General features: G+C 36.6%; 59 protein-coding genes (1 of these 59 only partly in view). 16 read left to right on the top strand and 43 right to left on the bottom strand.

From position 1 onward, the window contains the following. Positions 1 to 195: 195 nt before the first annotated feature. Positions 196 to 1584 (bottom strand): aldehyde dehydrogenase, encoded by a 1389-nt coding sequence (locus PI85_RS10375; RefSeq protein ID WP_036123489.1) that lies wholly within the window; start codon positions 1582 to 1584, stop codon positions 196 to 198. A gap of 203 nt (positions 1585 to 1787) precedes the next feature. Between PI85_RS10375 and PI85_RS24670 the strand changes: the two genes are divergently transcribed. Next, on the top strand, positions 1788 to 1937 hold the full coding sequence (locus PI85_RS24670) for a hypothetical protein (protein WP_196244078.1): 150 nt from the start codon (positions 1788 to 1790) through the stop codon (positions 1935 to 1937). A 46-nt stretch (positions 1938 to 1983) separates the two neighbouring features. Here the strand turns inward: PI85_RS24670 and ssuE are convergent, their stop codons facing one another. The 7 genes from ssuE to PI85_RS10340 form a co-directional block, all read right to left on the bottom strand. Next, complete coding sequence (gene ssuE / locus PI85_RS10370; RefSeq protein WP_036127653.1) at positions 1984 to 2517, bottom strand: NADPH-dependent FMN reductase; 534 nt, start codon at positions 2515 to 2517, stop codon at positions 1984 to 1986. Between the two features lie 165 nt (positions 2518 to 2682). After that, a complete protein-coding gene (gene lpdA / locus PI85_RS10365; protein ID WP_036123486.1) occupies positions 2683 to 4020 on the bottom strand; it encodes a dihydrolipoyl dehydrogenase in 1338 nt (445 codons plus the stop codon). Between the two features lie 232 nt (positions 4021 to 4252). Further along, positions 4253 to 6334 carry a catalase gene (locus tag PI85_RS10360; protein ID WP_036123484.1) on the bottom strand — a complete coding sequence of 694 codons (2082 nt, stop codon included), beginning with the start codon at positions 6332 to 6334 and terminating at the stop codon, positions 4253 to 4255. A gap of 124 nt (positions 6335 to 6458) precedes the next feature. Next, positions 6459 to 7034 (bottom strand): RloB family protein, encoded by a 576-nt coding sequence (locus tag PI85_RS10355; protein ID WP_036123481.1) that lies wholly within the window; start codon positions 7032 to 7034, stop codon positions 6459 to 6461. Next, positions 7031 to 8311 carry an ATP/GTP-binding protein gene (locus PI85_RS10350; protein ID WP_036123477.1) on the bottom strand — a complete coding sequence of 427 codons (1281 nt, stop codon included), beginning with the start codon at positions 8309 to 8311 and terminating at the stop codon, positions 7031 to 7033. Before PI85_RS10350 ends, PI85_RS10355 begins: the two co-directional genes overlap by 4 nt. 101 nt (positions 8312 to 8412) lie before the next feature. After that, entirely contained in the window at positions 8413 to 9339 is a 927-nt protein-coding gene (locus PI85_RS10345) for an NAD-dependent epimerase/dehydratase family protein (RefSeq protein WP_008174188.1), read from the bottom strand. Between the two features lie 188 nt (positions 9340 to 9527). Continuing rightward, a complete protein-coding gene (locus PI85_RS10340) occupies positions 9528 to 10055 on the bottom strand; it encodes a YceI family protein (RefSeq protein ID WP_036123473.1) in 528 nt (175 codons plus the stop codon). A gap of 386 nt (positions 10056 to 10441) precedes the next feature. Between PI85_RS10340 and PI85_RS10335 the strand changes: the two genes are divergently transcribed. After that, entirely contained in the window at positions 10442 to 10879 is a 438-nt protein-coding gene (locus tag PI85_RS10335) for a VOC family protein (RefSeq protein ID WP_036123470.1), read from the top strand. 144 nt (positions 10880 to 11023) lie between these two features. On the opposite strand, the gene srtB is transcribed toward PI85_RS10335, so the two are convergent. The 8 genes from srtB to PI85_RS10295 all read right to left on the bottom strand — a co-directional run bounded on the left by srtB (position 11024) and on the right by PI85_RS10295 (position 18772). Next, complete coding sequence (srtB, locus tag PI85_RS10330; RefSeq protein WP_225316252.1) at positions 11024 to 11797, bottom strand: class B sortase; 774 nt, start codon at positions 11795 to 11797, stop codon at positions 11024 to 11026. A gap of 11 nt (positions 11798 to 11808) precedes the next feature. Next, entirely contained in the window at positions 11809 to 12579 is a 771-nt protein-coding gene (locus PI85_RS10325) for an ABC transporter ATP-binding protein (protein ID WP_036123466.1), read from the bottom strand. Positions 12580 to 12584: 5 nt separating this feature from the next. After that, the gene (locus PI85_RS10320; protein ID WP_036123464.1) at positions 12585 to 13550 is read right to left on the bottom strand and encodes an iron ABC transporter permease; all 966 of its coding nucleotides are present in this window, start codon (positions 13548 to 13550) and stop codon (positions 12585 to 12587) included. A 94-nt stretch (positions 13551 to 13644) separates the two neighbouring features. Next, a complete protein-coding gene (gene isdE / locus PI85_RS10315; protein ID WP_036123462.1) occupies positions 13645 to 14550 on the bottom strand; it encodes a heme ABC transporter substrate-binding protein IsdE in 906 nt (301 codons plus the stop codon). Between the two features lie 15 nt (positions 14551 to 14565). Continuing rightward, on the bottom strand, positions 14566 to 15843 hold the full coding sequence (locus PI85_RS10310) for an NEAT domain-containing protein (protein ID WP_225316253.1): 1278 nt from the start codon (positions 15841 to 15843) through the stop codon (positions 14566 to 14568). A gap of 83 nt (positions 15844 to 15926) precedes the next feature. Next, positions 15927 to 17351, bottom strand: a complete 1425-nt coding sequence (locus PI85_RS10305; RefSeq protein ID WP_036123460.1) for an NEAT domain-containing protein — start codon at positions 17349 to 17351, stop codon at positions 15927 to 15929. 1 nt (position 17352) lies between these two features. Then, entirely contained in the window at positions 17353 to 17970 is a 618-nt protein-coding gene (isdC, locus tag PI85_RS10300) for a heme uptake protein IsdC (RefSeq protein WP_036123458.1), read from the bottom strand. 229 nt (positions 17971 to 18199) lie between these two features. Further along, complete coding sequence (locus PI85_RS10295) at positions 18200 to 18772, bottom strand: manganese efflux pump (RefSeq protein ID WP_036123457.1); 573 nt, start codon at positions 18770 to 18772, stop codon at positions 18200 to 18202. Between the two features lie 242 nt (positions 18773 to 19014). Between PI85_RS10295 and PI85_RS10290 the strand changes: the two genes are divergently transcribed. The 3 genes from PI85_RS10290 to PI85_RS10280 all read left to right on the top strand — a co-directional run bounded on the left by PI85_RS10290 (position 19015) and on the right by PI85_RS10280 (position 22580). Beyond that, positions 19015 to 19887 (top strand): glycine betaine ABC transporter substrate-binding protein, encoded by an 873-nt coding sequence (locus PI85_RS10290; RefSeq protein ID WP_036123455.1) that lies wholly within the window; start codon positions 19015 to 19017, stop codon positions 19885 to 19887. A gap of 607 nt (positions 19888 to 20494) precedes the next feature. After that, entirely contained in the window at positions 20495 to 21400 is a 906-nt protein-coding gene (locus PI85_RS10285) for a CdaR family transcriptional regulator (protein ID WP_036123453.1), read from the top strand. Between the two features lie 82 nt (positions 21401 to 21482). Next, a complete protein-coding gene (locus PI85_RS10280) occupies positions 21483 to 22580 on the top strand; it encodes an ABC transporter ATP-binding protein (protein WP_036123450.1) in 1098 nt (365 codons plus the stop codon). Positions 22581 to 22874: 294 nt separating this feature from the next. On the opposite strand, the gene PI85_RS10275 is transcribed toward PI85_RS10280, so the two are convergent. The 13 genes from PI85_RS10275 to PI85_RS25165 all read right to left on the bottom strand — a co-directional run bounded on the left by PI85_RS10275 (position 22875) and on the right by PI85_RS25165 (position 38133). Then, positions 22875 to 23750 carry an ROK family protein gene (locus tag PI85_RS10275; protein WP_036123449.1) on the bottom strand — a complete coding sequence of 292 codons (876 nt, stop codon included), beginning with the start codon at positions 23748 to 23750 and terminating at the stop codon, positions 22875 to 22877. Positions 23751 to 23849: 99 nt separating this feature from the next. Continuing rightward, positions 23850 to 24866, bottom strand: a complete 1017-nt coding sequence (locus PI85_RS10270; RefSeq protein ID WP_235318477.1) for an SIS domain-containing protein — start codon at positions 24864 to 24866, stop codon at positions 23850 to 23852. A gap of 10 nt (positions 24867 to 24876) precedes the next feature. Beyond that, positions 24877 to 25815, bottom strand: coding sequence for a 1-phosphofructokinase (gene pfkB / locus PI85_RS10265; protein ID WP_036123447.1), 939 nt, complete (start codon positions 25813 to 25815; stop codon positions 24877 to 24879). Further along, the gene (locus PI85_RS10260; RefSeq protein ID WP_036123445.1) at positions 25812 to 26654 is read right to left on the bottom strand and encodes a class II fructose-bisphosphate aldolase; all 843 of its coding nucleotides are present in this window, start codon (positions 26652 to 26654) and stop codon (positions 25812 to 25814) included. Before PI85_RS10260 ends, pfkB begins: the two co-directional genes overlap by 4 nt. Before the next feature lie 71 nt (positions 26655 to 26725). Next, positions 26726 to 27457 (bottom strand): GntR family transcriptional regulator, encoded by a 732-nt coding sequence (locus PI85_RS10255; RefSeq protein ID WP_036123444.1) that lies wholly within the window; start codon positions 27455 to 27457, stop codon positions 26726 to 26728. 69 nt (positions 27458 to 27526) lie between these two features. Then, a complete protein-coding gene (gene nagA, locus PI85_RS10250) occupies positions 27527 to 28705 on the bottom strand; it encodes an N-acetylglucosamine-6-phosphate deacetylase (protein ID WP_036123442.1) in 1179 nt (392 codons plus the stop codon). Next, positions 28702 to 29370: a YesL family protein gene (locus PI85_RS10245; protein ID WP_235213783.1), complete on the bottom strand. Its 669-nt coding sequence runs from the start codon at positions 29368 to 29370 to the stop codon at positions 28702 to 28704. Before PI85_RS10245 ends, nagA begins: the two co-directional genes overlap by 4 nt. A gap of 172 nt (positions 29371 to 29542) precedes the next feature. Continuing rightward, positions 29543 to 31153: an extracellular solute-binding protein gene (locus PI85_RS10240; RefSeq protein WP_036127643.1), complete on the bottom strand. Its 1611-nt coding sequence runs from the start codon at positions 31151 to 31153 to the stop codon at positions 29543 to 29545. Positions 31154 to 31177: 24 nt separating this feature from the next. Then, positions 31178 to 32056 (bottom strand): carbohydrate ABC transporter permease, encoded by an 879-nt coding sequence (locus tag PI85_RS10235; protein WP_036123439.1) that lies wholly within the window; start codon positions 32054 to 32056, stop codon positions 31178 to 31180. Positions 32057 to 32069: 13 nt separating this feature from the next. Then, entirely contained in the window at positions 32070 to 33062 is a 993-nt protein-coding gene (locus PI85_RS10230) for a sugar ABC transporter permease (protein ID WP_036123437.1), read from the bottom strand. Positions 33063 to 33080: 18 nt separating this feature from the next. Beyond that, positions 33081 to 34232 carry a Gfo/Idh/MocA family protein gene (locus PI85_RS10225; RefSeq protein WP_036123436.1) on the bottom strand — a complete coding sequence of 384 codons (1152 nt, stop codon included), beginning with the start codon at positions 34230 to 34232 and terminating at the stop codon, positions 33081 to 33083. Between the two features lie 784 nt (positions 34233 to 35016). Beyond that, positions 35017 to 35832 carry a thermonuclease family protein gene (locus tag PI85_RS10220; protein WP_036123435.1) on the bottom strand — a complete coding sequence of 272 codons (816 nt, stop codon included), beginning with the start codon at positions 35830 to 35832 and terminating at the stop codon, positions 35017 to 35019. Between the two features lie 552 nt (positions 35833 to 36384). Then, the gene (locus tag PI85_RS25165; protein ID WP_225316268.1) at positions 36385 to 38133 is read right to left on the bottom strand and encodes an ABC transporter ATP-binding protein; all 1749 of its coding nucleotides are present in this window, start codon (positions 38131 to 38133) and stop codon (positions 36385 to 36387) included. A gap of 112 nt (positions 38134 to 38245) precedes the next feature. Between PI85_RS25165 and PI85_RS10210 the strand changes: the two genes are divergently transcribed. Genes PI85_RS10210 through PI85_RS10200 form a run of 3 tightly spaced genes read left to right on the top strand, consistent with a single transcriptional unit; the run spans position 38246 to position 43010 of the window. After that, positions 38246 to 39676 (top strand): ABC transporter permease, encoded by a 1431-nt coding sequence (locus PI85_RS10210; protein ID WP_036123433.1) that lies wholly within the window; start codon positions 38246 to 38248, stop codon positions 39674 to 39676. Positions 39677 to 39689: 13 nt separating this feature from the next. After that, positions 39690 to 41186: an ABC transporter permease gene (locus tag PI85_RS10205; RefSeq protein WP_036123432.1), complete on the top strand. Its 1497-nt coding sequence runs from the start codon at positions 39690 to 39692 to the stop codon at positions 41184 to 41186. A 12-nt stretch (positions 41187 to 41198) separates the two neighbouring features. After that, positions 41199 to 43010 (top strand): ABC transporter substrate-binding protein, encoded by a 1812-nt coding sequence (locus PI85_RS10200; protein WP_036123431.1) that lies wholly within the window; start codon positions 41199 to 41201, stop codon positions 43008 to 43010. A 118-nt stretch (positions 43011 to 43128) separates the two neighbouring features. On the opposite strand, the gene PI85_RS10195 is transcribed toward PI85_RS10200, so the two are convergent. Then, on the bottom strand, positions 43129 to 43710 hold the full coding sequence (locus PI85_RS10195) for a phosphatidylglycerophosphatase A (RefSeq protein ID WP_008174245.1): 582 nt from the start codon (positions 43708 to 43710) through the stop codon (positions 43129 to 43131). 112 nt (positions 43711 to 43822) lie between these two features. Between PI85_RS10195 and PI85_RS10190 the strand changes: the two genes are divergently transcribed. The 3 genes from PI85_RS10190 to PI85_RS10180 all read left to right on the top strand — a co-directional run bounded on the left by PI85_RS10190 (position 43823) and on the right by PI85_RS10180 (position 45571). Beyond that, positions 43823 to 44542 carry an esterase family protein gene (locus PI85_RS10190; protein ID WP_036123430.1) on the top strand — a complete coding sequence of 240 codons (720 nt, stop codon included), beginning with the start codon at positions 43823 to 43825 and terminating at the stop codon, positions 44540 to 44542. Positions 44543 to 44623: 81 nt separating this feature from the next. Then, the gene (locus tag PI85_RS10185) at positions 44624 to 45139 is read left to right on the top strand and encodes a YjcG family protein (RefSeq protein WP_008174247.1); all 516 of its coding nucleotides are present in this window, start codon (positions 44624 to 44626) and stop codon (positions 45137 to 45139) included. A 3-nt stretch (positions 45140 to 45142) separates the two neighbouring features. Next, positions 45143 to 45571 carry a GNAT family N-acetyltransferase gene (locus tag PI85_RS10180; RefSeq protein WP_036123429.1) on the top strand — a complete coding sequence of 143 codons (429 nt, stop codon included), beginning with the start codon at positions 45143 to 45145 and terminating at the stop codon, positions 45569 to 45571. Positions 45572 to 45690: 119 nt separating this feature from the next. On the opposite strand, the gene PI85_RS10175 is transcribed toward PI85_RS10180, so the two are convergent. From PI85_RS10175 to PI85_RS10150, 6 genes are all read right to left on the bottom strand, one after another. Beyond that, the gene (locus PI85_RS10175) at positions 45691 to 45939 is read right to left on the bottom strand and encodes a stage VI sporulation protein F (RefSeq protein WP_008174251.1); all 249 of its coding nucleotides are present in this window, start codon (positions 45937 to 45939) and stop codon (positions 45691 to 45693) included. Between the two features lie 138 nt (positions 45940 to 46077). Beyond that, positions 46078 to 46260: a YjcZ family sporulation protein gene (locus PI85_RS25160; protein WP_012292972.1), complete on the bottom strand. Its 183-nt coding sequence runs from the start codon at positions 46258 to 46260 to the stop codon at positions 46078 to 46080. A 65-nt stretch (positions 46261 to 46325) separates the two neighbouring features. After that, positions 46326 to 46685, bottom strand: a complete 360-nt coding sequence (spoVAE, locus tag PI85_RS10165; protein WP_008174255.1) for a stage V sporulation protein AE — start codon at positions 46683 to 46685, stop codon at positions 46326 to 46328. Between the two features lie 16 nt (positions 46686 to 46701). Beyond that, entirely contained in the window at positions 46702 to 47697 is a 996-nt protein-coding gene (locus PI85_RS10160; RefSeq protein ID WP_008174258.1) for a stage V sporulation protein AD, read from the bottom strand. Further along, the gene (gene spoVAC / locus PI85_RS10155) at positions 47691 to 48146 is read right to left on the bottom strand and encodes a stage V sporulation protein AC (protein WP_036123428.1); all 456 of its coding nucleotides are present in this window, start codon (positions 48144 to 48146) and stop codon (positions 47691 to 47693) included. The genes PI85_RS10160 and spoVAC overlap by 7 nt, the downstream gene beginning before the upstream one ends. After that, a complete protein-coding gene (locus PI85_RS10150; protein ID WP_225316259.1) occupies positions 48147 to 48548 on the bottom strand; it encodes a YhcN/YlaJ family sporulation lipoprotein in 402 nt (133 codons plus the stop codon). It lies immediately after the preceding gene. 125 nt (positions 48549 to 48673) lie between these two features. Between PI85_RS10150 and PI85_RS10145 the strand changes: the two genes are divergently transcribed. Next, positions 48674 to 49198: a CotY/CotZ family spore coat protein gene (locus PI85_RS10145; protein ID WP_008174263.1), complete on the top strand. Its 525-nt coding sequence runs from the start codon at positions 48674 to 48676 to the stop codon at positions 49196 to 49198. A gap of 65 nt (positions 49199 to 49263) precedes the next feature. Here PI85_RS10145 and PI85_RS10140 read toward each other — a convergent pair whose 3' ends face one another. The 6 genes from PI85_RS10140 to PI85_RS10115 all read right to left on the bottom strand — a co-directional run bounded on the left by PI85_RS10140 (position 49264) and on the right by PI85_RS10115 (position 54197). Beyond that, complete coding sequence (locus tag PI85_RS10140) at positions 49264 to 49665, bottom strand: hypothetical protein (RefSeq protein WP_235318476.1); 402 nt, start codon at positions 49663 to 49665, stop codon at positions 49264 to 49266. 53 nt (positions 49666 to 49718) lie between these two features. Further along, complete coding sequence (gene mgtE / locus PI85_RS10135; protein WP_025116815.1) at positions 49719 to 51095, bottom strand: magnesium transporter; 1377 nt, start codon at positions 51093 to 51095, stop codon at positions 49719 to 49721. 292 nt (positions 51096 to 51387) lie between these two features. Continuing rightward, positions 51388 to 52296 carry an RluA family pseudouridine synthase gene (locus PI85_RS10130; protein WP_036127639.1) on the bottom strand — a complete coding sequence of 303 codons (909 nt, stop codon included), beginning with the start codon at positions 52294 to 52296 and terminating at the stop codon, positions 51388 to 51390. Position 52297: 1 nt separating this feature from the next. Continuing rightward, positions 52298 to 53092, bottom strand: a complete 795-nt coding sequence (locus PI85_RS10125; RefSeq protein WP_025116813.1) for an NAD kinase — start codon at positions 53090 to 53092, stop codon at positions 52298 to 52300. After that, a complete protein-coding gene (locus tag PI85_RS10120; RefSeq protein WP_008181494.1) occupies positions 53089 to 53760 on the bottom strand; it encodes a GTP pyrophosphokinase family protein in 672 nt (223 codons plus the stop codon). Before PI85_RS10120 ends, PI85_RS10125 begins: the two co-directional genes overlap by 4 nt. A 53-nt stretch (positions 53761 to 53813) precedes the next feature. After that, on the bottom strand, positions 53814 to 54197 hold the full coding sequence (locus PI85_RS10115) for a hypothetical protein (protein WP_036123426.1): 384 nt from the start codon (positions 54195 to 54197) through the stop codon (positions 53814 to 53816). Positions 54198 to 54324: 127 nt separating this feature from the next. On the opposite strand from PI85_RS10115, the gene PI85_RS10110 reads away from it, so the two are divergent. From PI85_RS10110 to PI85_RS10095, 4 genes are all read left to right on the top strand, one after another. After that, positions 54325 to 54912 carry a CYTH domain-containing protein gene (locus PI85_RS10110; RefSeq protein WP_036123425.1) on the top strand — a complete coding sequence of 196 codons (588 nt, stop codon included), beginning with the start codon at positions 54325 to 54327 and terminating at the stop codon, positions 54910 to 54912. Between the two features lie 28 nt (positions 54913 to 54940). Beyond that, the gene (locus PI85_RS10105; protein WP_255350097.1) at positions 54941 to 55708 is read left to right on the top strand and encodes a lytic transglycosylase domain-containing protein; all 768 of its coding nucleotides are present in this window, start codon (positions 54941 to 54943) and stop codon (positions 55706 to 55708) included. A 216-nt stretch (positions 55709 to 55924) separates the two neighbouring features. Continuing rightward, positions 55925 to 56332 carry a hypothetical protein gene (locus PI85_RS10100; protein ID WP_008181502.1) on the top strand — a complete coding sequence of 136 codons (408 nt, stop codon included), beginning with the start codon at positions 55925 to 55927 and terminating at the stop codon, positions 56330 to 56332. After that, a complete protein-coding gene (locus PI85_RS10095; RefSeq protein WP_008181503.1) occupies positions 56325 to 57134 on the top strand; it encodes a DsbA family protein in 810 nt (269 codons plus the stop codon). The genes PI85_RS10100 and PI85_RS10095 overlap by 8 nt, the downstream gene beginning before the upstream one ends. Before the next feature lie 386 nt (positions 57135 to 57520). Here PI85_RS10095 and pepF read toward each other — a convergent pair whose 3' ends face one another. Further along, positions 57521 to 57671, bottom strand: the end of a protein-coding gene (gene pepF, locus PI85_RS10090; RefSeq protein ID WP_036123423.1) for an oligoendopeptidase F. The gene runs 1667 nt beyond the window's last position; the window shows 151 of its 1818 coding nt (coding positions 1668–1818); its start codon lies beyond the right edge, outside the window — the gene reads right to left on this strand; its stop codon occupies positions 57521 to 57523.

Here is a 57671-nt window from a genome sequence, read left to right as displayed (position 1 = left end):
TCTCTGTGCTGTTTTTTTAACGAAAACGCTTACATTTGAACAAAAAACACGTTTTCTTCGAAATTTTCATAAATAATCACGAATCGGCATTTTTCGACACGACTAGGATGGGATTTTTGGGAACATTTTTCTATACAAAGGAGGGGTTTTTTGAATGAGGGTATCTTCATTTTGAAAAAAGATACCCCCATTTTACTATTTCATAATAGAGCGTACAATTTTCACCTTTTGATTATAGGGTGGAAAAAGTACATTAGTCTCAAGCTTAGAAGATTTCTTTAAAATGGATTTTGAATGTGTAAAGTTTTCAAAGCTCGCTTTACCATGATAGGCTTTCACACCTGAAGGACCAACACCTCCAAATGGTAGATGTAAGTTACCAACATGTGTAATAGTATCATTAATACATCCTCCACCGAATGGCAATTCCTCCAAAAAGTATTGAGTCGCTTTTTCATGCTCTGAAAAGAAATATGCCGCTAGTGGTTTCGGCAATTGGCGAATTTGATGGATAGCTAGTGGTAAATCGTTATACATCATAACAGGTAGGATAGGACCAAAAAGCTCTTCCTGCATCGATGGACTTGTCCACTTTACATATTCGATGATTGTTGGTTCGATATATAAATCATCTCGATCTATCCGCCCGCCAAATGTTATAGCATCTCGCTCTTCCTTAATAATTTGCTGTAAACGATCAAACTGTCTAAGATTCACGATCCGTCCATAATCAGGGCTTTTTAATGGGTTCTTCCCATAAAAAGAACGTATCGTTTCTTTTAAAATTTTCATAAAGCGATCATACACATCTTTGTGAACAAGTAAATAATCTGGTGCCACACATGTTTGCCCAGTATTTGTAAATTTACCCCATACAATCCGCTTCGCTGCAACTTCTAGGTTCGCTGTTTGATCGACAATAGCTGGACTTTTCCCTCCAAGTTCTAAAGCAATAGGAGTTAATCGTTCTGCTGCTGCCTTAGCTACCACTTTGCCGACTGCAACACTTCCTGTAAAAAAGATGTAATCAAAGGAAGCATGGATTAAGGCAGTAACTTCATCTTTTTCCCCTTCCACTACACGTACATAGGACGGGTGAAATGTTTCTTCAATTACTTTTTTTACGATGGCTGCAGTGTGTACAGATGTTTCTGACGGTTTGACAATAGCTGTATTACCGCCAACAATAGCACCTACCAATGGTTCCATAACCAATTGAAATGGGTAATTGAATGGTCCAATTATTAATGTAACACCATATGGTTCATGAACAATAAAGCTCTTACCCATCTGATATTGAATAGGTGTTTTGACAGCTTCTGGCTCCATCCATTCTTCCACATGCTTCACCATATGCGAAATACTATCTAAGACAATGCCAATTTCAGTTGCATAAGCTTCAAACTCACTTTTCCGAAGGTCTAAGTATAAGGCGTTCAGTATTTCCTTTTCATATTTCAAAATGGATTTCTTTAGTTTTTTTAATTGCTCTTTTCGAAACTTGACACTTTTAGTGGCACGAGAAAAATAAAATTGACGCTGCTCTGTTATCATATTTTCCACATCTTGAGACGTAAAATTCATCAATAAAGCACCCCTTTTCAAAAATGGCATACATAGTTTTTTCATTTCGAAACAAACTATCATTGTCTATACGATACAACATCAGGAGGGAAAAATCCTCTTTCTACATCAGGGAGGATGAAATTTGAGTATGTAAAATGTTTTAGTTTTTTTATCTCGGGAAATATACAACTACATATTAATTAAAACGGGGGCGTAGATGAATGACAACAACGACATGGTGGGAGTCTATTTTTTCAGGACCATTATCGCATGGGATTTGTGAAGAAAAATTAATGCTTTTACAAGATGAGGCTTTCTTATATCTTTCTACAGCACCGGTAGAAACAGAAGAAGATCTTGAAGTAAATTAAAAGAAAGCGCATTATAGGATGCCCCTATAATGCGCTTTTATCATATTTAATTAGCAATTAATACTCGTTGCAATTGCTTTAGCTCTGCTTCCAATCTGTTGATTGCTTCTTCTTCTATGGCAAAGCCTCCTTCATCCAGACGAATAATTTGTTTATCCACAATATAAACTGAGTGTGATATTGTGGTTGCCCCGAGTACAGCTAAAACGGGCTTTAAAGCATACTCTAATGCTAATAAATGTCCAATAGAACCTCCGACAGCAATAGGTAGTATGACCTTGTCATGCAGAGCTTTCTGGGGTAGTACATCTAAATAAGTCTTCAATATCCCTGTAAAGGATGCTTTGTATATTGGGGTTAAAATGATCACTATTTGTGCTTCCTCGACCCATTTATTCTCTAGCTGGATACTTTCACTCCCAAAATTGGCTGTCATTAAATCTTTTGCTGGTAGCTCATGAACATAATTAGAATGAACTTCTACTCCTTGTGCCATTAGATGATTTACAACCTTTTCATGAATTGCCGTAACTCTAGAGCTTTTCGAGTTACTTCCATTAATAATTACTGCTTTTGTCATTTCCCCACTCCTTTTATTTTTTTTAGCCATTAAAAAAGCTCCTATTTTACAATCAAACGGAAACCGCCTTGTAAAATAGAAGCCTCTAGATGCCTAGTCAACTTTAAAACCAAGTATTCTTATAAAATTAATCTAACATATATTCCTTTAAAGTCAATAGCTTTTTTATTGGTGAATGGCTTTTCCAAAAACCGCCTTGGCTGCATCTCCAATATGCTCACATACAGTCGGATGTGGGAAAATCATTTGTGCTAATGAAAGAGCTGTACCACCTGCATTTTTTGCCACCAATATCGCATTCAGCATTTCTGTTGCACCATCTCCTACAACACAAGCACCTAGAATTTGACCACTACCCTCTTCTGTAATTAGCTTCACAAAGCCTTCTGTATTCCCTTCCATTAAACCTTTTGGATTTGTCTTTAAAGGCATTTTTGTCATCGTGTAAGGCACTTTTACCTGTTCTTCTAGTAAACCAAATGTGGCAATCTCAGGATGTGTATAGACACAACGTGGGATAGATGCTTGGTCAATTGATGCTGGTTGATTACCCACAATATAATCTACAGCATAGATTCCTTCTGCACTTGCTGAATGTGCTAGCTGATAACCACCAACCAAATCACCAATTGCATAAAGATGGGGCTTACTCGTCTGTAAATGCTCATTGACGGCAATTAAACGTCCTTCAAATGCTAACCCTAAATGCTGAGCGATCTCTGTATTAGGACGACGCCCTGTGGCAAATAGAAGATTTTCATATGTATATGTTCCTTTAGTTGTATGAATAGTATGGCCTTCAAATTTTTCGAATTGGAAATCTGTTACAAGTTTAATACCTAGTTTCTTCATCTTTTCTCGAATAAGAGGTCTTGACTCTGGTTCTTCCGTTTGTAAAATATCCTCACTATGATTAAGCATTGTAATTTTCGTTCCTAGAGGTGCTAAACTAAAGGCCATTTCTACTGCAATGACACCACCACCAATAATCGTTAACTGTGCTGGTAGCTCTTGAAGATTGAAAAATGTATCTGTTGTATAGTAGGTAGCAGTCTCTAAACCTTCAAATGGCGGGACAAATGGATGACTGCCTGTTGCCAATATAATATCCGTCGCTGTCAAAGTTTCATTTCCAACCGTTATCAACAAGTCTTTAGTTAATGTAGCTTCACCACGATATAAAGTTATATCGTTGTTGATGATATAGTGCTCAATATTTGTTAGTAGCTCTTGAATAATTGTATCTTTTCTTTGCATCAATCGAGGAAAATTTATTCGCAAATTGTCCGATTCGATTCCCCAGTTATTTCCTTTATTGATTACCTGTACTAGTTTACTATGCTCCAATAAAATTTTAGATGGAATGCAGCCGACATTATAGCAGGCTCCTCCTAATTTATCTCGTTCAATCAATGCAACCCTTTTGCCATTTTTCGCCGCATGAATGGCCGCTACATAACCTCCTGGCCCTGCGCCAATAATCGCTATATCAAAATTTTCCATATTTCTCACCTCATGTAACACCTTATCATTTGGAAAAATTGAATGCAATATTATCAGGGATGTCATAGAGAGGGTTCTTTTAGAAAAGGAACCGGCTCATTTAAAGAAATGGCCACCAAGTAGAACAATTCCAAAAGCTTAAAATATGAAAATAACAAAAGCCACCGAGAGAAAGAACTTCTCGATAGCTTTTGTCCACAGTCTGAGCCTTATACGTTTATATTTCCTTTGCTTAATAAATATTGCGTTGCCAAAATCTTTGTTGTGCGATCGCGCCTACAAATTTTTTAGCAAAATCCTTATTACCAGTCGCTAAAACAATGCCTGGTCCTACATTCGCATTTGACATATTGAAAAACGTTGTACCTGTAACAGCAAACCCAATAGGTTTATAATGGCGATATGCCTCATTAATATAATTCACGATCTGTGTATTAAATTTAGCTTGATTACTTGCCTTTACCCCTACCACATATAACGAGTCAAATAAAACGGCATCGGTTGTAATAAATGTGTCGGTTGCCGTTAATTGAACTCCATTATTCCCTGTCACAACACCTAGTCGATCAGAAATAATGCTATAGCGCACACCTTGCCTTGTTAAATATTTCAATACTTCTCCTACCTCATTGGCATCGAATCCATCACCAATTAAAACACCTACCTTAAGCGTATAAGGCAATTTAATGGTATTGGCTTGACTAAGTGCAGGTGAAGAGGCTGTTACCTTGGACTGTTCCCCAGTAGGAGGGTTGACACCAACATTTTCAGCAACAGTTGTAGCCATTGCTTTATCCACACGAACAAACATATCCACAACTTGTTGTCGCACCGATTTACTTTTTACTTTTCCAACTTCAAAGCTAAAAGCATCTATAATATGCTGTTTTTCAGGTGGGGACATACTGTTCCAAAAAAGCCTAGCTTGCGAAAAGTGATCGTCAAAGGATTTACTACGTGCTCTAGTGATTCGCCCTTCAACCTTTTCTTCATAATGAACGTATCCCCCTTCCCTTGCAGTAGATGTTGCAGGCGTATTATTGGCCAATGAATTTTTATGATAGCTTACTCTCCCTAGATTAATTGCCTGTCGACTAAACCCATTACGTTGATTATTATGCACAGGACAAAGAGGGCGATTAATAGGGATTTCCCCAAAGTTTGGTCCCCCGAGACGAATTAACTGTGTATCTAAATAGGAGAAGAGTCGACCTTGTAACAGTGGATCATTAGTAAAATCAATGCCTGGTACAACATTCCCTGGGTGGAAGGCAACTTGCTCCGTTTCAGCAAATACATTATCCACATTACGATTTAAGGTCATTTTTCCAATTTTCTTTACGGGTATTAGTTCTTCTGGCCAAAGCTTAGTGGCATCTAAAATATCAAAATCGAATTTAAATTCGTCTTCTGGTTCAAGTATTTGCACCCCTAACTCAAACTCTGGATAATCTCCAATTTCGATGGCCTCCCATAAATCCCGTCGCTGAAAATCTGTGTCTTTCCCTGCAATTATCTGTGCTTCATCCCAAACTAGTGAATGCACACCTAGTACAGGCTTCCAATGAAACTTCACAAATCTCGATCGTCCTCTGTCATTAACAAAACGGAATGTATGCACCCCGAAACCTTCCATCATACGGAAGCTTCTAGGTATTGTTCGATCAGACATATGCCACATAATCATATGTGCTATCTCCTGATTGTTCGCAACGAAATCCCAAAACGTATCATGGGCAGAGGCTGCTTGAGGCATCTCATTATGTGGCTCTGGCTTTACAGCATGAATTAAATCTGGAAACTTAATAGCATCCTGAATAAAAAAGACTGGAATATTATTGCCTACTAAATCATAATTTCCTTCATCCGTGTAAAATTTAGTTGCAAACCCCCGTACATCACGAGCTGTGTCCATCGAGCCTAAACTACCTACCACTGTCGAAAATCTAACAAACACTGGTGTTTTCTTTTTCGGGTCTTGCAAAAATTTCGCCTTCGTATACTCTCTCATTGACTCATATAATTCAAATTCACCATGCGCCGCAAAACCTCTGGCATGCACAACTCTTTCTGGAATTCGTTCGTGGTCAAAATGTGTAATTTTTTCTCGAAGGTGAAAATCCTCCATAATTGTCGGACCACGGACTCCTGCTTTTAAGGAATCCTCATCGTTCGACACTCTAAGACCCTGATTCGTAGTCATTTTTGTGCCTTCATTCTCAACACGAAATGGCTCCAGTTGCTGATCCTTGGCATTATCCTCTATATTTTTGCGTTGATTCGAATTTGGCTTATCCACGCAATCCCCTTTCATACTATTACTGATTTCGCTCAATAGACACTATATGTTAGTTTGGAATAAACATGCATTTATTTAACAATCTATCTCCGCTAAAGTAAAAAGTACGCTCCCTATTAACATAAAGAACCTACCAATTTTAAAATATGTATCGTATCATTTCATGTATGTTACAGTAGGGGTTGTCACGGCTCTCCGTACTACGAAGAGCCATCATGTCCGTACAATTTTTAATCGCTACCTCATGTCGTAATGCAATAGGGGCAATAATAGACTCATCAGCCTTATGACGGAAATATCGACTCACGCCAAGATGTTGTTCCATTTTGTCATTTAAGACAGCTCGTGGATATTTTTCCGAGCTTTCCACCTCTTCAAAATGCAAAAGTAACCACAATTCAAAAGCTTCATTTGAATAAGCAATATGAATCCCTTTTTCCCCACAAAATTGATTTACTTCCTCCAATTGATTTTCTGTTAAATCATCCTTATCAAAAACAATCCACACCTCGTCAAAATATTGATAACTTGAATCCCGATAAGCATGTTGAGCAAGTTTAATTGCAGAACGTTTAACGTTTTTTATTTTCACACTCACCATTTTAGAGCGCTTCAAAATACGTAGCTGCTCAAAATAAATACGTTCCGTTTCACCTTCACAATAAATTAAAATAGTTTTCCGCAGTGTTCGGTTTCCTTGTTGACGTACTCTCACTGCTCAGATACCTCCGCTTCATCTAAATATTGTCCAGATAAATATTCATTAATAACGGGTGTTGCGCCAAATTCTCCTTTTAAATAACGTTTTGCATATGAAAGGTCGCCACGCTTTTTTTGCAGGTCTGCAAAATCAAATAAAGAATAAAGCTCGGATTCATTTTTATAGGTTTTATTAACAAACCAAATTTGATCGGACCGCAATGGCTGATCCAATAATTCTATTTCATGACTTGTCACGACAAATTGATTACTCGTATTGCGTTTACTATTCATGATTGCCATTAGAAATTCACAAATTGACACATGAAAAGCTGTATCAAATTCATCAATAAAAATAGTTTTTCCTTTATTATAAGCATCTACCATCACACAAGCTAAATGCAACATGCGCACAGTACCTTTTGAATCCATCGTCCAATTGATCGTCTCTGTCCCGATGGGGGCACCTGCTTCATCGAATGATAAATAATGCAGATCGATATCAACTTCTTGAATGATCTCAGGTGTGTCAAATTCGTAGCCAATGGTATTTTTTTCTCTGCGTTCCACACGTCTTGCTGTGACATCTTGAATCGAAAAATCAGCAATTTTAAGAAGTTTGATGACCTCTTTTTTAAAAGGCTCTTCTTCAAGTTTACGAATAAGGGGATGACTTGATAACCGATTCGCTTCATCGAGAAACAGGATTTTATGTAAAAACCAATCGAATACCTTTAACGCATCTGAATCATTAAAAACATGGAGCACTGATAAAAAGGCTGTATTATTACGTGTATATTTTGTTAATTCCTGTGCCGTCGAATGAGCCGTGTCATACGAATAGTCCACACCATCCCAACGTCGGACAAAAAGCTCTTCCTTCAAATTATTAGTTGTCTTGTGAAGGCGCTCATATAAAACTAAGGAAGCATTGTACTGAATTTCATAATCATACAAAGCTCCGTCCAAAAATAAGGAAATCATAAATTCTGTTGGTTTGCCCTGCTGACTTCCGAGCTTAAATGGTTGATAAGGTAGACGTAATTGTTTAATATTGTTTAAATTCTCAAAGTTAAAAAGTAAGGAACGCAAAACCTTAATTGAGGTAAAAAGATTAGATTTACCACTTCCATTTGGCCCAAAAATAAATGCACTTTTCACTACACGCAGTGAATCATCCAATTGCATGGTATGGGTATCCTTCCATTTTCTCAGACGACTTCCCGCTACCATTGAAAATAATGTATCCTCTTTATAGCTTAGACAATTGTTTACTCTAAAATCTACAAGCATATGTAAGCCTCCGTCCACATCCATTTCTTTAATGAATTATTATACTATAGACATAGAAAAAGACATATTACACAGTGTAATATGCCAAATTCTCTATATCGTTAAATTTCCGCTAATTTATCAACTTGTAAAGCATTCAGCGTACGTTCAATTCCCTCTGCAAAAGAAATTTTGGGTCTCCAACCAATTGCATTAGCTAATTTGTCATTATTTAAAAATGAATGTTCAATATCTCCTTCTCGCGCGGGGGCATATTGAATTTCAAGTGGATGATTTAAATGCTGAAGTAGCAAAATAACTTGATGAAGTGACCATGCTTCATTTGTGGACACATTATAGATACCCTGCAATCGTGCATGGACACCGGCATAGATGGCGTCTGCAATATCATCGACGTAAATAAAGTCACGTGTCTGTTCACCATCACCATAAATCGTAAAGGGTTTTCCCTCCATACTGCTTTTTAACATGCTTGGGATGACAGCAGCTTCACCTTGCATTTGTTGTCTTGGACCGAAAACATTAGCGAATCTGTAAATAAGAATAGGTAACCGATAATCCTTTTGCCATTTCTCACAATAGGTTTCTCCAATGCTCTTGTTTAATCCATACATAGATATTGGTTCACAGACATCTGTTTCTTCTAGTGGCGGATAGTGACTATTTCCATACACAGCAGCTGAGGAGGCAAAAACAAAATGCTTTACCTTATATTTAGATGATAAAAAGAGCATTTGACTTAGCCCAACAATATTCGTCAAAATATCTTTTACTGGCTCCTGTAAGGATTGTTGAACACTTGTTTGCGCTGCACAATGAATCACCACATCGAAATGTGTCTCTTTAAAAAGGTGCTCACAAACCTCATCTTCCACATTTAAAAGATAAGATTTATGCTCAAAGTCAACATTTCGTAAGTGACCCGTACTTAAATTATCAATAATATAAACCGATGCTCCTTCTTCAAAAAAACGCCTACCTACTGCACTGCCAATAAAACCATAGCCACCTGTCACTAATACATTCATCCTATCGCCCCCAAAAACAATATGATGATTTATATGCAGTATTTGCTAAAAATATGCAAGAAACTTATTTGATGGGATTTTTTTACAAAATATCATTACTAGAATATATGATAAGCACATGCCTATTTAGGGACATAGAAAAAGCATGCTCGAATATTACTTCAAGCATGCAAGGAAAAATCTCTTTATTACGCTGGGTTAATTTCTAACTCAACTGATACTTTAATATCTTTACCTACAAGAACTCCACCCGTTTCTAAGGCAGCATTCCAAGTTAAACCAAAGTCTTCACGATTGATCGTTGTTTCAGCTTCAAAACCATATACTTCTTGCCCCCATGGATTTGTGCCTTTGCCGTTAAACTCCGTATCAAATGTTACTGATTTTGTTACACCTTTAATTGTTAAGTCACCTGTTACTGAATATTCATCGCTAGATTTTTTTGTAATATTTGTTGATTTAAACGTAATTGTTGGATATTGTTCAGCATCAAAGAAATCTGCTGCTTTTAAATGGTTATCGCGATCTTCACTACGTGTATTAATGCTTGCTGGATCAATTGTAAAGCTGATGTTAGCAGTAGTTAAGTCTGCAAGATCTGCCGCCTCAATGTCCGCTGTGTATTTGTCAAATACCCCTTTCACCTTTGATACCATCATGTGTTTTACTTGAAAGTTAATTGCTGAGTGCCCTAAATCAATATTCCATTTTGCCATTTTAAATTTCCTCCAATAAGTTGATTTTATCTCGATTTCGAGATATATTTTAAAATATGAAGCAACTACAGTAATTATGTTACCCAACATTATTTAGGATAAACATTTGTAGTTACTTATCTTTTTTTACTACTTTAGTTATAAAAAGTAATTGATTACTTTATGTAACCTACTATATATTAATAATTTAATTACGTCAAGTAATTAAATTATTTTTTTATTAAATGTTCATGTTGAAAACTGAGATATCCTATTCCTCTGAATATATATACGTTTATCCATAGCCTAGGTAGCATAAAAAGTATGATGGTAAAGAGACTTTTACAGATACTTAAAATAGTAGTTTGTTGTATAATTCTGCGAAGAACACTTGGGAGGTATAACATATGAAAATCAATCGAATGGATCATGTGAGTATAAACGTAAATGATCTTTCAGAGGCTAAAGCATTTTTTCTTGAGTTAGGACTTGAAGTAAAAGCAGAATGGGAGTTGGAAGGAGAACAATTAAGCCGAATAGTTGGGCTTAATCATGCTAAAACGGCATGTGTAGGTTTGGGGATGCCTGATGGTCAGACATGGATAGAGCTAGTGAAATTTTATTCGCCATCAGATGACAAAGATATTCAGCAACCTTTTGCCAATACGCTAGGAATCCGACATATTTGCTTTAATGTTGAAGATATTGAAGGTATTATAGCTAAATTGAAAAAAGGGGGTACAGAAATTTTTAGTGAGATACAGCAATATGAAGATAGTTATAAATTATGTTACGTTCGTGGTCCAGAGGGAATTATTTTAGAGCTGGGAGAGAAAATCAAATAAAAAGAAACTGAAATAATGTAGCATTTAAACGGAGATAACTGCTTATGGAGAGTAGTCATTGTGGCTAAAAAAAATGGAGAACCTTGACAATAATGGTTCTCCTCATAAAAGGGTGTCGAACTTTTCGTACTTCCCTACTATATCTTATTCTCCACGTTTTACTAATTTACCCTGCACAACAAAGCGATGATCGTCACTCATCACTGAATCCTTACAAGTAGACAATGTCAGGATTTTATCATTGGGACTTATAGCGACATTCATTTGTATGGATGAGCGCTTCTGAATGTCCTCTAGAAATTGCTGATAAGCTCCTTCACTTGTAAAGTCCGTTTCAATATAGTAGTAATCAATAGTTGTCTCATATGCAGCAAATACCTCGATATCATACCCTTCATATAAGGTATCTAAATAAATAATGGGATGGTCATCCGCGTAGTCTTGCTTTAAATAATTTTTTAGACTACCAAACATCGTATTGTTTTTCATAGCATGACCATATAAAATTGTATTTCGATTCATAGAAAGAATATTATTCCGATAATCCATAAAGACACTGCCTGCGCGACTTTCCTCGTTTCTAAAATTATGATTTAAATAAAACTCATTATTGTCAGCTTGTAGTACTGGATTATTTAACTTTGTTCCATCCACTGAAATCCATCCCACAATTTGACGGTTCATTGCTAATAAATCTTGGAATTGAGGCCTTATCGTTGAAGGAGCTTGAGTTTCTTCCTCTAGATTTACAGGCTGATCCTCAATAGTGCTTAATGTAGCTTGATATATATCCTGCACTTCCTTCAGTGATTTTGATGTCTCATAGTACGTATATAGATACTTTGCCAGAGAAAATGCAGAAAATAAAAATATCGCTAAATATAGAAATGTGACTAACTTTGACGCCTTCTTTTTCATCCTATCACCAATCATATCCCTATTGGCATCATATAATAGCCAAGTTGTTTATCTTCATTAAATACCGCGTCCACTCCATAAACCTCTTTAATAACATCTTTCGTGATCACATCACGTGGAGCACCTTCTGCGAATAGTTGACCATCCTTCATTAAAATAATATGGTCACTATAGCGAATAGCTTGATTAATATCATGAAGCACCATGATAATCGTTAAGCCGTGCTGCTCGTTTAATGTTTTGACAAGCTCTAATAATTCAAGTTGATAATAAATATCCAAATAGGTTGTCGGCTCGTCCAAGCATAGTATTTCAGATTGTTGTGCCAAAGCCATAGCAATCCAGACACGTTGGCGCTCCCCACCTGATAACGCCTCTAAATTTGTTGTACTCTTTTGTTGTAAATTTGTACAAGCCAGTGCCCATTCAATGGCTTTTGCATCTCCTTCATTGTCTTTTTTCAGCAATGTTTGATAGGGAAGACGACCAAAGCCGACTAATTTTTCAATTGTTAAATCTTTCGGTATATCGTTTTGCTGATACACTATCGCTAGTTTTTTAGCGAATTCCTTAGGCTTATAGTTTAGTAGGTCTTTATTTTCTAACAGGACATTCCCTGATTTAGGTAAATGAAGACGAGAGATAACACTTAATAAAGTTGATTTCCCACAGCCATTCGGGCCAATAATTGTTGTAATTTTGCCCTTTGTAATGGATGTTGAAACGCCATTTAGATGGTTACGTGTATTATCATGCGATACAATGATGTCTTGTATATCCATGTTTGTCACTCTTTTCGTAATAAGAATATGAGGAAGGGTCCACCGATAATTGCCATAATTGTGGACGCTGGAATTTCAAGTGGTGCAACAATTGTACGTCCAATTGTATCTGCTACTAAAATTAATAATGCTCCTGCCAGTGCTGTAAACGGAATAAGCACAGCATGATCATGACCAACCAATCTGCGAGCAATATGAGGTACTAATAGTCCCACAAATGAAATAACACCTGCAACAACAACTGAAACAGCTGCTAGTAAAACAGCCACGGCAGCAATTAATAACCGTGCTCGCGCAACTTGAAACCCTAAACTTTTAACAGTTTTGTCTTGTAATACGAGTAAATTACACCAACTATATAAAGCAAGAGCACCTGTTAATCCGATTGAACCATATGTTACAATTGTGGAAACATCTTTCCATGTTCGCATTGTTAGATTAGAACCAATCACACTAGATGCGGACATATTTAAGGAGCCACCTAAGCTAATCATAGCCTCGGTTAAGCCCGTAAACATAGCGTTAATCGCTATCCCTACTAAAATCAATTTGAGAGGGCTTAAGCCAGATTTCCAAGATAGTGCAAAGACAAGCATACAGGCTAAGGCTCCGCCCATAAATGCTAAAACGGGTGTCATAAAAAATAATGTGGGGAAAAAGGCAACAATAAATAATTGAACAAAAGCTGCACCCGAAGATATTCCGATAATCCCTGCATCTGCCAATGGATTACGCATCACCGATTGTAAAAGTACCCCAGAAACTGAAAGTGCGGCACCTGCAAATAATGCGACGATGATACGTGGGAAGCGTAAATCACGGATCGCCTCCATTTGACTATTTCCTTCATCAAATAATGCCCCTATAAACTCAAAAAAGCCCATTTTAATGCTACCTGTTGTGGCTGAATAAATAACTGTCACAAGTAATAGAAAAATTACAAGTAAAAAACTGACGATTCTTTTTGTCATATCGGACTTCCTTTTTCTTTTTTTATTCCATATAGGATAAGAAAAACGCTCTATGACGAGTAAAATACTGATCATACGAGCGACATTCAAGTTACTATTTACGATAGAAAATTTCCATCAGCTGCCCTAAAGCCTGTGGTACCTGCAAGGATGATGTCGTCCCGAATAATTCTTCCTCTAAATCATAGACTTTATCGTTTTTCACTGCTTCGAAATGTTTCCAAATATCATTTGTTTTAAATTCTTCATCAAACATTTTCACAACTTCATCGGGCATGCCATGTGATAAGCGCAAAATAATATCGGGATTGCTATTATGGAGATATTCCGTATTAGAAGATAGATATTCTGCATCCTGTCCTTCCATTACATTGATACCTCCTGCTCGTTTCACAAGATCCCCAGCATACGAATTTTCTGTTGCTACTAAATAACTCCCTGGTATACCTAGTAAAACTAATACGCGAGGACCTTCTTTATTCGCAGCTACACTTTGGACTGCCTCGATATTCTTCTGTAGATCTTTTACTAATGCATCAGCTTGGGATTGACGATCATAGCGTTCTCCTAGCGATGTTATTTCCTTCAGCATGGCATCAACGCTTTGGAAATTAAGAAAATCGACAGGGATATTAAGTTGTTTAAATTTATCCTGTAAATCGTATTCTAAAGTTGAAACGGATAATACTTCTGTCGGATTTAATGACTTAACAATTTCCATATCCGGCTCCATTGCATTACCGATTGTTGGCAGACCGTCAAAACGCTTTGCTAATTGCTTTTCTGTTTCTGGTACAGCAATTGCATCAAGCTCCAGCTTATCTAGGATATCTGCTATAACTACCGTCCCCGCAATGATACGTTGCTCACTATCTTCTGTTACCTGTTCTTTATCAGTAACTGGCTCTTTCTTTTCTGCTTGATCACTGCTACTACATGCAGCGAGAATTAGTGATAGTAATGTCAACAACAGTAACTTCAGTTTCCAATCTTTTTTCATTGTGTCATCCCCCACTTATTTCTGCTCAGTCGTCTCATTTTTGGTTTTTCTAATACGCTTTATAAGTAGCCAGCCTGATACGAGACATATAACGATTAGCCCAATAATTTTTACGATGTTTAACGGTTCAATTGGCTGTTCTGCAGTCGTATTTTTCACTACTTTATTGTCCGTAGTTTCCTCCATCGTTTGGTTATCCTCTAATGTTTCGTCTAAAGTTTCATCAGTTGGTTCATCAAGTGTACGATCAAATGTTAATTTTTCTTCCCTTGGTATAAGCAATGGTGATTGAATAGCTGGTAATGTCTGTGTAGCTTTGCTAGATACACTCTCTTTACTTATTAGTGCTTGTGGCTTTTGTATCTGCTCCTTAACCGTTTCCACTGACTTGTCAGGTACAACTTGCGTAGTAGGTTTTTCGTTGATAGGTTTTTGTAAAAGCAATGCGACCTGTTTTTGATTGAATGCTAGCTGAACATAGTATTGATGATGATATGAAATGTCAGGAATATCGATTTTCACCCACATTCGTAACGGCTGTGTTAAGTCCTCAACCTCAAATTCCACTATGCGTACATTATCTAAAAGTGAAACTTGCTTCGGTTCAATCTGATTTCCCTTATAATCTACTTGTAGACCTGTCACCCAAGCTGATTGTAAAATGGTCATTTGCGCATAGTATCTACCATCCTTTTCAATCACCTTTGCGGTTGGATTCACATAGTTATTCATCATAGAAGGTTCATTTTTACCATCCGCTAATAATACATAATCCACTGTCCATTCTTGGCCCTTGGTTTCTTCTACAACTACGTTTTCAGCATCATCCGTCTTGTTTTCTTCCTGAGGAACGGTTGGTATAAGTCCCGCCATCTCAATGCGTAGCTCTTGAGTGAATGCAAAATAAGATTCCTCAGCTGAAAGCTCTATATTGCCCTTTATAACAATCGGGTCCTGTAATGCCGAAACATCAAACTGAACTAAATTTTCTATATCTTGAGTCCAAGAAATTTCATTACCAAGCTGTTCGATATGTATATCACGTACAGAATATGGCTGTTCAAGTGCCAAAGCTAATTGATACTGTCCATCCTTTACGGTGAGAGTTGCTTTATGTTTAAAAAGATTTTCTTCAAAGCCCTCAATAGGAGAAAAACTTAGTTCAACTTGATAACTACCATCTATTATGCCAAGGTTTTCAGCTTTTGCTTGCATAAAAATGGATGGAGGAAAAGCAAGCAATAAAACTGCCAAAACAGCCAAAATACAAATGTGCCTTTTTATGATTGTCATTGCATAATCTCCTTCCATTTTAAACACATAGGAACTTCCTCCCCCATAAAATATGAGAAAGGAAGTTGCTGTAAAAATTCTTATTATTTATTCATGTATTGCAAAGAGCCATTTAAAATTTTCGCCATATGTGAACGTTTTAATGGGCTATTTGCATCAATAACTGTTTTACCATCAGCAGTTGGAGAACCAGTCATTACTTTACCTGCATATAGAAGGGCAAAGGCTTTTTTTGCTTCTTCATCTTTCACTTTTGCTCCATCAGCATAGTAAGAAAGACTTGTATCACCAAAGCTCATTTCTTTTCCTGCTACATGTGTTACAGTGCGATAAATCATTACAGCTGCTTGTTGACGAGTAAGTGTATCATTTGGATTGAAGTTTGTAGCTTTTTTAACAATCCCAGCTTCAGCTAATGCATTAATAGCTTGAACAGCTTCTGCACTAAGCTTACCTGTATCTTTAAATCCAGCATCTTTTGTAGAAGTTACGTTCAATGAACGTGCTACCATTAAAGCAAATTGAGAACGTGTAATGTTGTCATTTGGTCTAAAATTGTCTTGTGCCTTCACAATGCCTAAGCTGTAAAGTGATAGGATGGCATCTTTATTCGCATCTTTACTGATGTCCTTAAATGGATTAATAACTGGCTTCACTGCACCTTCCACAGCAAAGCTAAATTGTACTGTATGATTCGAATCATACTTCACACCTTGTGCTGGTTCATTTACAACGATGTGTAATTGAGCATTTACCAGTTTCTTCAAATCTGTAACTTCAAATGAATATGTTCGTGAATTTGTTGTATCATCTTGTTTCACTAAAGTTGCTTCCTTACCCTCTACAGTGAAACCTTTTACATATTGACCTTGAGGGAATGTCATTGTCACAACATTTTTACCGTCTTTTACAGTAATCCCTACTTTTGGTGCGATATACTGTTTCATCATCGACTCTTCTGTTGTACCATCTTTGTAAACAGTGACAGCTACTTCATTCACTTTCACTTCTTCTTTTACTTCTTTCACTGCTTTTAAATCAAAGTCATACCATTTATCCATATTTGCGGACGGAACGACTACATGAATTTTTGCTGATTTAACTTCATCAACAACAACAGGGAAACTGTATGTAATTGTACCATCGCTATTTTTTACTTCTTTAGCATCTACAAATGTATCGCCTTGTTTTGTTTGCAGACCTGCAATCATTGGTGCAGATTTAGCTGTAATTGTTAATTGAGCTTCAAACTTACCGTCTTTTTCAACGATTGTTCCTTGTGGTACTAAATGAGAACTAATTGCAGGCTGTGCTTCTGTCGTACCTGTTTTAAAAATTTGGAAATTAATAACTGAATCTGTTTTAGCAGCTTTCGTTGTTTCTGCTTTCACTTCTGTATTTGTTGTTACTAATTCTGCAGCAGATGCAAAGGAAGGAACTGTAAGAGATGCTGCTAACAATGAAGCTAGTACGATTTTAGTTGCGCGTGATTGACGTTTTTTAGCCATTTTATTGACCCTCCGTTTTTGTTTGTAGTTTTTTTCTATAAAGTAAAAATGCTGACCCCACTAATGCAACGATTAATAGGTAAGGTGTTGCATCATCTGTTTGTGGATTGGGCACTTGACTTTCAGTTGTAGTTGCTGAAGAAGTTGGTTGTGATTTACTGGATTCTGTTTTTTGAGTAGAAGCCGTTGCTGAGCTTGCGATTGATGTAGCATCAAATACAAGTGATACACTGTATTCATGATGATAATTGATATCATCAATATCAATTTTCATCGCTGTTACTATAGGTTTTGTTAGATCTTTAACGGTGAATTGTACAGTTCGTGTATCCGCTGCTTGATCTTCACTTACTACAGTTGCTCCACCTGGTGGTTGAAATTTCGTAATCCATGCACTGTTTTTTAATGTAATTTGTACGACTGCAGTGCCATTTTTCACCGTAACTTTCGCAGGTTTTACAAAATAATCATTAGCAATTGATGCGGAATTACTTTCAGGTTTATTGACCTGATATTTTATCGAATGAGTGCCATCAGCTAGTTGAGCAGATGCTTGTGTTAACCCGAAGTTAACGACAAAAATACTAACAAGCATGATCAACATGAGCATTTTCTTCATGTGTTGCACGCCTCCCTTAGTCATAATAAAACATCCTAATTGATAGATTCACTTCCACGAAAGCACTTTCATGTAAACGAAAATAATTCTCAATTACGATTCTACTCCCAAGAATAATCGTTACTCCCAGTCAATGTCAACCGTTAATCCAAATTCGTCCTCAATATGTCAAATTTTCCTCCTAATAAAAAGAATATCACCAAAATTTGGTGATATTCTAGCTCTTAATTTATTTAGCAAAAATCTCTAAAATACCGATCAACAATAATAGCCATCCTGATATGGCTGTTGAATGCCTCCCAATAAACGTTTTGGAGAGCAATGCGCCACATTGACTGCCTACCCCCACCGTAACAAATGAGAAGACACCAATGGAAATTACTGTCCATATTGCAGAAATGCCATTAGCACCAATGGCAATACCACCTGCTAAGCAATTAGCTGACAATACAAATCCGAGTGCCATTGCCTCTCGAGTTGAGATGACTAAATTTTTATCTTCATCAAAAAGCTCAGGGTTACCTGCTATGCTTTGATTAGAAAAGTTATTGGACATCAAGGTCCATATACCAATAACACATAATAGTAAACTTCCTAATAAATTGGCAGTATGCGGTGAAATATATTCAACAACAGTGCTGCCAGCTGTTACTGCGACATATGTGACAATCATTGACATACCAGCAATCACTGCATTCGATAAAATAGGAATTTTAACTTGCTTGACACCATAGGCTAGGCCAATCCCCAAATTATCTAGATTTGCAGCAATTCCTATTAGAATAATAGTAATCCAGTGCACACTAAGCCTCCTCAAAACCCAGTCTCCATTTTCACCTATCATATGTAATCGTGTTAAAAATCTATGGGCATTTTAGAACCCTATTCAGAACCTTTTCCGTAATGAATCCTCCATTTTATTGCATACGTTACATGAATCATCAATTTGACAAAAGTAACAACTTCTATATAAAATTAAGTTGTTACTTGTTAATATTTATTAATTTTCACTAGGATGTAAGTAATTATTGAAAGGGGAATTTGATGAGATATTTAAAAGTATGGAAGATAGGATTTGCTTTATCATGCCTACTACTATTAGCTGCATGTGGTTCTGCTGATGCGGGTACAAAAGATAAAAAAGAAATTAACTTGGCGTATGTGGAATGGGATACAGAGGTTGCTTCTACCCATGTTATAGGACAAGTTTTAGAGAATTTAGGATATGATGTGACGCTCACACCATTAGACAATGGCATTATGTGGGAGGCACTTGCGAACGGTGAGGTTGACGGTATGGTATCTGCCTGGTTACCCCAAACACACGCTCCGCAAGTAGAGAAATACAAAGATAAAATTGAGAATTTAGGCGAAAACCTTACTGGTGCTAAAATTGGCTTAGTCGTTCCAAGTTATATGGATGTTAATTCCATTGAGGACTTAACAAATCAAGCCAATAAAACAATTACAGGTATTGAACCAGGAGCTAATATGATGGCCACAACAGAAAATGCCTATAAGGAATATCACAATCTAGAAGGCTGGAATGTACTAACCTCTTCTGCCGGTGCCATGACCGCAGCCCTTAGTCAAGCCATTTCAAATCATGAAGAAATCATCATTACAGGTTGGTCACCCCATTGGATCTTTAATGCCTACGATTTAAAATATTTAGAAGACCCAAAAGGTTTATATGGTACGGAAGAGTATATTGGTACATTTGCCCGTAAAGGATTAAAGGAAGATGCTTCCGAGGCATATGATGTCCTAAATCGTTTCCATTGGACTGCCGAAGATATTGAAAGTGTGATGTTTGATATTATGGAAGGTATGAGTGCCACGGACGCTGCAAAAAAATGGATTAACAATAATCAAGATAAAGTAGCTGAGTGGACAAAAGATGTAAAGACACCATAATTGAAAAAGATTCATTTACTAGCGATTAGTAAATGGATCTTTTTCATTAACCTTCAAACTGGAAGCCTCCTTTTAGAAGTGATCATCTTGAGGCTAGTTTTTAATTTTGCACCATGCGTTTTTCGCTCAAGATACTCCGTCACTGTATAACTCAACAAACTGGTCCTAAATCCAATAACTAATAGCCCTCAACAATAAATAGCGAATTATGGTAAGTTGATTGGAACGAAGGCGGCAACGACTCCTATTGGAAAACACAACTAAAAATTATTAGAGTTTGTCTACAACATTGAAATGTTAGATAATTTTTACATCGTTCAAACATTATTGGGATTCATCAATAATGTTAACTATTTTTGCTCGTTTTTCACCATGTGACACGAATGAAAAACTTTCTTTTCACTCATATGGGCCTCCTCGAATTATTATCTTCATATCTGTGAATTTACTTATATTTCTTAACTTTTTTAACCTCAACATTTATTATTACTAGTAATGATAGAAAATTTTAAAGCATGTTTTTGATCATCATCTTTTATGTAGCTTTTTCCCGCACAACCTTTCAGTTACATCTTTTACTATAATATCGAAAGAAAAGGAGTCTTTCATGAACTTACATCTCAAAGCATTGTTTCCTTCCTATCGTTATTTTCGTTCAAAACCAACTCAACTATCCTATAATTCTCATATTTTTTATCATCACGAAACTAAGGAATGGTTTTCTATTTCCAAGCATGAGGTTTCACAGCGGGACTACGAATGGTTGACGGTTTTTTATACTGAAGTTACCTCTCCGCTAGTTCAGGCATCAGATTTATGGTATGAATTTATTTATTCAAATGGTGACATACCATCCAAGTTAACGTTTAACAAAGCACGGGTTATTCAAATAACGTTTATTAACGAAAACCCTCCTTTAGAAGCTTTAAAAGAAGCGCTTTATAATTTTTTTCAGGAGGATACGGTGTTCCTTCAAGTTGCTAAAAATCAATTTTTACTTATTGAGCCTGAAAAGCATTCAATATGTGAAAAGGAAGATTTTATTGCCCTTATCCGTACGATTGAAGCCGATTTTTATGTTCGCATTCATTTATATTTGGGAGAATTTTATGCAATCAATCAAGATTTTTCCGTAAAATTCCAAAGGGAAGCACAATGGTTCAAGGAATGCTTACATTTAAGATTTGCTGAACCTTATTATTCATTTCAAACGATATTTCCTATTTTACTAACAGAACAATTGCCCACTTCGATTCTTACATTTATCGAGGAGCAAATTATTATACCTTTAAAATCTGACAAGGAATTACTGGAAACGGTTAAAACCTTTTGTGAATGTGGTTTCAATATTTCTTTGACATCAAAAAAATTACATATGCATCGCAATACGCTTACCTATCGATTATCCAAGTTTCAAGAAATCACCAATATTCATATCAAAAATTTAGATGGTGTCATTCTTGTTTACTTCGCTAGTTATCTTTGGTCATTTTTACAACATGCACAAAAATAATTAACTGAAAATTATGCACATTAGACATTTGTTTTCTTCATTACTTTATTTACACTGAATAAAAGGACAAAGGGGATTAAACATGGAGAAAATTGTACTTAATCATATTTATAAAATATATGATGGCGGTGTAACAGCTGTATCTGATTTTAATTTAACTGTTCAGGATCAAGAGTTTATTGTACTTGTTGGTCCTTCAGGTTGTGGAAAATCAACAACATTACGTATGATCGCTGGGTTAGAGGAAATTTCGGAAGGTGATTTTTTAATTGATAACAAGAAAATGAATGATGTGCCATCTAAGGAACGTGATATTGCGATGGTTTTTCAAAACTATGCTCTCTATCCACATATGACGGTTTATGACAACATGGCATTTGGCTTAAAGCTCCGTAAGTTTTCAAAACAACAAATTCAAGAACGTGTCCACAATGCAGCAGCCATACTTGATTTAGAAAAGTATTTAGATCGTAAGCCTAAAGCTTTATCAGGTGGTCAGAGACAACGCGTTGCCCTTGGTCGAGCAATCGTCCGAGATGCAAATATTTTCTTAATGGACGAACCATTGTCCAATTTAGATGCAAAACTACGCGTGCAAATGCGTGCAGAAATTACTAAGCTCCATCGACGATTAAAAACAACGACAATCTACGTAACACATGACCAAACTGAAGCCATGACAATGGCAACACGTCTTGTCGTCATGAAAGACGGTATTGTTCAACAAGTCGGTACTCCTGAAGAAGTATACGGTTTACCTGAAAATAAATTCGTTGGTGGTTTTATAGGCTCACCATCGATGAACTTTTTTAAAGGGATTTTCCATAAAGAAGGGATTCAAATTGGACCTTTTTCACTAACCATTCCTGCAGAAAAATCCAAACTATTATTAGAAAAAGGTTATTTACAAAAAGAGCTGATCTTGGGCATTCGTCCTGAACATATTTATGAAAATTCTTCTGTCCATTCAGAGCCGTTCCTCTCAGCTATTGAAGCAGATATCGATGTATCCGAATTAACAGGGGCTGAGCTGATGTTACATGCACAGTTAAATGGACAGCCTTATATCGCACGTGTAAACTCTGATACTAGAATAACTCAGGGTCAGGTAGCAAACCTACTATTTGATATGTCACGGGCTCATTTCTTTGACTTAGAATCAGAACAGCGTATTCGGTAGGGTAAAAGCTTTATTGAAAGGGATTCAGATAACAAGTCTGTTTCCCTTTTACAGTTCAACATTATTTTCTTTGCTATTTCGGTTCCATTTTAGAAGGCGATTAGTCTTTTTTCATTGGAACAACCACATTTGGAATTCCCTAACAGTTCACCATCCTCCGCTACCTTACGTCCATCAAGAAGTTGACGAAAAAAACCCAATTTCTCAATATAAGCAATATTAAGAAGTTGGGTCTTTGTATGCAATTATTATCGATGTAATTTTCCATTTTCCTCATCATGCCACTGTTTTTGATTACTTCAATGCTGCCCCATACAGTCCCGTCTCACCTTTATGAATACTACTCTCTATAATTTGCTCTTTCCCTTCAAAAGGAGTATTCAACAGGCGCTGCTGAATTACGTTTTTAATCAGTTTAATGATTTTCGGCTGATGATTAAAAAAGCCTCCGCCTAATACTATGCAGTGTGGATCAAGCATTAAAATCATTTGATGTAACTGTTTTTCCATGCAATAAATGATTTGCTGCAATACTTTCTCCATAATAGGGTCACCCTTGTAATAGAGCTCCATCATATCTTTTAATCGGATATTTGAATTTCCCAGTAATGTTCTTCCAAGCTTTTCTATAGCTGGCCCTGCGACACTTTCTTCTAAAGTTTCACCAGCTTGACCGACAATATTAAAACCTATTTCACCAGCTAATCCTGTTCCTCGTAAAAACTCACCATTGACAATGGTACAACAGGATATCCCTGTACTTAATGTTATATATACCATCGTTTCCTTCCGAAATCCTCTAGCATTATACTCTCCCCAAGTAGCCATATGCACATCGTTATCCATCATAATCTGTGCATGAGGAAAAAATTCAGTTAATCGTTCACAAATTGGAAAGTTACTCCACGGTATATTATTTTGGTAGACGGCTAGACCTTTTTGAACATCAACAATCCCAGGTACACCAATACATACCTTAGAAACTTCATTAAAAGAGAGCTTCTTCTCCATACAGAGTATTTCAAAGCTATCAATTAAACAATGGAATAAAGCTTCTCTTGTGGAAATATCACTTGGAACCTCTCTTTTAATTAAAATCTGCTGATATTGGTTGAATAAAGCCGTGGCTAATTTTGTTCCACCAACATCTGCTACTAAAATATGACTCATCTTTACATCACCAGTTCTCCCCACAGGATTTACTTAAATTCAAAATTATCAGAAAGTAATAAGTGGAATAATATCTATTACTTCTTGAATAGGTTTTTATTATGAAAGTTTAACGACTTGTGTTAAATTACGTGGTTTATCGGGGTTACGCCCTTTAAATATTGCATGTTGATAAGCTAAAAGTTGAAAGTAAGGGACCGCTTCAACAAGGCGATTTATATCATTTACTTCTGCTGATAGCTTAAAAATTAAATCCGCTTCTAATTCCTCTGAAGCTATACCAATAATAACAACGAAGCCTCCAAGCTTTTGAATATCCTTCACTAATGCCTGATCATATTCCTTCGTTTCATTTTGTGTAAATATAATAACAACCGTTTCTTTATCAACAATAGAAATTGGTCCATGTCGGAATTCCAGATTTGAGTAACTTTCACATTCCGTTTGGGTCATTTCTTTTAGCTTTAATGTTGCTTCTTTAGCCAGCCCATTATAAGCACCGGACCCTAAAAAGATAAAGCGTTTTTTTGAAGCATCTTCCGTCACCTGCGTTAATTGTTGTCCATTGCCTAATGCTGATTGAACAAGAGCGGGGATTTTCTCTAACTGTTCCAGTATATCCACGCGTCCACTAATTTTCGCAGCATATAATTGTAAGGCGTATAGCATATTAGAAAATGATTGTGTCATGACCACACTTTTTTCTGATATATCATTTAAAGCAATCAATTCATTTGTTAATCTAGCCATAGGTGTGTCACCATTACATGTTACTGCCATAGTACGTATATTTTTCGCATCATTCAAATGCTCTAAGGACATAATAATTTCCGAAGTTGTACCCGACCGTGAAATCCCAATAATCAGATACTTTTTATGCGTTAAAATAAATGTGTCTGTGTGTAAAAATAACTCAGATGCGGGTACAGCAATGGCAAACGCTCCAGTAACAGTTTGATAATAACGCGCTGCTGCAATCGCTAAATAATATGATGTTCCACATCCTGTGAAAATCACTACATCAACAGCTTCTTCATTGAAAGTCATTAATTGAACAATGTCTTTTGTTCTTTTTAACTTTTGTCCCTGTGCCATAATTTCATTGTAAGTGTACATAAACAAATCCCTACTTCTCTTTTATTTTAGTTATTTGTATCTCCTCTAAGAGTTTTTCCACTGTATCTCTTTGGACTTTGGCAATCTCTTTATGTGCTGCATTCGCTGAGCCACATGCAACAGCCCATTTATATGCCTCTGTATGGTCTGCACCATGTGAGAGCTTATAAATAAGTCCTCCTAAAAAGGCATCACCACTTCCTACTGTATTGACCACATTTATCCGTGGTGCATTCACTTTGTAAACCCCTGACGGATGAACAAATAGAGCGCCTTGCTCCCCCAATGAAAGGCATACATGCTCAATGCCTAATTTTTGAAATTTTATACCCGCCTGAACTAAGTCTTCATGAGTTAAAGCAGGTCTACCGATTAATTGAGTAATTTCATCCTCATTTGGCTTAATAATGAAAGGTATTGCTGTAATACCTTTTTTCAAAGCATCGCCACTTGTATCAAGTGCGACTCTAATACCTTTTTCCTTTAATAAATGGATAATCGTTGCATATGCCGTTTTTTGAATACCTTGAGGAAGGCTTCCTGACAATACAAAATACGTAGCATATTCTGCTTTAGATTCAATCCACTTTAACATATTTTTCCATTCTTGATCATGAATGGTTGGTCCCACCTCTAACAGCTCGCTCATTTCCTTCGTTTGCTGATTAATAATCGTTAAACAAATACGATTTTCTTCCTCTATTTGTATGAACTCTGTTTGGAGATTTTCTTCCTGTAAAAGCTCGACTATTTTACTGCCATTTAATCCACCAACGAAACCGCCAATATTCACTTCACCACCAAGTGATGCAATTACACGAGCTACGTTAACCCCTTTCCCACCACCTTGTTGTGATTTCTGCAATACACGATTTGTTTGACCAATCATTAAAGAGTCCAGCTCATATACTTGGTCAATGGCTGCGTTTAAGGTTAATGTAGTAATCATTTTTGTAACATCACAATCTTTTGCTCTACTAATTTAATTAAAGATTCACGTGCAGGAAGGAAATACTTTCTTGGATCATTTTCTGTTGGATGATCATTAAAATAAGCTCTTAATTCTTCAGCAAATAAGTCTTTAAGCTCGGTAGAAAAATTCACTTTTGCAATTCCATACTTCAAAGATTCACGTACATCCTCTTCTGGCACCCCAGAGGCTCCATGCATGACTAATGGAATATTAGTAGAGCTATGGATTTCTTGTAAAAGCTCAAATAGCAATTTTGGCTTTTGCTGATACTTACCGTGTGCTGTACCAAAAGCAGGGGCAAATGAATGAATTCCTGTAACTTTCACAAAATGCTCCGCTTGCTTTGGGTCAGTAAAGAATGCATTCTCTTCCTTTACGCATACACTATCCTCGACACCACCAATTGTCCCAAGCTCTGCTTCAACAGGCACATTTACCGCACTTGCAGCTTCAACTACTTTTTTTACTAATAAAATATTTTCCTCATAAGGTAAGGAAGATCCATCAATCATTACTGAGGTGTAGCCTGCTCGTAAACATTCCATAACAGTATGATAAGATTCGCCATGATCCAAATGTAATGCCACCGGTACTTTTGCCTGTTCTGCTGCTGTTTTTGCCAGTGCAATTAGATAAGGCATCTCTACATATTTATACGTGCTTGAAGTTGTTTGCAAAATTACAGGTGCTCCCACTTTTTCTGCCCCAGCAATTACAGCTTTAATTACTTCTAAATTATGTGCTCCAAAAGCACCGATTGCATAATTATTTTTATAAGCGTCTTCTAACATATCTTTAGTTGTCACTAATGGCATAATAGAATTCCTCCCTCAATGGGTTGTTGGTATAATCTAAAACAAAAATAAATGAAGCAAACGATTAGATTTTAATTTAATTCCGTATAAAAACGGCAACGATCTCCTCTTACAATTGAAATACAGAATTCCACTGGTTTTCCTGAAGTATCAAACGCAGTCCGTTCTAGCAATAAAGCTGGTTTTCCAGCATCTGTTTTCAATAAAGGTGCTTCGTCTTTATTAATAAGGACTGGTTCAAAGGCTTCTCTCGCCCTTACAACAATAATGTTAAAACGTTCGGCTAATAAGCTGTATAAAGATGAAGACGTTACTTCTCGTAAAATTTCAGTATCCTTAATAAGGTGTAAAGGTAAAAAAGATGATTCCAAAATAATAGGCTCATTATCGGCAAATCGTAAACGCTTCATTTCTACAACTTGTTCATTTTCCTCTAATGCTAAATTCGATCTAACCTTAGTTGATGGATACACCTTTTGTATTTCTAGTACTTCATCTTTTTGATTAAATCCTTTTTCTTGAATCATGCGACTAAAGCTATAAAACCCTCCAAGAGATTGTTCAAGTCTTGGCTTGGAAACAAAAGTTCCTTTTCCTTGAATACGATATAATTTATCTTCCTTTACTAATTCCTCAATTGCTTTTTTTACTGTATTTCGACTAACATGGAACATCTCCATCAATTGATTTTCCGAGTCAATTTTATCTCCTGGTTTCCATTCACCTGATTGAATTTTTCCAAATAAAATTTGTTTCAATTGATGATATAATGGGATTACACTAGATTGATCTAATAAATGCATCTTTTTTCCTTCCTTCTCTAGGTTTTGTAATCAATATACCATCTATATAATAGGATGCCTATTGATATATCAATCCTTTTCAAAGGCAAGATTCCCTAGGCAAAAAGTTTTTTCTACTTCTCCTTCTTCGTTCAGCCAAACGATATCTGCGTCTTTCCCTAGTGCAATAGACCCTTTTCGATTGTCTATGCCTAAATGCAATGCTTGATTTAAAGTAACAACACGTATTTGCTCAGCCAGTGAAAGTGTAAGCCACTCTTCTAGGTTTTTCCTTGCGGTATTCATATTTAGCACACTTCCTGCTAAGGATCCTGTTTTACGTTGAATACATTGTTTATTCATGACTTCTACCTCATTACCACCTAATTGATACAAACCATCTGGCATCCCCTTAGCACGCATACCATCTGTTATGACGAGCAAACGATTTAAGCCCATCATCTTGTAAACCATGGGTAGTAGATCTTTATGAAAATGGACATTATCTGGAATTATTTCCACATACACATCTTCGGCTAGAAGTACTGCTCCCACAACACCTGGATCACGGTGATGTAGTCCACTCATGCCATTAAATAGGTGTGTTACATGGGTAATACCAGCTTTTATTGCATGTTGTGCTGTATCATAGTCAGCGTCAGAGTGACCAATAGATGCAATAACCCCTTTACTAGTTAATTCGTGTAGTAATTCAAAACCGCTATCTTCCTCTGGTGCAAATGTAACAACACGAATTGAATGATGAGACTTATCATACAAATCATTAAATTGGTGAACATTAGGTTTTAAAATAAACGCTTCGGATTGAGCCCCTTTTTTAGCTTGACTAATAAATGGACCTTCTAAATGAATTCCTAACATCTCAGGTACTGCTGTTGGTTGGTTTTTATAATAATAGGCAAGTGCCTCAACAGCAGCTTCGATCTCAGACATAGGACCTGTCATCGTTGTAGCCAAGAAAGCAGTTACGCCCTCACTTGCTAAGTATTGGGCTATTTTCGAATAATAAATATAGTTCGCATCCATAAAATCATGACCTACAGCACCATGTATATGGATATCGATCATTCCAGGGATGATATAGCCTTTTTGCTGACAGTCTACTACATTCTCTCTTAAAGCGAATGAAGGGCAATTTGCCATTTGATCAATTACTGTAATTTTCCCTTTCGACATTTCTAGAAATCCGTTAGTAATAATTTTATTTTCCATTACGATATTCGCATTAATAATCCATTTTTTATTCATGAGGTGATCCCTCTCCCAGCAGAGTAATATGGTAGATTAGTATGTTCCTCTACGTCTCTATCATTCTTAAATATATGGGATGACATCCACGTTAAAAATAAGGCAACTAAACTAACACCGAAAAACGGTATTAAGCCTGGAAACCAGCTATATAGTTTATAAAGAATTATCAGCCCAACAATATTGCTAATCATTTGTAATGGATACGCAATACTAAATATGATGGAAGCAGCAAAGTAGCGCAATGTTGGTAAATCATAATGAGCGTATAGCTGAAATATATTCACGACAATCATACCGAACAGTATACTAATAGAAATAAACACTGTGAGTAATAGTAAGCCTAGTAAGCCATGTAACGATGAAACTATTTGAAAATTAATCGTTAAAAAGTAGCCAACACTCAGTAAGATCATACCTATTTTATTTGATGGAATAAATTCAACTTTATATGTATTCCAATAGATTTTGACTAATCGTTTTAAGCCATCTTCTCCTTGTAATCTTTTCCGTAAAGTAGTAAACATGGCAACAGTCGCTGGGGCTACTCCAAATAGCAAAAGTCCAAGTAAAGTTAAACCTGTCCATAGTAACTGTAATACTGCTAATAATGTGATCCATTCTACAAACCAGTATAGTTTACCTTTCCACCCTTCCAATTCCATGACCATTACCTCCCTACGATTCACATATTACTATCTATACATTTTTTCATTTACACTCGCTACACCCATCCATAGAAGGTTCAACAAGCGTGCGTCACATAAGCCAAGTTGAATGGTAATCTTTCAGCTTATGTGACCTTCTACTTGTTAAGTTTGAAGAAATTGAACCTCCTTATTTAGAACGGTCATATGCCCCTTGTGCTACTTCCATATAGTCTTGCAAGCCCATTTTTTCAATTGTATTCTTATAGTCATTCCATTTATCGAAGCTTTCTTTTCCTGTAATAAAGCTTGCTGTCATTTCATTTACATAGGTTTGAATGTCTGTTAAAACAGCGGACACTCGATCATTTTCTTCCACTGTGAAATTCAAGCCTGGAATAATATCTTCATCCTTCAAAGCATAAGGCATGACTTGCTTGGCATTGTTAAGAGAGTTTTCCTTAGCCTCTGCCCCTTGGAAATACTTTTGCGTTACAATCCCAGGATAATAACCACCAGGCCATGTTAAATAATCACTTATTGCTTGGTCTAAATTTTTGCCATCTGGATTATTCGTAATATTGTCGATATATTGGATTGTTCCATCCTCATTTTCTTCGTAAGTGACACCTTCAAAGCCCATAAAGAACATTTTAGCTCCCTCATCACCATATAAATGGTCAATCCAACGAACCATAGCTTCAGGATTTTTTGCTTTATCTGTTACTACAAACATCCCTAGATTCCCAAGACCATTAGACATCGCAGTGTATTGTCGATCCCCATTTGGTCCTTTTACCACTTGTGCACCCGTATAACCATCTAGTTTAAATAACTCTTTAGGATCTACTTCACTAAGCATGCCAAACGTTCCTTTAGCTGCTTCTGCTGCAAATTTTTGAGGCTCTGTCGTAAATACATCCTTATTAATTAAACCTTCTTTATAAAGCTTATTTAAATATTCAAGTAATTGTTTATATTCGTCGGTCGTTGGCACGAATCGGAATTCCTCCGTACCTTCTTTAAAATCTAAATTCAGATTCATCGTTCCTTGTTTGTTCAAGCCAAATGATCCTCTTAAGTAATTAATAATTTGATTCACACCATAACCCGTTCCCCAGCCTTGCTCATCTTGTAAACCATTACCATTCGGATCATTTTCTTTAAATGCTTTTAGTACTTTATACAAATCATCTGTTGATTCTGGTGATGGCAAGCCTAGATGATCAAGCCATTCCTGGTTAATCCACGGTGCTCCAACGCGAAGTGATGAAAATTTAGGATCATAAATTGTTGGGAAGCCATAAATATTTCCATCTGCCATCGTCACACCCTGCTCGACAGAAGGATATTCTTCTAATAGCTTTTTAAAATTGGGTGCATATTGATCGATGTATTCATTCAACGGTAAGAATACACCCTGTTGACCGTATTTGATTAAATCTGTTTTTGAAAATGCCGATGCAAAAAATATTTCTGGATAATTCCCTGAAGCTAAAAGCAAGTTCTTTTTGTCCGCTAATACCTCCGTCTGAACAGTTGTCCAATTCATATGAATATTAGACATTTTCTCGTATTCTTCCCATAACATTAGTTGATTCCAATCCTGAGATGCAAAAAACTTTGCTGCAAAACCATCTACTTCAATTTTCTCCTTTGTAATTGGCATATCGGTCGCATTCAAATTATCGATATTTTCACTTTTCACTCCACCAGTTGCTTTATCATCAGAACATGCTCCTAGCAAACTTGTAGCTAACATTAGGCTTGTTACGATACCATAAACACGCTTTTTTTTCATTTCCACTTAAATCGCTCCTATTCTTTAACCTTTTAATGAACCAATCATGACACCTTTTACAAAATATCTTTGTAAGAATGGATAAAGCATTAACATTGGTAGGTTAGCAACGATTAAAACTGCGTATTTTAACCCTTCAACGCTAAGTTTTTGAGCTAAAAAGCTTTCTGACGTCGCTTGAATCATATCGTCAGCTTGTCCTTGAATTAATATTTGCCTCAGGATAAGTTGTAGTGGAAACTTATCTTGGTCTTGCAAGTAGATCAATGCCTGGAAATAAGAGTTCCAATGCCCTACAGCGTAAAATAAAACCATGACTGCCATAACAGGTAATGATAGTGGTAGAACGATACTCCATAAAATACGGAAGTTCCCTGCACCATCAATCATGGCTGATTCCTCTAACTCATAAGGAATGGATTGGAAAAATGTCCGCATAATAATGATGTTCCATACAGCTACCGCATTCGGAATAATCATGACCCAAAATGTATTTATCATACCCAAATCACGGATTAATAGATATGTAGGAATTAGTCCCCCACTGAAAAACATGGTGAATACCATAAATGCCATAATAAAGCCCTTCCCTTTTAAGTTTCTACGTGAAAGAGGATAAGCTGCACAAATGGTCATCACGATATTTAGTAATGTTCCAAAGAATGTGTATTTCAAAGTGTTGATAAATCCATTAATAATATCTGGATTTTGGAATACTTTTTTGTAAGCCTCCACTGTAAATTCCTTTGGCCATAGCCATAGATCCCCTGAAATGACGTACTCGGGATTACTAAGAGAAGCACTTAAAACAAAAATAAGTGGATACAAAACAACAACTGCTACGATTGCTAAAAAAATATAATTGAAGATAGTAAATGCACGATCGCCCTTTGATTCTTTCATGTCAATCTCTCCTTTACCATAAACTTGTATCACTCACTTTTTTGGCTATTCGATTAACCATAATAAGGAGGATAAAATTAATGATAGAGTTGAAGAAGCCAACTGCTGCTGAAAAGCTATACTGTGCTTCTAAAATTCCGCTACGATAAACAAAAGTGGATATTACGTCTGATGCCGACATATTTAAGTCATTTTGCATTAAAAATACTTTTTCAAATCCAATAGCCATGACAGATCCAACATTTAAGATGAATAAAATGATAATTGTCGGCATAATCGCAGGAATATTAATATGAATAATCCTTTGAAATTTTGATGCCCCATCTATCATTGCCGCCTCATGCTGTGCAGGATCAACGGCAGCCAAAGCTGCAATATATATGATGGAACTCCATCCCATCGTTTGCCAAACATCAGACAGTACATAGATGGATTTAAACCAGGCAGGTTCTGAAATAAAATCAATGGGTGTACCCCCAAACAACCTAGTGATTTGGTTGATTATGCCATCTGATTTTAAGAATAGTAATAGCATCCCAACTACGACTACTGTTGATAAAAAATGTGGGGCATAAATGACTGTTTGTACAAATTTCTTAAAGCGAAGACTCTTCACTTCATTTAATAGCAATGCAATAATGATTGGTACTGGAAAAGATATAAGTAACGTAAATACGCCAATCCCAATTGTATTTTTGATTAAACGCCAAAAATAATAGCTATCAAAAAAACGTTCAAAATGCTTTAATCCTACCCATGGACTCCCCGTAATTCCCTTTGTAGCAATAAAATCTTTAAAGGCAATTTGCAACCCATATAGTGGGTAATAATGGAAAATCAAAAAGTAAAGTATAACAGGAGCTAGTAATAAATAAAGCTCCCAATTTTTCTTGATAGATTTTTTCCACTCTACCAGGTGATTTTTCTTTACCTTTGATTGCTTTTTGAAAAAACGGTTTGTTTTAGATGGTTTGTCCTCAACAGTTGTTTTATCTAAAAGCGTCATAACTACACCCCCTATTTATCAATGTTGCAGAATGGTAGATTCCTGCTTTATCTCAATAACCTTACCTCCGTTACGAATAGATTCTGTTGCTGCACAGCCCACTGCGACACTCATACGTCCTGCAAATGGCGTTGTCAAAGGTTTTTTATCGTAGAGGATGAGTTCTACAAAATCTTGGGCAATTTTTGGATCAGCTCCGCCATGGCTACCTTCCTCAGGCTTCATTTCATACACAACATCACTCAATTCCTCCCAAGAATTTGATTTCCGTGTTTTTAAATAAATTTTATTATTGATATCATCATTTTCGAGACGCCCTTTCGTACCGATAAATGTATAATTTCGCGAATAGTCAGGTGTAAAGTGACATTGTAAATAAGAAGCCTTTATGCCACCTTCCAACTCCATCATGACCATATTATTATCCTCTACATCAATTTCTTCACGGAACGCACATTCTGTAAATGTATGGGCAACATATTCTGGACAAGTTTTTTTCTGATCACAGGTTGGACATGTTAACGTATTAGGTTGATTTCCACCGTAATAATCTAAGCTTCCAAACGCAGATACTTTCTGTGTATATTTTCCTGAAATCCAATGAATAACATCTAAATCATGTGAACCTTTTTGAAGTAATAAGGAGGTTGTATTTTTTGAATTACCATGCCAATCGTGGTAATAGAAATAACCACCGAATCCAACAAAATGACGCACCCATATTGCCTTTAATTCTCCAATGGCCCCTGAATCTATAATGCCTTTCATCGTTTGATACATACTCATATAACGCATATTAAAGCCAACCATCAGATGTTTTCCTGATTTTTCCCAAGCATCTAATATTCGATCGCAGCCTTCCACCGTAATAGCTAATGGTTTTTCCGCATACACATGCTTACCCGCTTGTAAACAAGTAATAATATGCTCCTCATGTAAATAATCTGGCGATAAAACCGCAATTGCATCGATGTCATCTCTTGTTAATAGCTCTTTATAGTCCTTTGTTAAAAATAACGGTGTATCAAATTTTTCCTGAAATTTTTCTAAACGTTCCTGAGAAATATCGGCTAATGCTACTATTTCTGATTCCCCATTAGGTTTATGCCAGTATTGTGCCAAGCCCCCCCTTAAGCCAGCTCCAATCACACCTATTCGTATTTTCTTCATTTTAGTTCCCCCTCGTTTCATCCTTGTGCCTCTGTATTTCGTAAAGATTTGCAGCAAAACTTATATTATCCAAAACAACACAACTACACGTCAACACGTTGTAGGTACAAGTTAATATATAATGAATATTCAAAAAATTTAACTGGAATAAATATATAATTCCAATACTTAGTATGTCAATACCCTAGATTATGGTTGCTTGTATGCACCAACTGCTATCAACATGAGTTGACCCATCCTAAAATTTAGAACATATACCGCTTCTTCAAGAGCTCAATCTACCACTTTTTTTGTTTAAATTTTTTTCTGACATGTCATGTTCTTCGGCAGTACCCTAGCTATTTTAGATGCAATCACTCCTGTTTACCCTAAGCAAAAAAATATCTGAGTTCAGGAGTTGACCTGACTCAGATATTTTAGTAGGGGCATTATCTTTCAGCCACCTTAAAGCCTACATCTTCATCATCTTTAACTGAACGATAATGTTAATATAATTTTTAAGCTTAAAGAAATTAAGATGCTTTTATCAATTAATATATTTATTCTCGATACCTTCGAAACTGCTGATAAATTTGAAGGTGATATTAATTCCAAAGAAATTTAGGGCCGTTTTTTTCCTTTTGATAAACCCATTTCCGCAGACGAACCTAGACAAATAATATAAAACAAAGGAAGATGATTTCACTCAACCTAGAAAACATCTTCCTCTTTTCACTTATGTTTTCCCTGGTGCTCGTTCATACTTCTTAGCAACATGACGCTATAAGTATGTAAATGCCTAATTTTATTGCTTAGCTGGAATAAACCCAGCGGCTTTTGCTTCTTCTTCCGTACAGAACATCTCTTCTGCTATTGTATTCTCATAGTCCCGTTGCCCTGGCATATGATAAATTTTATTACCCTTGGAGTTAATATTTCCTTTGATTTCGCAACCGCCCTTGTTATTATTGGTATTCGATTTATCCTCAACTACGTTTGACTGATTTCCCTTTTTTATAGCAGCATAATATACATCTTTATCGTATCCACGATTTGTGACATAGTCTTCAACAGACCATATCCCAATAGCTGATTGTTGTGCAGTTTTTTGAATCGATTTAAACCAATCTACATGCTTCGTATTAGGATCATATATATAGGCCACACGTGCTAATCCATTTTTCAATAACTGCTCCTGAACACTGATACCTTCTTTCGTATAAATATAGGCAAGTAGTCTTTTATATTTATCACGATAAGAAACGTCAAATTCTAAATAGACTGTATCCTGACCAGCTAATAGTTGCTTAGTAAATTCTTTAGCTTCTGGTCCGTACGGTTGCTCTCCTAATGTTTCATGATTAGTTTCCGGGGTATCTACAAGTAAAAAGCGAACTTTTTCAGAGCTACCGTTATATTTTATCCTTATTGTGTCGCCGTCAATTACACTTTCCAGTTCATATTCTTCAAACTTACTTACATCGTGTTTCTCTGCGTTTCCTATCGTTGAAGATATTAGATCTCCCATATCCTCAGTCTTAATACTATTCGTACTAGTTTCTTCTGTGCATGCACTCAGAACCAATATAGAAATGAATAAAACAAAAATAATTTTCTTCAAATTTACACACTACTTTCTAATTTAAATCGCCTACAACTAAAAATCTCCGCAGTTAACTAATTATTTTTTCATAAATGGTTTCCTTCTCCCATTGCAAGATTGCTCCTGTAACGAATGAAAAGCCTTCAGTCATTGTAACAACTGAAGACTTTTATACATATATTTATTTAAATATTAAATATAAAACAACAGCCAAAATAATTGTTCCACTAGTTATTAGCGTTTTAATATCTGATTGTTTCACTTTTATCTCCCTCAGCTATTTATTTACACTAATCATAACATGTCATAGCCCTTTTTATATAGATTCAAAATTATTCTAAACAAAAAGATTATGTACAGTAACTACATAATCCCCTTGTAACAAATATATATTTTTCTATAATTCTTTGAATGTATTAAAAGACTTCTATTATATACAACTACATTTTATTTATGCAAAATAAATAATGTAGATATTCCATCCTATGCTTTAATATAGTTTAATTAAAGGTTGTTCATTTTTAGCGGACACCTGCCAATTGTCTCTATTGTACTATAATATAGCAGCCATCATGTTGAAACGGCAACCCAATGATTTGGAGACACTTCTACAAGCTGGCTATTTTCTACCTCGTAGTGAACTTTCACATCGTCTGTATTTTCCGCATCACTATATTTTTGCTTTTCAATCGCTGGATCGGGGATTGGTATTGACTGTAATAATGCACGTGTATAGGGATGCTGAGGATTAGCATATAGCTCCTCACTTTCAGCTAATTCTACAATTTTCCCCGCATACATAACTGCTACCCGATCACTAATATGCTTCACCATCGATAAATCATGTGCAATAAATAAATACGTCAATCCAAGCTTTTGTTGTAATTCCTTTAGTAAATCCACAATCTGTTTTTGAATGGATACATCTAAGGCTGACAAAGGTTCATCACAAACTATAAAATTAGGCTCAACCGCTAATGCTCTAGCAATCCCAATACGTTGTCGTTGACCTCCAGAGAATTCATGTGGATAACGCATAGCGTGTTCTTTCTTCAAACCAACAAGCTCAAGCAGTTCCTCTACCCGTCCTAGTCTTTCACTATGTGATTTCATTAGTCCATGAATATCAAGTGCTTCCCCAATAATATCTAAGATTTTTTTACGAGGATTTAACGATGAATAGGGATCTTGGAAAATTATTTGCATATGGCGACGCATCGCCTTTAACTGCTTTTTCGTTAGTCTTGTTACTGGAATGCCTTGGTATAAAACTTCTCCATTAGTAGGCTGATGAAGCTGTAGAATTGTTCGACCAGTGGTAGATTTACCTGATCCTGATTCACCTACTAAGCCTAAAGTTTCTCCTGGGAGTATATGGAATGATAAATCATTGACAGCTCTTAATGTTTGGCCTTTTCCTAATGAAAATTCCTTTGACAGATGTGTGACTTCGATCAAAGGTTTATTTGGATCAATACCTGGTTGTATATTAGAAATTTCTTTTGGCTGCTTTTTTTCATGTAGCTTTGGTAGCGCATTCAATAATTTTTGGGTGTATGGATGCTGCGCATTCGCAAAAATCTCTTCCGTCGTACCCTGTTCAACAATTTCTCCTTCTTTCATGACAATGAGACGATCACACATACCAGCTACGACACCTAAATCATGTGTAATTAAAATAATAGATGTCCCCATTTTCTTTTGCATATCTCGCATCAATTTTAAAATTTGGGCTTGAATAGTTACATCCAATGCTGTCGTTGGCTCATCCGCAATTAGTAGTGACGGATTACATGCAAGTGCTATAGCGATCATTACACGTTGTCGCATACCACCTGAAAATTCATGTGGATATTGTCGATAACGCTCTTCTGCATCCCGAATGCCAACAAGTTTTAATAATTCAATGGTTTGCGTATAGGCTTCCGTCTTTGACATGGATTGATGCTTAATTAAACTTTCAGCCACTTGATCTCCTATTCGTATGGTAGGGTTTGTAGATGTCATAGGATCCTGAAAAATCATGCTAATATCTTTTCCACGAATTGTTTCCATTTGTTTTTCCGCTAATTCCGTTAACTCCTGACCTTTGAATTTAATAGTGCCAGATTTTAAAAATGAAGGCGGAGATGGTAATAAGCGCATAATGGAGCGTGCCGTTACACTTTTCCCGCTCCCAGACTCACCTACAATTCCGAGTGTTTCACCTTTATTTAGATGGAAGCTTACATCTTTTACAGCTTCAAACTCTGTCTCCCCGGTAAGAAAGGAAACACGAAGATTATTGACTTCTAAAAGCTTTTCGCTCATTCGAATCATCCTTTTTAAAATTTGTGATTGACTTAATTTCATGTATAATCCATACTTTACAATACTGATAGGAATTATACAATATAGTGTTGAATATTTTATTAACGCTTGGAGGAAATGCATGGTTACTTCAAAAAATTATTTAAAACCTAAGGAATTTACGTTCTTTTCTATGGTTTATCAAAAACTAATGCACCAGAAGCCTTACAATATACTACTTTTCCTTTTAAGTATTTTGGTTCATCCATTTACATACTTTATCTATCGGAAAAAGAAACATTCAAATACTTATGACCAGGCTTTTGAATTGCGTAGTCAGTATTACTTGAAGGATGGGTTATTTGCTCAATGGCAGCAATCTTTTGAACAGCAAGAAATAGCAAAAGCTTCATTTTTTCAAGAAGCTGTATCCTCATCGCAAATACAGCAAACTGCTAATGAATTAGCCAAGAAAAGGCTTCAACAGCAAGTAGATCACGATTTACAACATGAAGGTATACAACCATTAACTTATGATCAATTTTTTAGTCAGCAACTGAAAAACAAATATTTTGTAGCTCTTACCTTTCTACCAGCTGTTTTATTTTATGTAGTGCTAATCTTATTTGCGAACCCATTTTTGCAATTTATCATTGAAAGAATTTTACAAAGCTTCATTGTCATTGTTGGTGTGGCAACGTTAGTGTTTACAATTTTGTATCTATCACCTTTCGATCCGGCGAGAAACTTACTCGGTGTTGAGGCGACAGCAGAACAAATAGCCAACTTTAATCGCATTCATGGTTTGGATCAACCTTATTTATCTCAATTATGGCATTCACTATCTGGCCTATTCACTTTTGACTTAGGCACATCCTTTGCAGGTAAAGAAGATATTACGCACAGCATTACAAATAAATTTCCTGTCACACTTGAAATAGCAGTATTATCACTGTTAATGGCTATTGCTATCGCCATTCCAGTCGGTATTATTTCAGCGGTTCGTCCTAATTCGTATTTGGATTATACATTTATGTTTATTGCTTTAATTGGTTTATCCATTCCAAGCTTTTGGCAAGGTTTAATTTTTATTTTAACGTTCGCGTTAAAGCTACAATGGTTTCCAGCGACCTATAACCCCCAAAATTGGTTATCCCTTATCATGCCAGTTATCGTCTTGGGGACATCCATTACGGCATCCATAGCTAGGATGACAAGGTCGAGTATGCTTGAGGTGATCCATGAGGATTACATTATTACAGCTAAAGCAAAAGGCTTGAATGAATTTAAAGTAATTTCAAAGCATGCCATTCGTAATGCCATGATTCCGATTATTACGGTGATTGGACTTCTTTTTGGAGGTATGTTGGGAGGCGCATCAGTTACAGAAAAGGTATTCAATATTAGTGGGATTGGTAGCTATATTGTTGATAAACAATTTATTCCTGATATTCCCGCAATCCTTGGAGGCGTTGTTTATATCGCTATTACGATCTCCATTGTCAATCTATTGATTGATATCATGTATGCCTTTTTTGATCCACGCATTCGCTCGAAAATGAAGAAGTCTTAAAGGAGGATCACCTGTGAAAAACATCTTACATGTCAAACTACTTTTGAAGATTACACAGGAATATGTCAACTCTCATTTTACTTTTGTCTTTTCCTTACTGTTTTCTTTATTATTTCTAGCCTATAGCTATAATTTTTCAACTCATAGCTGGCGACCAATTGTTCTACTATTCTTTGTTATTTATGCCATTACTGCGATCTATGTGGCTTTTGTAAATTTACGAATAAAAAGAGATTTAGCAAAGTTTGGGGAGATTCAAAGAGGGACTCGTATTTTCGGCTATCCTCTATTATTAACCGTTCTTTCTGGCAATATTTTTTCTACATCATTTGCATTTATGCTTGTGTCTACTAGAAAGACTGCCGAATATACATTTGCTGCCTATGCCTTTATTACGCAATTATTCATCATTGGTATTGCAGCATTGAATTTATTTAAGCCTTATGTAACAGATACCTTTTTACTGGCGATGGGTGTTTTCTTCATACTTGCGCTTTTTTATATCGTGATGACCATTTTATGCATTAAGTTTGTCACACAAACGGCGGCTCCAAGATGGATGATTATCCCAGGTATTTTATTACTATTGGCTACTTTCACTGGTAATCTATTTGCTACATTACTAGGTTATAGCCTTATTCAAAAGGCTCGAAAGGCAAACCCTTCTTCTATTGAAAAGTGGCAAAAAATATGGGAAAAGATTTTACGAAATGCGATGGCAGTATTCGGGTTATTTTTCATTATTTTTATGTTTTCATTGTCCGTCACTAGTACTTGGACTTTTGACTATGACTTTGCTACAGAAAATAACTACGGTGCCCTGCTACAAACACCATCATTAGAATATCCTCTAGGCACAGACAATTACGGGCGAGATTTATTTTCCCGTATTGTATTTGGGGCACGTATTTCATTAATCGTCGGATTTTTCTCAACGATTATTCCTGCGTTAGTCGGAGGCACGTTAGGGGCATTTTCCGGCTATTACGGAAAAACAACTGACAATGTCATCATGCGAAGCCTTGATATTTTATATGCTATTCCGGGCATTCTTTTAGCCATTGCTATTATTGCTGCATTTGGTGCTAATACGATCAATCTCATTATTGCACTTAGTGTTGGGGCAATCCCAACCTATGCACGTACAATGCGGGCAAATGTCATGCAGCTAGCAAATTTTGAATTTGTGGAATCTGCCCGAGCTTTGGGGGCATCTGATGCGGCCATTATTTTCAAGCATATTGTTCCTAATTCATTAGCACCTATGATTGTTAAAGCAACACTTACGATTGGTGGAGCTGTTATTTCAACAAGTAGTTTAAGTTTTTTAGGGCTTGGTATTGAGCCACACATTCCCGAATGGGGCAATATTTTAAAGGTTGGTAGTACGTACCTGGAAACTCATTCTTATGTTGCGATTTTCCCAGGTCTTTGTATTATGCTTCTTGTCCTCTCCTTTAACTTCTTAGGAGACGGTTTACGAGATGCTTTAGATCCAAAAACAAATTAACTGGAGGTACCTATGAAGAAATTACTTGTATTTTTATTCGTCGCAGTATTAGCTTTAGCTGGCTGTGTACAGACGAAAACTGACGTAGAAGGAAGTAAAGATTCAAAAGATAGTGACAAGAGCAATGGCAAAGTAGCCATTGAAGTATTAGGCATGGCAGCTTCTGAAGAAGATATGAATATTGTTCGAGACCAATTAGTAAAAAACGGCTTTGATGTAAAGCTTAATATTCAACCAGATTACGGTTCATTCTCTGCCCAAAAAGAAGCAGGTAACTATGATCTTGCCCTTTCAAGCTGGACGACAGTAACAGGTAACCCGGACTATGCTGTTCGTGGATTATTTAAAACTGGTGGAGATTACAGTGTTGTTGCAGATTCAAAATTAGATGCCCTAATCGATGAGGCAAGTACATTAACTGGTGAAGAAGCAGCGGCTAAATATAAAGATTTAGAGCAATTACTAGTATTCGATCAAGCTTATATTGCACCTTTATATATTTCCAATAAGTATCAAGGGATCTACTCGGAGTTAGTAAATCCTAAAACTGTACATTTACCAAAATCACGTGCGCAAGTATGGGAAAAAATCGAATTTAATGATTCTGCTAAAAATGCAACTGAACCATTAATTTTACATCAAACAATTAATTCTCTTACTTCGCTAGATCCGATTAAAGGAAATGATGGTTCCATTAACACATTAAATACAAATATGTATGTTCGTCTTGTTAATTTAACAAACACGGATGACGTTGTTTCAGATGGATCATTATCTTATAACCATGTAATGGCAGAAGGCAATCAAGACTATTACTTTATTTTACGCGATGATATTCATTTCGCCGCAGTGAAGGATGGCGCAGCTGTTGATACAGGTGATTTAGTATCTGCCGAAGATGTGGTCTTCTCATTAAACCGTGCTAAAGATGCTAATTCAGTACCAGATCACCGTACTTATAGTATCCATGAAAATATTGAAACAGTAGAGATTGTTTCAGATTTAGCAGAATTACAAAATAAAAAAGTATCTGGTTCTGATCAATCAGTTCTCGAAGCATTATCACAAAACCTCCCTGCCTCTGTATCGCAATTAGCAAAGGACAAAGGGGCTGTTAACAATGCTTCTGGTTCATACCAAGTTGTTAAAATTACAACACCAACACCATTCCCTCAAGTGTTAAACTATTTAGCACACCAATCTGGTGGTATTGTATCTGAAAAACAAGTAACAAGTATAAATACGTATGATGTAGCTAACTATGACCCTGACAAAGATATTGCCTATGGTGATCAAGCTACAATTACTGAAGGATCAGCAACTTTCAACAATCAACTTTACGCAAGTGGTCCTTATATTTTAGTAAAGAAAAATGATTATGAAGCACAATTTGTGAAAAATCCTGCCTACCGTGCTGGTAGTGAATATGAACCAAAAATTTCGAAAATCAATGTTCGTTTCATATCTGATGTTGACAGTGCTTTATCAGCATTACGTAATGGAGAAATTCACGTTCTTCAAACAGTGCCAGAAACAAAACTGGATATTGTGAAATCTGACGATAAATTAACTTTAAATACTGCCGATAGCAATGCTGTTTCTTACTTACAAATGAATACCTCTGGTCGCGCAGTTTCAGATTCAGCTGACTTACGTAAAGCGATTTTGTACTCCATCAACCAAGACGAGTTCATTAGCTATTACCAAGGCAATAAGAAACCTGCTGTATCAACTGTATCTCCTTTAGTTGACACTGGGTTAAAACTTGAAGCCGATAGCGAAAAAGTAAAAGAATTTTTAAAAGCCTATAACGATAAAAAGTAATTAAGGGATTTTTTTAAAGAATAAAATGACAAAAGCCATTGAGAATAAAAATTCTCGATGGCTTTTGTCTATCCTCCCCCATATTTGAGAAAGTTCATTTTTATAGAAGAAACTCATTTTATATTTCATTATGTGATTTTGGCTTTGGTCCTAGCTCTTCTGGCTCGATATCCGCAAATGTCTCGCCCTCTTCCTCTAAATCACGCATACGATGAGCAATTCGTGATGCTGCCGAGGCAGCTATACTGCCAACTAAATCATCTAAAAACGTATTAACGTGATGCCCAGGCTCAGTATCTAATTTTTTAATAATGCCAATTTTTTGCTTGTCTAAATGACCAAATGTGGTTACTGCAATGCTGCCATATGTAAAAACAGATCCTAGTGCGATTGTTTCGTCCACACCGAATAAACCTTCATCAGATTCTATAATTTGCTGTAATGGTGATGATAATAATTTTTTCTCAGCTAGCTCATCTAATTCAATTCCTACTAAAAGCGCATGTTGCACTTCTCGTTTACGCAGTACACGCTCAACCGAATGAACACAATGATCCAGTGTTAAACCTTCATTATAGGTTTTTTGCATTTCGTAAACAATTTTTGCGATATCCTCGATCGCCACACCTCTACGAATTAACGCGGCATGTGCTGCCTTCGCTACTTCATCAGAGTGCACACGAATACTTTTATTATGCATAGCTACCCCTCATTTCGATTTTATTGCTAGTATAGTGCTAGCCCAACCTATTATACCTTTACTTTCGTAATATGGTACAATTTTGTTACAAACATAAGAAGGAGTGTCATCATTGGATAAGGGAACAGTACAGGATTTAACATTCTATAGTGAGGCATTACAGGAAGAATTACAGCTCTATATTTATGTTCCTGCAAATTATTCTCCACTATATAAATACAATATTCTAATCGCATCAGATGGTAAGGATTATTTCCAGCTTGGTGGTATTACAAAGCTAGCTGATGAACTGATTGATGACTATGAAATAGAAAATTTAATTATTGCTTTTGTTCCATACAAAGATATTAACGATCGACGTCATAAATATATTCCTAGTGGTGAGCAGCATGAAGCTTATCTCCGCTTTTTAGCACATGAGCTAGTACCTTATTTAGATAACGAGTTTTCCACGTATCAAATGGGTATGAGTCGTGGAGTGATTGGAGATTCGATGGCTGCTACAGCTTCCTTAATGGCCGCATTAAAGTATCCAAGTATTTTTGGCAAGGTCATTCTTCAATCACCATACGTGGATGAAGACGTTTTGAAGGCAGTCGAAAATTTCAAAGATCCAGCAGCCATTTCTATATACCATATAGTTGGTAAGGGTGAAGACCAAGTAGTGACTATGGATAAATCTGTGAAGGATTTTTTAACACCTAATCGTCAGCTCCATGATCTTATGATCCATAAAGGGTTCTCTATATTTTATGACGAGTTTGATGGCAATCATACATGGAAATATTGGAAACCAGACCTTCGACGTGCATTAATTGAAAATTTTAATTAATGTGAGTGATTAAATTACGAAAATTGGATTTTCTGATATACTTAAATAGAAAAATTGTTTATTTACGGGAGGTAATGGACTATGAAGTACGGTATTGTGGCATTTCCATCAAAAAAATTGCAAGATTTAGCGAACACTTATCGCAAACGATATGATCCTCATTTTGCGAAGATTACACCGCATATGACGTTAAAAGACAGCTTTGATGCGTCTGAAGAAGAAATTCAAACCATCGTTAAGCAATTGGATGAACTTGCTGCTAAATATGCGCCTTTAAACATTCATGCATCACGCATCAGTTCGTTTTTCCCTACAACCAATGCCATTTATTTCCGCATTGAACCAACTGAACAATTAGCTGCTTTCCAACATGAAATCCAAGAAAATATTTCTTATGGGGAAACGAAACATGTATTTGTACCTCATATTACAATCGCTCAAAAAATGTCGGATTCTGAGCATGACGACATCTTTGGTCAATTACGTATGACTGGTGTAGATGAAAAAGATACAATTGATCGAATTCATCTTCTATATCAATTAGAAGACGGTTCATGGACAACATACGAAACATTCCGTTTGTCTGGAGCTGAGTGATGATTGTATAACGTTAAGATTGTTGAAACACAGCAAGAACATGATGATGCGTTTACTGTACGAAAAAAAGTATTTGTTAAAGAGCAAGGCGTTCCACTCCATTTGGAATGTGATGCTGAAGATGCAACTGCAACGCATTTTATTATGTATAAGGACGATGAGCCTGTAGGAGCAGCGCGTTTACGTAGTATTGAAAACAATACAGCAAAAATTGAACGTGTTTGTATTTTACAATCTCAGCGTGGTAAAAAACTAGGGGCTATACTAATGAAGGAAATGGAGAAATACGCCATTTCTATCCCTAAAGAAACATTGAAGCTTCACGCGCAAAGCCATGCGATTCCTTTTTACGAAAAGCTTGGCTATGCGGTAACTTCTCCAGAATTTCTGGATGCTGGTATTCCGCATCGAGCAATGGAGAAAAAAATTTAATGAAAGGGTGTTACGATATTGTTCAATGTCGTAACACCCTTTTTTAAACCAAAATCCGCTTGCCACCATTTATCTACTCTATCGTAACAAGCTGCTTTGCCAAGTAGATATGCCATGCGCTACTTCATCATTCTAGTGATTTTATCGAAATCTAGTGATGCTCCATCTTGAATAATAGATTGTACTAATTTATCTTCTAACTCTTGTGTAATCGTTCTGTTAGATATCTTAGCAACACGTCGTACGATTTTTCTTACTTGTTTTTCACTTGTAAAATCCGCATGTTGAATGGCATTGGCTAATGCGAAGATTTCATCCATCGAAACACCTGTTTTTTGCTCAATTGAATTAAATAACGAGCGATGCATGTTTTCCCTCCTATCATTAAAACTCAATTTGACCTTGCGACTTGCCCGAAGCATTCACAAATGGTGGAGGCCTTAACTTTATTTAGGTATGTGAACCCTCTAAATAAGAGTTAAAGCCTTTACAATATGTTCATCAAATTAGATGTAAGTAGCGCCAACAATAATTAAAAGAATAAATAGAACAACAATTAGAACAAATGTTGAACCATAGCCAGAGTTGTTGCCTCCACAATAACTATAGTTATTGCCTCCGCAATAGCTATTGTTCCACCCACCAACATTATTTCCATACGGTTGTGAGGACCAGCCTTGATATCCCATAAAAGCACCCCTCCCTTCTACAACCTATAATATGTTTGGGTTGTAGAAATGGGAGGGGTATTCGTCTAGTCGATATTTCCTTTAGGCTTAAAAATTAATGCACCAATAAAGGCAAAAACAATAGCAGCACTGATACCTGAGCTTGTTACTTTAAACATTCCTGTTAAGACGCCAACCAGTCCATGCTTTTCTGCCTCAGCCATTGCCCCATGTGTTAGAGAATTACCAAAAGAGGTAATAGGTACGGTAGCTCCTGCGCCAGCAAAATTAATTAATGGCTCATATAATCCCATTCCATCCAATATAGCACCGAGGACAACGAGTGTACTTAATGTATGGGCCGGTGTTAAATTACCGACATCCATTAATAATTGGCCGATGACGCAAATAATGCCTCCAACAATAAATGCAAATACAAATGTCATTACCATAATTTATGCCTCATTTCATTGTAATTTCGATGGCATGTGCCGTACATGGAATCGTCTCACCTTGTTGAAACGATAATGGAGACAATAATGCACCAGTTGCCACTAGTAATACACGCTTATAGCTACCCGCTCGCATCTGCTGAAGAACGTAACTAAAAAAAACAGCTGCTGAACAGCCAGCACCACTTGCCCCTGATTGAAAGGATTCATCTTGCCCATAAAACTCAGCACCTGCATCGCGTAAAAGAGTTAGTTCCTCATTTTTCACACCATTTTCAACAAGCATTCCCTTCAAAAGCTTTAACCCAAGCTGACCTAAATCGCCTGTTAAAATTAAATCGTAATGATAAATTTTTTGATTTCGTTGTTGTAAATGAGATTGAATCGTTTGAAAGGCTGCAGGTGCCATTGCAGCACCCATATGAAAAGGATCATCCATGCCGTAATCCACAGACTTTCCAATTGTGGCAGCTTCGATGGAAGGATACTCTTCACGATGTTTACCGATTAGCGCATAGCCAGCTGCCGTTACAGTCCATTGAGCAGTTTGTGGCTTTTGTGCACCGTAATTGATGGGATAACGAAATTGACGTTCTATCGCATTATGCTGACTTGACGCACCAGCTAATGAATAATTAGCAGCACCTAATTCTGTTAAAAGACAGGCAATAATGACGGAAGAAACAGAGGTGGCACACGCAGAAAATAGTCCAATAAACGGGATTTCTAAATCTCTTGCTGCAAAATTGGTCGGTGTCATTTGATTGACCAAATCTCCACCCATTAAATAGTCAATATCTCCACCTTGTACGTTCATTTTCTTCATGGCTGCATCACAGGCTTCTTCAATCATTTTACGATGCCCCTGTTCATTGGTCTTCATTTGCCAACGTTCATCATCATACACAGCATCAAAATACTGACTAAAAATACTTCGGTTCTCTAATGGGCCCGCTACAACTCCACCTGCTAAAAGGGATGGTTTCGATTGAAAAACGATTACCATGAAACCACTCCTATCATCACGAAGATATATTTAATAAGTGCTACGAAAAACGCTGCTACTACACCAAATAAAACCACTGACCCTGCTAGCTTAAATAAATTACCGCCAACTCCTAATACTAAGCCCTCTGATCTATGCTCGATGGCTGCGGAAATAACGGCATTACCAAATCCCGTTACTGGCACTGATGAGCCTGCCCCAGCAAATTGACCAATTCTTTTATATAGACCAAGCCCTGTTAGCAACATGGCGAAGAACACCATTGTAGCTACGGTTGGATTACCGGCTGTTGCTTCTGTAAAATTGAAGAATATAATATAAAAAAGGGACACAGCTTGGCCAATTGTACAAATAAGACCGCCGACAAAAAACGCCTTGGCTATATTCTTTATATATGGAGGCTTTGGTGTCACATTTTGCTCCAACTGCTGATATTGCTCTTTTTCCATTTATGTCTTCTCCTTTGCAAGCTCTTTAAGTTCTTTAATTTTATCGCTCAATTTATTATCTTCAATCTGATCCTTTTTTATTTTATTGGCTTCATAAAAAATTTTATAATCGGCTGAGACAAAAACATCTTTATTTGGATATTTCTCATCAAACTTTTTCTGCAATTTTTTCTCTAACTTAGTCTTTTTCCACTTTTCCCATGGTTTAATTTGTACTGCAACAAGCATACTATCGTCATAATGGATAACGGTTGAACGTTCCACATAGTCCTCTTCTTTTATAAGGGCTTCGACTTCACTTCCATTTTGGGATGGACCGTAGACGATAAATTTTTCTTTTTCAGCACAACCATTTAACAGCAAAACGACTAAGAGAGGTAACGTCATTCCAAGTAGCCTCAAGTTTTACCCTCCTTTTCTTTAAAGTTTCTCCACACATAAAAAAACTATTCATAGATACAATAGCCCGAGTCCAAATTTGAAAAGCACATATTGTAGAAGTAGTAACGAGGAAAGGAGGTGACAATATGGGTTGTGGTAAGCCAACAAATCCTATTGGACCAATCCATTCAGCAGGCTGCGTTTGTGACGTAGTGCGCGCTATTTTAGATATTCAAAATCAAGCGGTGCGAGATGAGTGTTCTCCATGTACAGCTAACTGTTTCTTAGAACCACTAGGCGGGATTGTTAGTCCTGCTCGCTCTCAAGCAGATACACGTGTATTTATGTTAATTACAAAAGATGGTACTCCTTTCAAAGCATTCTTTAATTCCCCAACTGCAGATCCTTGTATTTGTACATCCGTATTCTTCCGCGTTGAAGATATGTTTGATGAGTGTTGTGCGACTTTACGTGTTTTAGAACCTCTATGTACATTCGATTCTAGCGAAAGTACAGTAGATTTATTAAGTCGTGACGGCTGTTGCGTAAATATGAAGAAGATCTGTAAAGTGGATGATTGGAACTCAACAGATAGCTGTATTACTGTAGACTTATCTTGCTTCTGCGCTGTACAATGTATCGCTGATGTTGACTTAGGGATTTGTGACTAATTTCTTTCACCTTTGACACACACACATAAAAAAAAGTGTACAGCATCCTCTGCTGTACACTTTTTTTATAATGATGGTAATTGTCTTCCTCGCCAAAGGACTTGTTTTATATCTTCAAAATAAATGATTTCCTGTGTTTTTAATTCTAGTGAGGTAAGCATTAGAGAATCATTTTGTACATCTGAAGCAGAACCAGTTAATTTTCTACCATCTTTTAAACAAACTAAAAGCGGCTGATAGGCTCGCTGACGAAATGGCTTTTCTAAAAATTGAAGTTGTTTTAATAAATGCGGATCCACTTCCACATCTTTTACAACTTCTTCTTCTTCTTCAACCGTTTCATCTACATAAGTATTGTCCTTGACGTATACAGATGTACTTTCATCTAAATCAAGTTCATGCAACACCTTAGAAATATTTAAAAAATAAGATGGTGATTTTATAAACAAGCGTGGTTCTTGACCCACAATACTCACTTCCCCTTTTTCCATACAATATGCGAAAGTAAGTAAATTGGTTCTTAGCCTATTTGACTTAAGAAAACTGTTGCTAAACCTAAATAAATTAAAATACTTGTAATGTCATTTAAAGTTGTAATAAACGGGCCAGAGGCAACAGCAGGGTCAATTTTTAAACGGTGCATTAACAAAGGTATAAATGAACCAGCTAATGTCGCAACTAAAATCGAGCCACAAAGTGCAGCACCTACTAACATCCCAAGTACTAGCTCTTGTTTCCAAAAATAAACGATACCAATGACAATTAAGCCGCAAACAATTCCTGACATTAAGCCCGTGCCCGCTTCTCGTAGCAGTAATTTTAATTTACTATGTTCTTCTACATCACCTGTAGCAATACCTCGAATAGCTACGGCCAAAGCTTGTGTTCCACTATTCCCCGATGTTCCTGAAATCAATGGAATAAAGACTGCCAATAAGGCAACCTTATCTAAAGTATCCTCAAATTGACCCATTAAATTGGCTGTTAGCATACCTAAAAACAGTAGTACCACCAACCACGGCAAACGTTTTCTAGCTGCTTGGAGTGGTGTGACATCAAATTTATCCATATCGGAAATACCGGCTAGCTTAGAGTAATCCTCAGATGCCTCTTCATCAATAACGTCGATAATATCATCGACGGTAATAATCCCAAGTAATTCACCTTTATCATCAATAACAGGTGTCGCTAAGAAATTATAATCTTTCATTATGTGTGCGACTTCCTCTTGGTCATCTCCTACATGTACCATAACAACTCGTTCATTCATAATTGAACGAATAAGTGTATCCTCTTCAGCAATAATTAAATCTCTTAATGAAATAACACCCGTCAAACGGTGCTCTTCATCTACTACGAAAATATAATAAATGGTCTCAGCATCTGGTGCCTCTTTACGTAAAATCGCCATTGCTGAACGCACTGTAGAGTTTTCTGGAATAGCGACATATTCAGTTGTCATAATGGACCCAGCTGTATATTCATCATAGCTTAGTAGCTCATTAATTTCTTCAGCCGTTTCCTCATCCATCATTTCCAGATAGCTTTCACGTTGCTCCATATCCAGCTCATTTAAAACATCGGCTGCATCATCTGCATACATATGAGAAAGCATTTCTGCCCCATAGGATGGATCCATTTCAGCTAGATACGCTTTATACTCATCATCTTCAATATCGATTGCCTCAAAAATATCAGCCATTTCTGTCGGAGACAAGAACGAATAGATGATCTTCCTTATATCAGGTTCCACCTTTTCGTAAAACGTTGCCTGATCATATGGATGAAGTTCTAAAAACTCATCACGGAATGCGTCAATATTATGTGCTTCGAGCATACCTCGTAAATGTGCTTCGTCAAATTGCACATCATCCTTTTCATTTCTATCCTCTATCATGCTTGTCCCCTCCTTCCGAGCTATCCATCATTGTTACGGGCAATGCCGTAAATCTACCTTCTATATAATAGAGCGAATTATACCCTTCTGCAAACCCTTTTTTGTTTATTTCCACGAGGATTTACATGACCTTCTATATAATGGTATTCCTGCCTAAAAAAATCGTGACGTTTTCTATTTTACTATACCCTATATTTGTACTTGTCAAATGAACAAGGTGTAAAGAACCCTTTATTTACTATCAAAAATGATAAGGAGATGCCCGTTGTGCGAACATCTCCTTATCACAATATTAAGCGGAAGATCCTTTAAGCAAATTTTGCATATCTTCATTAAGCATACTAGTGAACTGCAAATGTTCACTTGTTAAGGGATGTGTCATATTTAAGGACACACAATGTAGTGCCTGACGGTCCATATGAAGTCGACTACCTCCATAAAGTTCATCACCCACAAGTGGGTGACCTAAAGACGACATATGTACACGAATTTGATGTGTACGTCCTGTATGCAATTTAAGGCCTATATGTGTCATCGGTTCAGCCCCTATATAAAAACGTTGGATGACGGTTACATCCGTATGAGCATATTGCCCATCCTCACGTACTTCTCGCTCAATAATGCTCGTTTCTTTACGCCCAATAGGTGCCACGATTGATTGGTTATCCTGGTCAACATGTCCGTGGACAATTGCCTCATATTGCCTTGAAATCTCCCCATTACGCTGAGCCAAGCCTGTTAAATGATGAATATGTGCATGCTTAGCAATACAGAGTAAACCTGAAGTATCTCGGTCAAGTCTCGTTACAATATGTGCAGTGGACGGTAATCCTTGCTGCTCAAAGTAGCCACAAACTAGATTGGCAATACTATTGGTTGGGTGTTCACGTGAGGGAATCGTACTTTGGTGAGCCGGTTTATTTAACACCAAGATTGTATCATCTTCATATACAATAGCCAAATCACCATGCTCGATTATGAGCCCCTCACTCTTTTCCTCAGGAGGAAATGTCACTTCCACACAATCATCAACTTGAAGGGCATGTCTCACATTACGTTCGATGCCATTCACCGTTAATAACCCTCCATCGAACTTTATAGCTGTTAATGCTCGTTTAGATATACGCCATTCTTGTAGAGCTTCTCGTAATAATTGGCCTTCTTTCTTAGCCATAAAGCGCAATGTAAATCTTGAATCCATCTTACTCATTTGCAACGAAAGATTCATGCACACGCTCCCAAAATGGGAATGGACGGAAACGTGCGAAACGTACTCTTTCATTAGCCACGTTAAATACAATTGCCTTTACATCACCCTGTGTAATTTGTAAATGGTCCACAGTCATATTAAAATTTTGCTCATTTACTGGACGTAAAACACAATGATGGTGGGCGGGTAAAATTAATGGAGAACCAACTGTCCTGAATACACGATTATTAATCGATGCAATTTCTGTAATTTGAAGTGCTGCTAAAGTTGGATGGATGATTGCTCCTCCAAGTGCTTTATTGTAGGCTGTACTTCCAGAAGGAGTTGACACACAAAGACCATCTCCTCTGAAACGTTCGAATTGATTGCCATTTAACTCAACGTCCATTACAAGTGTGACATCTGGCGACTTAACTGTTGCCTCGTTTAAAGCTAGATACGTATTTGACTCTGCATTATGATGCTCCACCTTCACTTCTAACAGCGGATATTCCACCACATTAAAATCCTTTTTAGCAATGGACAAAACTAACTTTTCTAATTCTGAAGGCTTCCAGTCTGCATAAAAACCTAGGTGTCCTGTATGGATGCCGACAAATGCCACTTGATCTAATAAATGAGAATATCGATGAAAGGCATGTAAAAGCGTCCCATCTCCACCTATAGAGACAACAATTTCTGGTGCTTCCTCATCATACGTTAAGCCAAAATCCTGTAAGTAGGTTTTAGCTAGCTCCATTAGCTCATTGGATTGTGCATCTCGACGTGATTGAATCGCAAATTTCATTGTGAGTCACGCTCCTTCTCCGATAGTAAATTAGGATTCGATGCTTCCTTGTATTCGCTGAAATACGCCTGTGCTTCTTGAATTTCACTACGAATAGATGACATTTCCTCATCTAAGCGAAATGCTGCCTCAGCCGCACTTTGCAAGCGATTTTTTATTTCCTCTGGGAACATGCCCTTATATTTATAATTTAAAGAGTGCTCAATAGATGCCCAAAAATTCATAGCGAGTGTTCGTATTTGGATTTCGGCTAACACTACCTTTTTCCCCTGGATCGTTTCAACAGGATATTCAACAATCATATGGTAGGAGCGATAACCACTTGGTTTATTATGTGTAATATAATCGCGTTCTTCCACTACACGCATATCTTTTCGTTGACGAATAAGCTCCGTTACTGTAGCAATATCATCAACAAATTGACACATAATTCGAAGACCGGCAATATCACCGAGTTCATCACCAAGTTGTTTAGATGGCTCAAAAGCTAACCCTTTTTCCAATGTTTTATCATATATACTTGCTAAGGGCTTTACACGACCTGTTACAAATTCGATAGGTGAATTGGCATTAACAATACCGAATTGCGAACGCATGCCCTTTAATTTTACTTTTAGTTCATCTACTGCTTGTTTATAAGGACTTAAAAATATTTCCCATTGTCCCATCACAAAAACCTCCCGACATTCGGTATCGAACACCGTCTGTTCGTTTTGTCTTTCTATTCAGCGAGAATTGCCTTGAAGTGTTGTTCCACTGTTTGGACAAATTCTGCCCCGTAATTGTAATTTCCTTCAATATTATACACGAGCATTTCCAATTCATCGTAGAAATTTGTAAGCTCGATTGCTTCTTCACTTATTCGTAGTATTGGATCTTTCTTTTTTTGTAAAATATGTACAAGATTTTCCCAACTACTCGGTGGAAAACGCAAGTAATGATAGTCTTCGCCTGCATCCAGTAGATAAATAAATGCAAAATCATCTGAGTCTGCAATAAGTTGTCCAGCAGGTTTTAACTGTAAATTTACTTCATTGTCGTTTAAACTAAAATGAAGTTGATCTTGTTCAAAATTCGATGTTTCTATTGTATAAATTTTACGCACGTGCGGTTCCCCTTTTCGTTGTACTCTTCCTCTTATTTTAGCACAGAGGGTAAATAGTTGCAGTGTGTAAATGTTAAATCAAGCGAAACAGCGAATGAAAAATAAAAAAATAAATAGGTGAATATAAATGACACAAGAAATTGAAATCGAGTTTAAAAATCTCCTAACTAAACATCAATACGAGCAACTATTACAAGATTTCCACATTCGTAATAATGCTATTCATCGTCAAACAAATCATTATTTCGACACACCTACTCATGCGATTCGCAAGCTACAAAGTGGACTGCGCATTAGGCAAATCGGTGAATATTATGAATGTACACTTAAAGAAAAAAATGCTGAGCATGCTCACCTTGAAACTACGGACCAATTAACAGCACATCAAGCCCAGAAAATGTTAGAGGGCGAAGGCTTCTTTGCTCAAGAGGTTGCCAAAAAACTTGCCCTTCATGGGATTCCATTAGACCAATTACGGGTGTTTGGCTCACTTACTACAGATCGTGTCGAAATTCCGTATAAAGAGGGACTTCTTGTTTTTGACCATTCTTACTATTTGCAGTGCGACGATTATGAGGTAGAATATGAAGCAAAAGATGCCATAAAAGGAAAAGCAATCTTCGACGAATTTTTACAACAATATGGTATTCCTAAGCAGGAAACTGATAAGAAAATCGCCCGCTTTATGAAGGCTTTACAGCAGCAAAATTCATAATAGTATAAAAAGAAAGGTGACTAACTTCTTGGATATTCAATCACTAAGATCTTTAATGGAGATTCAAGCATTACAAACACTTGGATCGACAGATGGTTCATCCACAAACGCTTTGACAGACAATCAATCTATTTTCTCTGACATGATGAATGAATTATTAGGGGACGCTTCAACTGCCAGCAATGCCAAGCTTTCTAGCTTACTAGGTTTAGGCACAGCAAGCGCTGATATCTTCAATCAGTTAGCTAATACTTCAGAAGGCACGCTTGAATCATTGTTATACAAAGGTTCTAATGCTGTGTACGTTCCTGAATCCGTTAAGCAGGCATTAGCAAGCTCTTATGGGCAGACAAAACTCGATTCCTATGTTTCAGATAATGTTATTGGCTCAACTGCCTATGCAAACTCTTTGGCAGGAGCAGATCAATATGCTGCTATTATAGAAAAGGCCTCAGCAACCTATGGTGTACCTGAGAAGCTTATTGCAGCCGTTATAAAACAAGAATCTAATTTTAATCCATCTGTAGTTAGTCATGCAGGAGCGCAGGGCTTGATGCAATTAATGCCTCAAACAGCACAGTATCTAGGAGTTACCAATGCTTTTGATCCAGAGCAAAATATTATGGCTGGGGCAAAATATTTGCGCCAAATGCTAGATAAGTTTAATAATGATCCTACACTAGCATTAGCAGCCTATAATGCTGGCGCTTCTCGTGTCACAAAATATGGAGGCATCCCTCCTTTCAAAGAAACACAGAATTATGTCAAAAAAGTAATGAATTACTTCACAGTGTAATCGCATTTTTCTTACTATCTATCTATTTTCCAACAAATTTCACCCTCTGTGGTGAAATTTGTGCTTTTATAGCGAACAACAATTCGAAAGAGCTCTTTATTTGTGAAAACGAAAAGACGTTGATAGAATGAAGGTAGTCACAAGAAATTCACATTTTAATGACGGAGTATATAAATGGTACTTTACGATATAAAGAATTAAAGGAGCATATAACTTATGAGTCGAAAATACACTGTTCCTTATGAGGAGCTGGGGGCTGAAAAACTGGCAGAGCTTATTCATGCATTCTATAAAAGAGTTGCTCAGCATCCTGATCTTATTCCAATCTTTCCAGAGGATTTAACAGAGACAGCCCGTAAGCAAATTCAATTTCAAACACAGTATTTAGGTGGACCAAATCTCTTTACTGAAGAACATGGACATCCAATGATGCGTGCACGTCATATGAATTTTCCGATTACACCAGATCGCGCACAAGCTTGGCTGGAATGTATGTCAGAAGCTATGGATGAAGTAGGTTTGGAAGGGAAGTTCCGTGAAACTTATTATCAACGTTTAGTATTAACAGCTCATCACATGGTTAATACGCCTAATGACGATGAGGGGGAATTGTTACGTGAATAATATTCAAATGCTACAAGAACCAACGCCAACGATTTCTACTGCCAATAAGCCTATTGAATTGTATATTTTCGTAGATCCACTTTGTCCTGAAGCTTTTAGTATGCAGGCTGTGCTTCGTAAATTACAGCTTGAATACAACCATTACTTCACTTGGCGCTTTGTTCTAAGCACTGAGCTTACCTCTTTAAACTGCTTAAGCAAGCGTGTAAAGGGTTGTATATCAGGCATAGAGCTAGATATTAATCACCCTGTATTACCTTCTATCGCTATTAAAGCGGCCGAATTACAGGGCAAACGCGCAGGTGCACGATATTTATCGAAATTACAAGAATATGTATTACTAAGCCATCAAGATGTAAACTCCTATGCTACTCTTTTAAAGATCGCAGAGGATATTCAACTAGATATGAATGAATTTACCGTTGACTTCGGCTCAAAGGAAGCAGCACGAGCTTTCCAATGTGATTTATACATTAAACGTGAAATGGAAGTTGACGAAGTCCCAAGTATTGTATTTTTCAATGAATGTATAGAAGATGAGGGACTAAAGGTTAGTGGTAGCTATGCCTATGAAGTTTATGAACATATTTTAGAAGAAATGCTCAATGAACAGCTTGTACGTCAACCTTTACCATCAATTGAGGACTTATTTTCAAAATTCCATACACTTTCTACAAATGAAATAGCATTTATCTATTCATTAACAGAACAAGCAGCCGAACGTGAACTAAAGAAACGTATGCTGCAACAAAAGATTGAACGAATCCAGACAACTCACGCTACATTATGGCGTCTTAAATAATACACGTTAAGGACTTAGCTAATAATCATTAGTTGAGTCCTTATTTTATTACATAAAAACAAAGAAACGCCTCTATCCTCGACCGATAGAGACGCTTCTTTTTCACAAAGGGGATGGGAGAAATGTTCACGTTCAAACAAAGGGGTGTATGTTTGTTTTGTGATTTATTTCACAAGAATTACTCTATCATGGAATAATATATTTAGCAATGAATCCAATACTAGATTCACAAATTTGTCAAATAGAAAGCGATTTCAAACAGTATTTTTCCAAGATGCACTCTTTTAAAGTATTTATAAATCAAAAAAAATCATTATTCTTTCCATTCAATTAAAGCTGGCTATAAAAAAAAACAGGCTATAGGAATATTCCTATAGCCCAATAAATTAGTTATTTAACAATAATTTTTCTAATTCAATTAAACGCTCTTCAAATACTTTACAAGCATCCTCTATTGGCTTCGCGACGTTCATATCAACACCTGCTGCCTTTAATACTTCAATTGGGAAATCCGAGCAACCTGCTTTTAAGAAGTTA

Source organism: Lysinibacillus sp. A1, assembly GCF_000801965.1.
In the GTDB taxonomy this organism is placed as follows: Bacteria; Bacillota; Bacilli; order Bacillales_A; family Planococcaceae; genus Lysinibacillus; species Lysinibacillus fusiformis.
The sequence above is the reverse complement of the archived record's forward strand: the minus strand, read 5'-3'. Positions and strand labels throughout refer to the sequence as shown.

Bases quoted from the DNA above. Each gene is read 5' to 3' on its own strand.
- PI85_RS10320 (WP_036123464.1), bottom strand. From the start codon at position 13,550: ATGACAAAAAGAATCGTCAGTTTTTTACTTGTAATTTTTCTATTACTT.
- PI85_RS10335 (WP_036123470.1), top strand. From the start codon at position 10,442: ATGAAAATCAATCGAATGGATCATGTGAGTATAAACGTAAATGATCTT.
- PI85_RS10350 (WP_036123477.1), bottom strand. From the start codon at position 8,311: ATGCTTGTAGATTTTAGAGTAAACAATTGTCTAAGCTATAAAGAGGAT.
- srtB (WP_225316252.1), bottom strand. From the start codon at position 11,797: ATGAAAAAGAAGGCGTCAAAGTTAGTCACATTTCTATATTTAGCGATA.
- PI85_RS10200 (WP_036123431.1), top strand. From the start codon at position 41,199: ATGAAGAAATTACTTGTATTTTTATTCGTCGCAGTATTAGCTTTAGCT.
- PI85_RS25165 (WP_225316268.1), bottom strand. From the start codon at position 38,133: ATGATTCGAATGAGCGAAAAGCTTTTAGAAGTCAATAATCTTCGTGTT.
- PI85_RS10340 (WP_036123473.1), bottom strand. From the start codon at position 10,055: ATGGCAAAATGGAATATTGATTTAGGGCACTCAGCAATTAACTTTCAA.
- PI85_RS10145 (WP_008174263.1), top strand. From the start codon at position 48,674: ATGGGTTGTGGTAAGCCAACAAATCCTATTGGACCAATCCATTCAGCA.
- PI85_RS10175 (WP_008174251.1), bottom strand. From the start codon at position 45,939: ATGCATCGCTCGTTATTTAATTCAATTGAGCAAAAAACAGGTGTTTCG.
- PI85_RS10260 (WP_036123445.1), bottom strand. From the start codon at position 26,654: ATGCCATTAGTGACAACTAAAGATATGTTAGAAGACGCTTATAAAAAT.
- PI85_RS10240 (WP_036127643.1), bottom strand. From the start codon at position 31,153: ATGAAAAAAAAGCGTGTTTATGGTATCGTAACAAGCCTAATGTTAGCT.
- PI85_RS10345 (WP_008174188.1), bottom strand. From the start codon at position 9,339: ATGAATGTATTAGTGACAGGTGGCTATGGTTTTATTGGCAGTGCAGTA.
- PI85_RS10210 (WP_036123433.1), top strand. From the start codon at position 38,246: ATGGTTACTTCAAAAAATTATTTAAAACCTAAGGAATTTACGTTCTTT.
- PI85_RS10310 (WP_225316253.1), bottom strand. From the start codon at position 15,843: ATGACAATCATAAAAAGGCACATTTGTATTTTGGCTGTTTTGGCAGTT.
- PI85_RS10245 (WP_235213783.1), bottom strand. From the start codon at position 29,370: ATGGAATTGGAAGGGTGGAAAGGTAAACTATACTGGTTTGTAGAATGG.
- PI85_RS10360 (WP_036123484.1), bottom strand. From the start codon at position 6,334: ATGAAAGGGGATTGCGTGGATAAGCCAAATTCGAATCAACGCAAAAAT.
- PI85_RS10160 (WP_008174258.1), bottom strand. From the start codon at position 47,697: ATGGTAATCGTTTTTCAATCGAAACCATCCCTTTTAGCAGGTGGAGTT.
- mgtE (WP_025116815.1), bottom strand. From the start codon at position 51,095: ATGATAGAGGATAGAAATGAAAAGGATGATGTGCAATTTGACGAAGCA.
- PI85_RS10225 (WP_036123436.1), bottom strand. From the start codon at position 34,232: ATGAAGAAAATACGAATAGGTGTGATTGGAGCTGGCTTAAGGGGGGGC.
- PI85_RS10255 (WP_036123444.1), bottom strand. From the start codon at position 27,457: ATGCATTTATTAGATCAATCTAGTGTAATCCCATTATATCATCAATTG.
- PI85_RS10305 (WP_036123460.1), bottom strand. From the start codon at position 17,351: ATGGCTAAAAAACGTCAATCACGCGCAACTAAAATCGTACTAGCTTCA.
- PI85_RS10110 (WP_036123425.1), top strand. From the start codon at position 54,325: ATGACACAAGAAATTGAAATCGAGTTTAAAAATCTCCTAACTAAACAT.
- spoVAC (WP_036123428.1), bottom strand. From the start codon at position 48,146: ATGGAAAAAGAGCAATATCAGCAGTTGGAGCAAAATGTGACACCAAAG.
- pfkB (WP_036123447.1), bottom strand. From the start codon at position 25,815: ATGATTACTACATTAACCTTAAACGCAGCCATTGACCAAGTATATGAG.
- PI85_RS10185 (WP_008174247.1), top strand. From the start codon at position 44,624: ATGAAGTACGGTATTGTGGCATTTCCATCAAAAAAATTGCAAGATTTA.
- PI85_RS10270 (WP_235318477.1), bottom strand. From the start codon at position 24,866: ATGTACACTTACAATGAAATTATGGCACAGGGACAAAAGTTAAAAAGA.
- lpdA (WP_036123486.1), bottom strand. From the start codon at position 4,020: ATGGAAAATTTTGATATAGCGATTATTGGCGCAGGGCCAGGAGGTTAT.
- PI85_RS25160 (WP_012292972.1), bottom strand. From the start codon at position 46,260: ATGGGATATCAAGGCTGGTCCTCACAACCGTATGGAAATAATGTTGGT.
- PI85_RS10235 (WP_036123439.1), bottom strand. From the start codon at position 32,056: ATGAAAGAATCAAAGGGCGATCGTGCATTTACTATCTTCAATTATATT.
- nagA (WP_036123442.1), bottom strand. From the start codon at position 28,705: ATGAATAAAAAATGGATTATTAATGCGAATATCGTAATGGAAAATAAA.
- PI85_RS10130 (WP_036127639.1), bottom strand. From the start codon at position 52,296: ATGGATTCAAGATTTACATTGCGCTTTATGGCTAAGAAAGAAGGCCAA.
- PI85_RS10230 (WP_036123437.1), bottom strand. From the start codon at position 33,062: ATGACGCTTTTAGATAAAACAACTGTTGAGGACAAACCATCTAAAACA.
- spoVAE (WP_008174255.1), bottom strand. From the start codon at position 46,685: ATGACATTTGTATTTGCATTTATTGTTGGAGGCATTATTTGCGTCATC.
- PI85_RS10280 (WP_036123450.1), top strand. From the start codon at position 21,483: ATGGAGAAAATTGTACTTAATCATATTTATAAAATATATGATGGCGGT.
- isdC (WP_036123458.1), bottom strand. From the start codon at position 17,970: ATGAAGAAAATGCTCATGTTGATCATGCTTGTTAGTATTTTTGTCGTT.
- PI85_RS10290 (WP_036123455.1), top strand. From the start codon at position 19,015: ATGAGATATTTAAAAGTATGGAAGATAGGATTTGCTTTATCATGCCTA.
- PI85_RS10195 (WP_008174245.1), bottom strand. From the start codon at position 43,710: ATGCATAATAAAAGTATTCGTGTGCACTCTGATGAAGTAGCGAAGGCA.
- PI85_RS10120 (WP_008181494.1), bottom strand. From the start codon at position 53,760: ATGGGACAATGGGAAATATTTTTAAGTCCTTATAAACAAGCAGTAGAT.
- PI85_RS10285 (WP_036123453.1), top strand. From the start codon at position 20,495: ATGAACTTACATCTCAAAGCATTGTTTCCTTCCTATCGTTATTTTCGT.
- PI85_RS10275 (WP_036123449.1), bottom strand. From the start codon at position 23,750: ATGAGTCATATTTTAGTAGCAGATGTTGGTGGAACAAAATTAGCCACG.
- ssuE (WP_036127653.1), bottom strand. From the start codon at position 2,517: ATGACAAAAGCAGTAATTATTAATGGAAGTAACTCGAAAAGCTCTAGA.
- PI85_RS10100 (WP_008181502.1), top strand. From the start codon at position 55,925: ATGAGTCGAAAATACACTGTTCCTTATGAGGAGCTGGGGGCTGAAAAA.
- PI85_RS10125 (WP_025116813.1), bottom strand. From the start codon at position 53,092: ATGAAATTTGCGATTCAATCACGTCGAGATGCACAATCCAATGAGCTA.
- PI85_RS10375 (WP_036123489.1), bottom strand. From the start codon at position 1,584: ATGAATTTTACGTCTCAAGATGTGGAAAATATGATAACAGAGCAGCGT.
- PI85_RS10325 (WP_036123466.1), bottom strand. From the start codon at position 12,579: ATGGATATACAAGACATCATTGTATCGCATGATAATACACGTAACCAT.
- isdE (WP_036123462.1), bottom strand. From the start codon at position 14,550: ATGAAAAAAGATTGGAAACTGAAGTTACTGTTGTTGACATTACTATCA.
- PI85_RS24670 (WP_196244078.1), top strand. From the start codon at position 1,788: ATGACAACAACGACATGGTGGGAGTCTATTTTTTCAGGACCATTATCG.